Source organism: Caballeronia glebae, from assembly GCF_001545035.1.
Classification (GTDB): Bacteria; Pseudomonadota; Gammaproteobacteria; order Burkholderiales; family Burkholderiaceae; genus Caballeronia; species Caballeronia glebae.
In genome coordinates this window covers 1-56,500 of the sequence record NZ_FCOJ02000041.1, presented here as the reverse complement: position 1 = coordinate 56,500, position 56,500 = coordinate 1, and the positions used below count along the sequence as shown (strand labels likewise).

Sequence of the window (56,500 nt, the reverse complement as noted above, 5' to 3'; positions counted from 1 at the left end):
GATATCTTCGTAAATCAGCCCGGTCGGATGTTCGACCGAGAGGAAAATCGAACGGCGCACGAGCTTGTTGAAGCAATAGGCCTGCAACGACAGATCGAGGATTTTCTCGACCGCCTGCACGCCGCTGATAACGGCGTCTCCCGTCTCGACGCGGTAATTGACCGTGCCATCCGGCGCGATGTTTTCGGCGGCGAAGACCACGACGTCCGCATTGTGCGCTTCGGCTTCCTCGATCACGCGGCGAATGGTGTCGTGGTGAATGTGATCGTCGCTGTCCACGCACAGAACATATTCACCGCGCGCCGCCATTGCGGCTATCTTGCGAGTTTCGGCGAGTCCTTTGTTCTCCAGATTCTTAATAAGCTTCCACGGTATCCTGGTTTGTTTTTCCAGAATGCGGGAAGTCATTTCACCGGATCGATCAGGACTGCTGTCGTCGACGGCGATAATTTCAAAGTCGGTGGAGGTTTGTGACAACAGCGAGTCGAGGCATTCTTGAATGTACGGCTCGACTTTGTACACGGGCAGCAGGACACTGATTTTTGGCGGTGCTTGCATGTATTTGAATCCCAGCTTCGGGATTGTTTTTGAGTACAACGATGGGTGGCCTTAGGATTCTACTTGGTGCATGGCATCCACGCATCAGGGTCATTGACTATTGCCAGCATGGTGCAAGGGTTATTCAGTAGTTTTTGCTGTGGATAAGCGCTTTAACAAGAACTTAATACTTAAGTTCTCCTCCAATCCAGCGATATGTTGAAACAATGACCGGCTTCATGCGCAAAACGGTCATTTCAGGACTCGGCGATCCACGCGTTGAACGGCCATAAAAAGCAAAAAAAGCACGTTCAGCCAAGAGCCGAACGTGCCAAATCCCATCGCCACCTCGATAAATTCAATAGCTCTACTGCAAGTTTCCCGCCACCGCCACCGTCTGTCCAGTGATGTAGTTGGACTCCGGCGAGCAGAAGAGATACACGCCCCCGGCCGCTTCTTCCGGCGTGCCGCCGCGTCCGAGCGGGTTGCGCAGCGCATGGTTTTTCAGCATGTCGGCGTTGAGGCCCACGCGAATGTCGCGTCCGTCGATCTTCACGGTTTGCGCCTGTTCCGTGCTCACGGTCATGCGCGTGTGAATGAGTCCGAAAGCCACGGCGTTGACGTTGACGTTGAAGCGGCCCCACTCGCGAGCCAGCGCGCGCGTCATGCCGATCACGCCCGCCTTGGCCGACGAATAGTTCATCTGCCCGGCGTTGCCATTCAATGCAGATGTCGACGAGATATTGACGATCTTCCGGTAGTTCTCGCGTCCGGCTTCCTTGTCGGCCGCATGCAGCGCCTTGATGTGCGGATACGCGGCGCGCAGGATGCGAAACGGCGCGGTGAGATGGCAGTCGAGCACGGCGTACCACTGCTCGTCGCTCATTTTCTGCACGACGTCGTCCCACGTGAAGCCCGCGTTATTGACGATGATGTCGATGCTCTTGAACGAATTCATCGCCGTGCCGATGAACCGGTCCGCGAAATCCGGCGCGGACACATTGCCGACACACGCGACGGCTTCCGTACCTTGCTTGCGAAGCAGTTCCACGGTCTCCTGCGCGGGTTCGGCGTCGAGATCGTTGATGACGAGGCGCGCGCCTTCGCTCGCGAGCTTCATCGCGATCGCCTGACCGATGCCGCGTCCCGAGCCAGTTACCAATGCCACTTTGCCTTCGAGCTTTCCCATGATGTCTTCCTGATGAATGAAGTCAGAGCGCGATGACCGCGTCGCCGAGTACGCGCGGTTCGCCATATTGATTGACCGCCTGGACTTCGAGCCGCACGCGGCGCTCGCCGTCGGCTTCGAATTTTTCGGTGACTTTTCCCGTACACGTGACGACGTGCCCGAGTTGCGTAATGCCGACGAAGCGCACGCCGAACGCGCGCAATTGGCGTTGCTCGACCCACGACGTCAGCAGCCGGCCGAGCCAGGCCATCGACAACATGCCGTGCGCGAACACGTCCGGTACGCCGGCACGACGCGCGTAGTCCGTGTCGATATGAATGGCGTTGTGATCGCCCGATGCACCCGCGAACAGCGCGAGCGTCTTGCGATCGACCGGGGCCAAGGTGAGCGGCGGCAAGGTGTCGCCGATCTGGATCGAATCGAAATCGATGGTGCTCATTCGCATTTCCCGTTTATCGCTGAACCACGACGCCGCGCAAATCGGCCACGTGCTCGCCGCGCTGGTTCGTGACGCGCGTCTCGCGCACGATGAACCAGAGCGCGCCGTTCTTCTTGTCGTAAATATCGGCGATGCGGCTCTCGAAGCGCAGCACATCGCCCGCGTAGGCCATGCGGTGATACGTGAACGACTGCTCGCCGTGGAGAATGCGCGACGAGACGAGGCCGATCGCATCGCGCCATGCCGTCGACGGCTGTTCGAATTCGAGCGAGAAGAGAAACGTGGGCGGCAACGGCAGCGCCGGATGGCCGGCGTCGTGGGCCGCGGCTTCGTCGAAGTAAATCGGATTCGTTTCGCCGATCGACTTCGCGAAAAAGCGCAGACGCCACGCGTCGGCCGTCGCGGAGTAGACCGGCAGCGTCATGCCGATATGTTGTGTGCCGATCGCCATCACACAGCCTTTTTGTAGATGGTGACGACGCCCGCACCGCCCAGTCCGAGGTTGTGCTGCAGCGCGATTTTCGCGTCCTTGACCTGACGATCGCCCGCCGTGCCGCGCAACTGATGCGTCAGCTCGTAGCATTGCGCGAGACCCGTCGCGCCCAGCGGATGCCCCTTCGAAAGCAGCCCGCCCGACGGGTTCGTCACCCACTTGCCGCCGTAGGTGTTGTCGCCATCCATGACGAGGCGCTCGCCTTCGCCTTCCTTGCACAGGCCGAGCCCTTCGTAGGTCAGAAGCTCGTTTTGCGCGAAGCAGTCGTGCAGTTCGATCACGTCGATGTCTTCCGGACCGACGCCCGCCTGCTCATAAGCCTGCTGCGCCGCATTGCGCGTGATGTCGAAGCCGACAACGCGGATCATGTCGCGCGCTTCATACGTGCTCGGCAGATCGGTGGCGAGCGACTGGCCGGCGATCAGCACGTCGGTGCGCAGGCCGTGCTTGCGCGCGAACGCCTCGGACACGACGATCGCCGCCGCGCCGCCGCATGTCGGCGGGCACGCCATCAGGCGCGTGATGACGCCTTCCCACAACATCGGCGCGTTCATCACGTCTTCGGTGCTCACGACGTTGCGAAACACCGCGAGCGGATTGCGCGCCGCGTGCTCGCTCGCCTTCGCGCGAATGCGGGCGAAGGTTTCGAGCTTCGTGCCGTACTTGCTCATGTGCGATTTGCCCGCGCCCGCGAACTGGCGGATCGCCGTCGGAATCTCGGGATGTCCGACGAGATCGTTCGTCAGCGCATGCGCGCGTTCGAGCGCGGGCGCGCGATCCTTCCAGTTGGACGTGAGCGCGCCCGGCTGCATGAATTCGAAGCCGACAGCGAGCGCGCAATCCACCGCGCCGCTTTCCACGGCCTGACGCGCAAGCCAGAGCGCGGACGAACCCGTCGCGCAGTTGTTGTTGACGTTGATAACGGGAATGCCCGTCATGCCGACGCGATAGAGCGCTTTTTGTCCGCACGTCGAATCGCCGTACACGTAGCCTGCGTAGGCTTGCTGGATCGCCTTGTAGTCGAGGCCGGCATCCGCGAGCGCATCGCGGATGGCGATTTCGCCCATCACGTCGTACGTTTCGCTCGTACCCGGCTTCTTGAACGGAATCATGCCGACACCCGCGACAAACGCCTTGCGACTCATGTGCTTCTCCTTCAGTGATTGAGGATTCGATGGATTCACAGCTTGCGCGAGATGAGGTCTCGCATGACTTCACTGGTGCCGCCGTAGATGCGCGAGACGCGGGCATCGACGAATGCGCGCGCAACCGGATACTCCAGCATGTAGCCGTAGCCGCCGTGCAACTGCACCATCTCGTCGAGCGCCTTGCCGAGCGCTTCGGTCGAGTAGAGCTTCGCGACCGCGGACTCTTCGAGCGTCAGCCGGCGGCGCATGTGTTCGGCGATGTAGTGATCGGTCATCAGGCGCACCGCGATCGCCTGCGCCTTGATGTCGGCGAGCTTGAACTTCGTGTTCTGAAAGTCCCACACGGTCTGTCCGAACGCGCGGCGGTCTTTCACGTAACCGAGCGTGTGTTCGAGGCAGGTTTCGAGACGCGCGGCCGCGCTCACGGCGATCGAAAGCCGCTCCTGCGGCAGTTCCGCCATCAGATAAGCGAAGCCCTTGCCTTCCTCGCCGAGCCGGTTCGCGACCGGCACGCGCACGTCGTCGAAGAAGAGCTCGGCCGTGTCCTGTGCGTGCAGGCCGATCTTGTCGAGCTTGCGCCCGCGCCGGAAGCCTTCGCGTGTCGTCTCGACGACGATCAGGCTCACGCCCTTGGCGCCCGCGGACGCATCGGTCGTGCAGACGACCACGATCAGATCGGAGTTCAGCCCGTTCGTGATGAACGTCTTGCTGCCGTTGATGACGTACTCGTCGCCTTCGCGCCGCGCGGTGGTGCGCACCGCTTTCAGATCGCTGCCGACGCCGGGCTCGCTCATCGCGATCGCGAGAATCTGCTCGCCGGCGCAGATCGCGGGGAGCCACTTCTGCTTCTGCTCCTCATTGCCGATGCGCGCGATATACGGTGCGACGATGTCCGAATGCACGCCGAAGCCCGGTCCGCTCACGCCCGCGCGCGCCAGTTCCTCCGCGAGCACGGCGACGTGCCCGAAGTCGCCGCCGCCGCCGCCGTATTCCGACGGAATCGACGTGCATAGCAAACCGTGCTTGCCGGCCTTGAGCCACGTTTCGCGATCGACACGCCCGGCCTTGTCCCATTCCGCCTGGCACGGAACGCATTCGCGCTCGAAAAATCGGCGCGCAGTAGTACGAAGCATTTCATGATCGTCTCGAAAGACGGTGCGATTGATGTGCATTGCAAGCTCCTCGTGTTTGTTATCGACGCGCGCGGACGATGTGCGCAGGCGGCTCGTTTTCGTATAACTCTTCGATCAGATGCGCCCGCCGCGCGCGCGTCGTCGCCTGATTGACATAGCCTTTATCGGCGATCTCGTTGGCGTCGAGCGACGGCGGTTCGGCCATCAGCATCAGCCGCTCGATGACGAGCGTCGCGCCGGCGGGCTTTTGCTGCGCGAGCCGCTCACGCAACGCGCCGATCACGAGCGGATGCGCGACGAGCGCCTTCGCATCGAGCGATGCGAGTTCGGGCGCGAGGCGCTGGCATGCCGCGACGTTCGGCCAGGCGAGCGCCGCGAGATAGTCGCGGTCGTGACCGCAGATCACGGCGTCCGAGAGCAGCGGCGCGCAGCGGTCGACGAGCGCGAGCCGCGATGCGCCGGTGCGGACCCAGCTTCCGTTCGCGAGCTTGAAGTCCTCGACCGTGCGGCCTGCGAACTCCATGCCCTTCGACGGATCGGCGGGATCGGCGAGGCGCACGGCGTCGCCGAAACGGAAGAAGCCTTCTTCGTCGAACGCGGCGGCGGTCAGATCCGGCTGGCCAATATAGCCGCCGAACACGTTCGGGCCGCGCATGCGGATTTCATAGCGTCCGTCGTCGCCGGGCAGCGGCAGCAGCTTGACTTCGGTGCCGAGCGACGGCGTGCCGACGTTGCCCGGCGTGTCGGTCGCCCAGCCGCAGTAGGTGCCGATTCCCGAGGTTTCCGTGGCCGCTAGTCCCGAGCAGAATGTAATGCGCTCGCCGAGGGTTTTCTCCGCGACGCTTTGGATGCGGTTCCATACTTCGACCGGCATGCTCGCGCCGCCATATCCGAAGAAACTTGCTTTGCCGAAGAGACTTTGCGCGAGCAGCGGATCGCGTTCGAGTTCGTTCGAGAGGACCGCCCACGCGGACGGCACGCTCGTATAGATGGTCGGCGCGACCTCGCGAAGATTGCGCAGGGTACGCTCGATCATGCCGGGCAGCGGCCGGCCATCGTCGATGTAATGCGTCGCGCCGAACTGGATCGTGCGCCCGAGATGCAGCACGCCGCCCAGACCGTGATGCCACGGCAGCCAGTCAAGGAACACGGGCTGCGATTCGCGCAGCCACGCGAGATTGTCCGAATAGTAGGCCGCGACCGCGCCGAGATTGCGGTACGTGAGCCGCACCGCTTTCGGCGCGCCGGTCGAACCGGAGGTGAAGAGCACGCGCGCGGTGTCGTCGTCGCGAATGGCCGCATGTGCGCGGTCGAGCGCCTGGAGCTGCACGTCCGACGGCGCGAGCGCGGCGAGCGTGTCCCACGCGACGTGTCCGGCCTGCGCCTCTTTAACCGCGATGACGGGCACGTCGTTCAGCGGCAGCGCCGCGAGCGCCCGCGCGAACGGGCCGGTTTCCTGCACGAACAGCGCGCCCGGCGGCACGCGCTCGCAGATCTGCTTGAGCCGTGCGAAGTCCTTGCTGAGCAGCGCGTAAGTCGGCGAAACGGGCGCGCTCGGGATACCGGCGTATTCGGCGGCGAGCAGCACGACGGCCTGCTCGATCGAATTTCCCGACAGCAACATGAGCGGACGTTGCGGGCCGAGGCCCATTTCGAGGAGCGCCGCGCCGACCGCGCGGACCTGCCGCCACAGTTCGCTCCAGCTCAGCGCGCGCCACGCGCCGTCTGCTGCGCGTTCGCAGAAGGCGGGCGTATCGCCGCGCTCGGCGGCCCAGAGTGCAACGAAATCGGCGAAGGAACGTTGCGCGATCTGCGGCAATGCGCGGTCGCAGCGAAGAATCAGCGTGCCGTCCGCGCGGCGCTCGACGAGCGTGCGGCGTTGAGGAAAACGCACGGGACGATACAGCGGCTTCGTCGCGTCGCTAGCTTCTAGCGTAGTCATTACGCCTGTCTCCTGAGCATGTTTGGCTTCCTTCGTTCTGGAAGCACTCTGAATGCCGGACTTCCGTTCAGGCCGTTGCGCCCGAGTCGAAAGCCTCCGCGTTTTCAGAAGCATACGGCTTGCGCGCAAGGCGGCGACCACCCGAGGTGGGTGGCGGCGCCTGTGGCGCCGCAGCGTATCTTGATTCCACGATGCGGCACAACGCGAAGTTGCTGAAAACGCGCATCGGTCAAGACATCGAATCAAGGGAGACGTCATGGATCTGGGTATCGCCGGGAAGGTCGCGCTCGTCACGGGCAGCGGGCGCGGCATTGGGGCGGAAGTGGCGCGCACGCTCGCGGCGGAAGGCGCGCGCATCGTCGTGTCCGATATCGACGCCGCGGCCGCCGATGAAGTCGTGCGCGGTTTGCACGAGAGCGGCGCGCAGGCGATCGCCGTGCGCTGCGACGTATGCCGCGAGGACGAAGTGCAACACGTTGCGAACGCGGCGAACGAAGCGTTCGGCGGCATCGACATACTCGTGAACAACGCGGGCTTCAACAAGGACCGCTATCTGACGAAGATGACCGAGCCCGAGTGGGATTCGGTCGTCGATGTGATCCTCAAAGGCGCGTTCCATAGCAGCCGCGCGGTGCTGCCCGGCATGATGGCGCGCAAGTGGGGGCGCATCGTGAACGTCTCTTCGCGCTCCGTGTTCGGCAATCCGGGGCAGACCAATTACAGCGCCGCCAAGCTCGGCCTGATCGGTTTCACGCGCGCGCTCGCGCTCGAACAGGCGAAGTTCGGCATCACCGTGAACGCGGTCGCGCCGGGCTTTGTCGAGACCGAGCTGATGCGCGCCAATCCCACTTACGAAGCGCTGCGCGACGCGGCGATAGCGAAAACGCCGGTCGGCTTTCTCGGCGTGCCCGACGACATCGCATCGGCGGTTGCGTTCATCGCGTCGGAGCGCGCGCGCTATGTCTCCGGCGTCACGCTCTACGTGACGGGCGGGCGATTTTCGTCATGAACGCGCATTCATTCACCCATCATTCGAAGACGCAGGTGGCACATGGATTTTGATTTCGACGCGGATCAGGTCGCGCTGCGCGACAGCATCCGCCGTTATATGCGCAACGAGGTCGTGGCGCGCATCGACGAATGCGAGAAGGCGCGGCGCATTCCGCTCGATCTGCTCGCGGGCTTGAGCCAGTTCGGTTATATCGGCGGTCTGCTGCCGGAAGAAGACGGCGGCATGGGTCTCGATTTCGTGACCTGGGCGATGATGCTCGAAGAATGCGGCTACTTCTGGGGCTCGTTGCGCACCATCGTCAACATCACGAACGTGTTCTGCCGTCTGGTTTCGCATCAGGGCGACGACGCGCAGAAAGCGCGTTTTCTCGCGCCCGTGCTCGCGTCGCAAAAGGGCGTGTGTGTCGCGTTCAGCGAGCCTAATCACGGCTCGAATCCTGCGGGTATCGAGACGCGCGCCGAGGATCGCGGCGATCACTTCGCGCTCAGCGGCACGAAGTTGTGGATCACGAACGGCGTCGCGGCGGATTACGTCATCGTGCTCGCGCGCACGCATAGCAAGACATGCGACGGCGGCCACTCGCTCTTTCTGATCGACAAGTCGGAGACGCCCATCGAGGCGCGTCTCGTCGACAAGATGGTGCTCAAGGCTTCCGGCACGTCCGAGCTATTCCTCGATAACATTCGCATTCCGAAGCAAAATCTGCTCGGCGCGGAAGGCGGTGCGCTCAAGGTGATGGCGATCGGCCTGAACTACGGCCGCATGAATATAGCGATGGGCGCGGTCGGCGCGGCGCAGGCGGCGCTCGATCTGTCCGTCGAATACGCGAAGACGCGCAAGCAGTTCGGCAAGCCGATCGGCCAGTTTCAGCTCGTGCAGAAGCATATCGTCGACATGATGGTGCGCACCGAAGCCGCGCGCTCGCTCGGCTACAAGGCGGCCGTTGCGTTGCAGAAGGGCTTGCCCGCGCGCATCGAATGCTCTATCGCGAAGCTGTATGCCGCCGAAGCGGCGCATGAGGTCGCGAAGATCGCGATCGGCGTGCATGGCGGCATCGGCTATTCGACGGAGTATCCGCTCGAACGCATTTTCCGCGACACGAGCGGCGGCACCATTCCCGAAGGCACGGCCGAAGTGCAGACGCTGATCGTCGGGCGCGAAGTGCTCGGCATGTCGGCCATCGTGTGAGGCGCGCCATGAGCACAGCAAACACAATCGCGCCGCGCGAGCTTCACGCCGCGCGCTACTACTGGGAAGACCTGGAGCCGGGCTTTTCGTTCGAGACGGCGAGCCGCACCGTGACCGAAGCGGACGTGGTGAACTTCGCCGCGCTTTCCGCCGATTACAACCGCGTACACGTCGATGCCGAATACGCCGCGAGCACGCCGTGGGGCGCGCGCATCGCGCACGGCATGCTCGTCGCGTCGATCGTGTCGGGGCTGAACACGCGCACGGTGATCAATCAACTGCTCGAACCGTCGCTGATCGGCATGCTGGAGACGCGCATCCGGTTCCCGAAGCCGACGCTGATCGGCGACACCATCAAGGCGCGCATCGAGATCAGCGACAGGCGCGAGACCTCGAACCCGGCGCGCGGCATCGTCGATTTCAAACGCGTGGCGGTGAATCAGCGCGGCGAGATCGTCTGCGAGTGCGAAGTGCGCATGATGGTCAGCCGCCGGACGCAAGCGAATTCATAAGGAGACAGCATGGTCAGCACTGAAATCGGCTACACGACGATCGACAAGATCACCGTGCGCGGCAAGGATTTGTCGAAGGACATTCTGGGCAAACTCGACTTCGTCGAAACGATGATGTTGACGATCCTGAACCGCGTGCCCGACGAGCGCGAGAAGCGCATGGTCAACCTCATTCTCGTGACGGCGTGCGATCACGGCCTGACGCCATCGGCGATAAGCGCGCGCCTCACCTACCTCGGCGCGCCCGAGGCGATGCAGGCGGCGGTCGCCGCGGGGCTCCTCGGCGCGGGCAGCGTGTTTCTCGGCACGACGCAGAACGCGGCCGAGATGCTCATCGAGGCCGCGCGCGAGCTGCGCGACGACGCGGGCGAGGACGAACTCGTCGCGTGCGCGCGCGAGACCGTCCGGCGCGCGAAGGCAGCGAAGCGGCCGATCTACGGCGTCGGGCATCCGATCCACATTCACGGCGATCCGCGCGTCGCGACGCTTGCGCAGGCGTCGCGCGACAACGGCTACTTCGGCAAGCACTGGCGGCTCATGTTCGCGATCGAGCGCGTGCTGCGCGACGAGCACGGCAAGAATCTGCCGCTCAACGCGGTGGGCGCGATCGGCGCGATGGTCGCCGAGATGTCGCTCGATCCGCTGCTCGCGCGCGGCTTCATGCTCGTCGGGCGCGCGGCGGGACTCATCGCGCATCTGGTAGAAGAGCGCCAGAACCCGGTCGCCCAGCAAATCTGGGACCTCGTGCTGACGCAGGACGAGCGCAACGAAGTTCCGGCCCGCTCACGCGCGCGCTGATCCGCGAGCCGACGCCAACTCAGGCGCTCCGCGAAGGAGCGCCTCCAGAAGGAAGTGCAATGAACCTCAGCTATTCAAGCGCGGATCTCGCGTTCCGCGACGAAGTACGCCGCTTTCTCGCGGAGAATCTGCCCGCCGATCTGCGAAAGAAAGTGCTCGAACATCGTCATCTCGACGCCGACGATTTCGTGCGCTGGCAGCGCATTCTGTATCAGCACGGATGGGGCGCGCCCGGCTGGCCGGTCGAGTTCGGCGGCACGGGCTGGAGCCCGTTGCAGCGGCTTCTGTTCGATATCGAATGCGGCATCGCGGGCGCGCCGCGTCAGCTTCCGTTCGGTCTCAACATGATCGGCCCGGTGCTGATGAAGTTCGCGAGCAAGGCGCAACAGGCGCGCTTCCTGCCGCGCATTCCGACGGCCGAGGACTGGTGGTGTCAAGGCTATTCGGAGCCGGGCGCGGGTTCCGATCTCGCCTCGCTCAAGACGCGGGCGGTGCGCGACGCAGACCATTACATCGTCAATGGCCAGAAGACCTGGACCACCTATGCGCAGCACGCCGACTGGATGTTCTGTCTCGTGCGCACCGATCCCAAAGCGAAGCCGCAAAGCGGTATCTCGCTTCTGCTGATCGATATGAAAAGCCCGGGCATCACCGTGCGCCCGATCCGCACGCTCGAAGGTCACACCGATGTCAACGAGGTCTTTCTCGACGAAGTAAAGGTGCCTGTCGCGAACCTCGTCGGCGAGGAGAACTGCGGCTGGACGTACGCGAAATATCTGCTCGGCCACGAGCGCACGGGCATTGCGGGCATCGGCATTTGCAGACGCGAACTGAATTACGTGAAGGCGCTGGCGCGGCGCGAGCACAGGCACGGCAAGCCGCTCGCGGACGACGTGCGCGTGCGCGAGAAGATCGCGCGCGTCGAGGCCGAGGTGCTGGCGCTCGAAATGTTGCTGATGCGCGTCGCATCGCAGGCGAGCCAGCGCGGCGCGGGCGTGGAATCGTCGATTCTCAAGATTCGCGGTTCGGAACTGCAACAGTCGTTGTCGGCGCTGCAACTCGACATCGCCGGGCCGAATGCGCTGCCGTTCTCGCCCGACTGGCTCGTGGACGGCTTCGACGGTTGGACGCCCGACCCCGGTCACGGCGCGAGCATCGGCAGCTTCTATCTGGAGATGCGCAAGCCCACCATCTACGGCGGCACGAACGAAGTGCAGAAGGAAATCATCGCGAAAGCGATCATCGAGGGATGAGGTCGGATATGGACTTTTCATACAGCGAAGAACAGCGCCAGCTCGCGGACAGCCTGCGGCGCTTCACGGAAGAGCGTTATCCGCTGGAGGCGCGGCGCAAGGCGAACGGTTTCAGCCGCGATGCGTGGCGCATGTACGCGGAGCTCGGCGTGCTGGGGCTCGTTATCGGGTCCGAACACGGCGGCTTCGATGGCCAGGCCACCGACACGTTCGCCGTTCAGTTCGAAGCGGGCCGCGCGCTGCTTCCAGAGCCGCTCATTCCGTGCGCGGTCATGGCGGCGGGCCTGATTCAGCGATACGGCAGCGAAGCGCAACGGCACGCGTGGTTGCCGCCGATAGCGGAGGGCCGCGAGATCATGACGCTCGCGTATCAGGAACCGTCCGCCCGCTACGATTTCGCGCGTCCGTCGACGGTCGCCGAAGCGCGTGACGACGGCTTTCTGCTCGAAGGCGAGAAAGTTCACGTATGGCATGGCGAGGCGGCGCAATCGCTCATCGTCTCGGCGTGGAATCCGTCGGCGCAGGCGGTGTCGCTGTTCGTCGTGCCGTCGTCCGCCGCGGGCGTGTCGGTTCGCGCTTATCCGACGCTCGACGGCACGCGCGACGCGCAAGTCACGCTGAACGCGGTGCGCGTGCCGACGAGCGCGCTGATCGGCGAGGCCGCACGCGGCGAAGCGATGCTTGAAACCGCCCTCGAACTCGGGATCGCGGCGCTGTGCGCGGCCAGTGCAGGCGCGCTGGATCGACTGATCGAGATGACGGCCGAGTACCTGAGCACGCGCAAGCAATTCGGCCAGCCGCTCGCGCGCTTTCAGGCGTTGCGCCATCGCGTCGCGGACATGGCCGTCCAGAAGGAACTGGCGTTGTCGATGGCGCATCTGGCGGCGTCGGCCATCGATCATCCGGGCGCCGTCGAGCGGCGTCGCATGATCTCGTCGGCGAAGCTGATCGTGAGCCGCGCGGCGCGCTTCGTCGGCGAGCAGGCCGTGCAGTTGCACGGCGGCATGGGCGTCACGGCGGAGTTGGCGGTCGGCGATTACTTCAAGTCGCTGATGGTGGCATCGCTACGTCTCGGCGATGCGGAATTTCACGCCGACGTGCTGGCGAACCTGCCGATCGAGCCGGGCACGCACGCGCTCGCGGCGTAAGGGGCGCGCGCCCGGGATCACGCTCCGTCGCTCAGGGCGAGATCCCGCGAGCGCGCGACGGCTTCGTCGCGGCTCGACACGCCGAGCTTGCTGTAGATGTTCTTCAAATGCCATTTCACCGTCTCGGGCGAGATGCCCATCGTCCGGGCGATCTTCTTGTTGGGCAGCGCTTGTGCCAGCAGGCTCAGAACTTTCGATTCCCGCACGCTCAGAATCTCCGGCGATTTCGTCTCGCCGGAACGCGCGCTCGTTCCCGGCGCGGCGGGCGGCTTCGCGCTCGCGCGTGCGTGCGCGTTGCGCAGACGATCCGCGTAGAACTGCAACACCGCGTTCTGCGGCTCCCCGCGCCCGACGACATCGATCAGATCCAGCGCGGCCGGATGCGCGTCGAGCAGCGTGCGCACGAGACCCAGACGGTGTCCATGACGCACCGCGTCCAGCATGAGCTTGCGAGCCGTGTCCGCGTCGCCGCGAACGTGCGCCGCGACCGCCTTGCGCACCTCCAGAAACACGGTTCGCCGCTGCCAGCCGCGCGCCCGGCATAGTTCGATGAGCGGCGTAAGCGCATGCGCCGCCGCGTCGTAATCTTCGTGCGCGAAGCGCCAGTCGACGTGCGCCTGCTGCGCCACGAAGTGGAAATCGGCCGCATGCGCCTGGGAACCGGCGCGCGCCGTCAGTTCGTCGAGCCGTGCGATGCCCGCGTGCGCGGCGTCGAACTGGCCGCCTTGCAGATCGCGCCGGACGCGCAGCGCCACGCCATGCGCCAGCGCGCGCCGCAGATCATGCTTCGCGGCGTAGTCCTCCAGCCGATCGAGGCAGGCGATCGCATCGAGACGATGACCGGCCAGCCAGTGCGACGACGACAACACCGTGAGCACGCTCGTCACCGCATCCGGAAACGACACGCGTTCGATGACGTCGAGACGTTCTTCGAGCAGCTTGCACGCCTGATCCGCATCGCCCGATTCGTACAGCACCTCGCCCAGCAGCGCGGCGGCGAGCGCGGACGCCTCGGCCGCTGCGCTGCCGCGCCTTTCGGCCTCGTGGAGCACGTCGCGGCACACGCGCTCGGTGCGCAGCAGATCGCCTTCCAGCAGATGACCGAATCCCACGAGCGCGCGCCCGCTCAGCACGCCCGCCGACGTGCCCATGAGCGGCGTGCCGTCCGCGAGCACGGGCGCGCGGTCCGTCTGCGCGCGACGCGCTTCATCGTATTCGCCGCGCAGCGTATGCGCCCACGTCAGCAGGTTGTTGCGCGCACCGATGGTGAAGGCTTGCGTGCCGGCGGGCAGCGTGCGCAGTTGCGGCAGCAGCGCGCAGGCGGCGTCGAGATCGTCGCGCTGAACCGCGAGCGCGCCTTGCAGCAGCGTCAGGCGATAGTGCGACAGCGCGTCGTCGGGCGCGAGATCGGCGCGCAACTGCTCGATCTGGCTCGCGCATGCGTCGAACTCGCGGTTATAGAGATGAAGATGGATCATCCAGAGCCGCAGGTCGACGCGCGCCTGAATCTCGGCTTGCGGCAACAGACGCATGAGCGCGACGATCTTGCGCAACTCGCCGCGCGCCTGCAGGCCGCGGGCGATCTGCGCGACGAGGTCGGCCGCCGCGGCGGGTTCGCCGGCGAGCACGGCGTGACGCACGGCTTCGTCGGCGTAATCGTGCTCGCGAAACCACTGCCACGCCGCGTGATGCACCTGCCGCTGTTGCGCCTCGCTGCGCGCGCGAAAGCGTTCGAGCAAGGTCTCGCGAAAGAGCGGATTCAGGCGATGCCACACATTGCGCGCATCGTGGCCGGCGGGCGCGAGGAAGAGATTGTCGTTCTCCAGACGCGCGAGCAATTTGAGCACGCTGTCGGGATGATGCGCGGCGCCGATCAGCGCGACGCACAACGGCGCGCAGAGCCGCTCGCACACGGCCATGCGCATGAGCAGTTCGCATTCGCTCGCGGCGAGGCGCGACAGCACTTCGCGGCCGAAATATTCCGCGAACGTGTGGATGTCGAGAAGCGGCGCGTCCGCGAAGCTTTCATCGAGCGCGAGTTGTTTCGGCGCGACATCGCCTCGCTTCGCGCCGACCACCATCAACTGCAGGCCGGCGATCCAGCCGTCGGTCATCTCGTGCATCCGGCGCGCCTCGCGCGGGCCGATATCGCGAAGCTGCGACTTGAGGAACGCGCGCGATTCCGTCAGCGAAAAACGCAGATCGCGCATGTCGAGTTCCAGAAGCAGGCCTTCGTCGCGAATGCGGCCGACGGACAGCGGAATCGCGCCGCGCGACGCAATGGCGACGTGCAGATTCGGCGGCGCGTAATCGAGGAGCCATTGCAGCGATTGATGGCAGCGCCGATCCGTCAGGCGATGCAGATCGTCGAGCACGAGCACGAGATCGCCCTGACGGCCCGCGATGCCGCGCACCAGCGCGATGATCGTGCGCTCGATCGCTTCGTCGTCCATGCCGCGCCCGCCAAGCAGCGCGGCGTCGCCCGCAATCGACGGATCGACTTGCGCGAGGCTTGCGGCGAGCGCGTCGAGAAAGCGCGCGAGGTCGTCGATTTCATCGGAGAGCGTGAGCCACGCGACCTGAAACGCGAGCGGATAGAGCGCCTCGCGCCACGCGATGAGCGCGGTCGTCTTGCCATAGCCCGCCGGGCCTTGCATGACGATGCAGCGCTTGCGCCGCGCCTCGACGAGTTGCGCGACGAGCCGCTCGCGGCCCACGATGCGCGTCGACGCGCGCGGAGAGGCGCAGGCTGGCTCGGCCGGCGCGAGCGCGGATGATCGCGCCGTCGGGTGGTCGAGATGATTCGGATTGCGAAGGAGGATCGTTTCAGTCATCAAACACCTGCGTTCTTCAGGGTGGGACAAGACTCCGACTGTCCGCTCGCGGCCCAGATCAGTCCGATGCCAGATTCTAGCGTTCACGACGCGCCCTGCCCGCTAGGGAACACGCCTAGTCGCGCGTGCGCAATATCGGAGCCAGGCACTTGTGCGGCTCTGTCGCGGATGGTATTTCGCTCGCCGAACGAACCGGGGGTATTCCCGCGCCCACTCGATTCGGGTAGTGGTGGCGCGTCGCAGCCCTGCAACACTGAATCGGACGAGATCGGAAGGGCGTCGGCGCGCGTGGCGTGCATCTGACGAACGCGTCGGGCAGACCCAATACCCATAACGAGGAGACAGCTATGTGTTTCGTGAGGAGGAGCGTGGCCGGTGTGGCGCTTGCGGTCGTGGCAAGCAGCGCGGCGGCGCAGTCGAGCGTCACGCTCTACGGCGTTGCCGACGCGTTCTATCAGTGGCTCGACAATGGCGGCAAGCAGTCCTGGTCGATGCGAAGCGGCGGCAACAGCGGGTCGATGTTCGGTCTCAAGGGCAGCGAAGACCTCGGCGGCGGCCTGAAGGCGGTGTTCACGCTGGAGAACGGCTACAACATCAACAACGGCGCGGCCTTCGCGGACTCCAGCGCGATGTTCTACCGTCAGGCGTGGGTGGGGCTGTCGCATGACAAGTACGGTTCGCTGACGCTCGGCAGGCAGTATCAGCCGACGTTCTGGTCGCTGTATCCGACCGATCCGTTTCGCGCGAACGAGATACTCTCGCCGCTCGCGGCGTCGTCGAATACGATCGATCGCTACACGATCGCCACGCAAACGGGCGGCGGCCGTTCGAGCAACGCGATCGTCTACAAGTCGCCCAATGTCAGCGGATTCCAGCTTTGGGGCATGTACGCGCTCGCGGCGACTGTCACGCAGCCGTATCCGCAGACCACCGGCAACATGCTGGATGTCGCGGCCACGTACTCCGGTTACGGGCTGTACGCGGGCGTGTCGTATCAGTTCCAGCATCCGGGCTCGAAGACCATTCCGGGGCTGCCCGCCACGGTGAATACGGTGTCCGTCGAGCATTACACGGCGGCGCTTGCCTACCGTATCGGCATCGTGAATCTGCAGGCCAACTACACGTACCACAAGCCGGAGGACCCGAGCACGGGTTCCGTCGCGGCGCGGCTGGGCGCGGCCCATCCGTTCAGCGTCGCGGAAATCGGCGCGACGATCCAGGCGACGCCCGCCGACGCCATTGAAATCGCCGGCTTCCAGCGCGTCGTGCGCGGCGTGCACGACAACACCTGGGGCGTGCAGGTCGGCGCGGATCACAGCCTCTCGAAGCGCACGACCATTTATGCGCGCGCGGGCTTCATGAAGAACAACGGCCTTGCGACGACGAGCTGGCCGGGCTATACGACCACCGCGGGCGACAATCAGACGCTCGTCGGTGTTGGCATGTCGCATCGTTTCTGATTCACATCGGGCGCGCCTCGTCCGGGCTTGCGGGCGCGGCGGGGCGTGCCGTTCAGTTTTCATCGCATCGAGCATCGTTACAACGACCATGGCAGCAAACCACACTATGAAAATCATTCGAACCGCACAACTGATGATCGGCGTCGTCGCCGCAAGCGCATCGTTTTATGTTCACGCGCAGAGCGCCGCATCGGCGCCGCTGAGCGCGTCTGTGCCGCGATTCGCCTCGGCATCGGCATCGGCGTCGGCGTCGGCGACGAATGGCGGCAAGGCGACGCGGGCGGCCGATCGCGCGCTGCGCCGGCGCATTCTCACCGCGCTCGGCAAGGAAAAGAACATGCGCGCGAGCGGCATCACGGTGCGCGCGACCAATGGCGACGTGCTGCTGGAAGGATGGGTGCCCGAGCAGGCGCAGATCGACCAGGCGACGCGCGTGGCGCAAAACGTGCAAGGTGTGAAGTCGGTGCGCAATATGCTCACGCTCTCGACGTTCTGATATCGCTTCAGTGTCGCTTCATCGCCCCGCGTCGGCTTGCGCCGGCGCGGGGCTTTTGCCGGGGCGTTTACATTACGCACATCCGGCGATCGACTTCGTTTCCAGGAACTCGGACAAACCGTGCTCGCCGAACTCGCGGCCGTTGCCCGAGGTCTTGTAGCCGCCGAAAGGCGCGTTCAGGTCGAGTGTCGCGCCGTTCAGCATGACCGCGCCCGCGCGCAGATGATCCGCCACGCGACGCGCGCGCGCCGGGTCCGACGACGACACGTAGGCGGCGAGCCCGTAATCGGTATCGTTGGCGATGTCGATGGCTTCGTCCTCGGTCGAGTACGGAATCATCACGACGACCGGCCCGAAAATCTCCTCGCGCGCGATGCTCATGTCGTTGCGCACGTTCGCGAATACGGTCGGGCGCGCGTAGAAGCCGCGCGTGAGCCCATCGGGACGGCCGGGGCCGCCGGCCGCGAGCGTCGCGCCTTCGTCGATGCCGCGCTGGATCATCTGCTGCACGCGCTCGTACTGACGCCGATTCGAGATCGGGCCGAGTTTGGTCTCGGGGCTCATCGGATCGCCGACCGTCAACGCGTTCGCGGTCGCCGCCGCAATCGCGACGGCCTGCTCGTGCAGATGCTTCGGCACCAGCATGCGCGTCGGCGCGATGCACGTCTGACCGGAGTTGAGCATGCAGAAAACGACGCCGTTCGATACGGCGCTTTTCAGATCGGCGTCGTCGAGGATCAGGTTCGGCGACTTGCCGCCCAGCTCCTGCGTGACGCGCTTGACCGTCGGCGCGGCTTTCATCGCGACATCGACGCCCGCGCGCGTCGATCCGGTGATGGACACCATGTCGACGTCGCGATGACGCGCGAGCGCGCCGCCAAGCTCGGCGCCGTCGCCGTGGATCATGTTGAACACGCCGGCCGGCACGCCCGCGTCATGCAGGATCTGCGCGAAGAGTTCGGCGTCGAGCGGCGTGATCTCGGATGGCTTCAGCACGATGGTGCAGCCTGCCGCGAGCGCGGGCGCGACTTTCGCCGCGATCTGATTGAGCGGCCAGTTCCACGGCGTGATCAGCGCCACGACGCCTACGGCCTCGCGCACGATCTGCGTGCCGCCGCGTGTGGTGACGAACGGGAAGTCCTGCAGCGCGGTCAGCGTGCCGTGAAACTGGCCGAGCCCGGCGGGTGCCTGCTTCTCGCGCGCGAGCCACGCGGGCGCGCCCATTTCCGTGGTGATCGCGTCGGCAAGCGCGCCGATGCGCTCCTTGTAGAGCGCCATCACGCGACTGAGCAGCGCCGCGCGCGCCGGGACGCTCGTGCTCGACCACGCGGGAAAAGCGGCACGCGCCGCAGCGACGGCGGCATCGACATCGGCGCTCGTGCCCATCGCCACGCGGCCGACGACCTCTTCCGTCGCGGGATTCACGATGTCGGCGAAGCGCGCGCCGGCTTCCGGCTCGACCCAGCGTCCGCCGATATAGAACTGGCTCAACTCTTTCACGATTCCTCCATTGCGTGATGACGCGCTCAGACCGGGCGGTCACCGATGACCGTCGCGCGCATCATGCGGCGCACGGCGGGGTAGTAGTCCTGCACGGCGTAGTGCTGCGTGGCGCGGTTGTCCCAGAACGCGATCGTGTCGGCTTCCCATTTCAGGCGCACCTGATATTCCGGCGCGGCAGCCTGGCGGAACAAATACTGAAGCAGGTCCATTTCGCCCAGCTTGAGATCGAAGCCAATGCGATAACCGGCGATCTCCGCGTAGTTGGCGAAGTGCGTCGTGAATGCCTCGTTGACGAAGAGCAGCTTCTCGCCGGATTCGGGATGCGTGCGCACAACCGGATGCGTGACGGCGGGGTTCTGCGCGCGCACCGCGACGCGCTGTTCGGGCGAGAGCGCCGCGCCGAAGAGCGGCATCAGGTCGTGCACGGCGCGCAGGCCTTCGAGACGCGCCTTCACATCCTCGGGCAGGTTCTCGTAAGCGCCCGCCATGTTCACCCAGATCGTGTCGCCGCCGGTCGGCGGACATTCGACGCAGCGCAGGATCGAGCCCATCGAAGGCACTTCGCGCCAGGAAACATCGCTGTGAAAGATGTTTTCGCGACCGCGTTTCTTGTCGGATTTGTCGAAGACGACGAGCTCGGGATGATCGGGGTCGTGCGTGAGAACCGGATGCACTTCCAGCTTGCCGAAACGCCGCGCGAACGCGACATGCTGCGCGGGCGTGATGTCCTGATCGCGAAAGAACAGCACCTTGTAGCGGATCAGCGCGCGGCGCAGCGCGAGATACGCCGGTTCGTCGAGCGGCTCGCGCAGGTCGATGTCGCTCACGTAAGCGCCGATCGCGGGCGTGGCCTGCGTGACGGTGAACGGCCAGTTTTCGTTCGGCGAGTGGGCGCGCGTGCGTTCTTCCATCGCCGAAATGGCTTGCTGCATGTCGATCTCCCGTTGATGCGGCGTCGCCGAAAAAGGCTCACAGGCCGCGACGCTCGCGAGCATGGTCGCACCACCTGTCATAACAGGTATACCGGGCAAAACCCGTAGCCTGTCATGACAGCTACAATCGCCATCACCGTTGTGATCGACCGAAAAAGAGAAAGAGACGCCATGACACAGACTCGTTTCAAGCAGATCGAAGAAGCGTTGCGGCAGCAGATCATCGCCAACGATCTCGCGCCGGGCGTCAAGCTGCCGTCGGAAGCCGAGCTCGTCGAGCAATACGGCGCGAGCCGCATCACGATTCGGCAGGCGCTCGCCGGGCTGCATTCGAGCGGCCTGATCGAGAAGATCAACGGCAAGGGAAGTTTCGTCACGCGTCCGTCGGAGCGCTCGGATCTCGGACAACTGACAGGTTTCTACGAGGCGGCGCGCAAGCGTGGCCAGACGGCGAACGGTGAGTTGCTGTCGGTGCGGCCTATCCCGGCGCCGCCCTTCGCGGTGCAGGCGCTCGGCCTGGACGAAGGCGCCACGCTCGTGTGCGCGACCACGCTGCGTCTGTGGAACGCGGCGCCGGTGGCGGTGTTCATGGTGATGGGCGAGAAACCGCTCATGGACGCGCTCGTTGCCGAAGATCTCGAAACGAACGACGCCATGAGCATTCTGGAAGAGCGCCTCGGTTATCGGCTGAAGCATCTCGAAACCGAAAGCGCCGCGATCGCCGCCACGAAGGAGCACGCGCGGCGGCTGAAGGTGGAACCGGGCACGCCGCTATTGCGCGTCCGGTGTACGCCCTTCGATATTCAGGGCAACGCGCTGTGCTGCGCCGAACTGCTGTTTCGCGGCGACCGTTTCGCGTACAAGGCGAAGGTATCGCGCTAGCCGCGCTCAGGCCGCGCTCGGCGCAACCGGCTCGCTCGAAGCGCGCGGCGTGCGGTCGGGATGCAGCCAGCGCAACGCGACGAGCGCCGCGACCATCAACATGACCGCGCTCGTCGCGAAGCCCAGTTCGTAGGCATGTGCGCTGGTGCTGCCGTACGCCTGCACGATCCGGCCGATCAGCATCGGCGCAATCGCGGCGCCCGTGCTGGCAAGCGCCGTATGGATGCCGATGAGCGCGCCGCGCTGCCCATCCGGCACGACTTCCGACAGCACCGCCGGCGCGAGCGCGAAACACACGGCCGGCAGCGCGCCGGCCACGGCGAACACGGCGACCTTCTGCACGGGCCCGAGCCCCGGAAGCATCAGCGCGAGATAAAGACATGCCGAAACGGCGAACGCGATGCACAGCAACCGCACGCGCGCGCTGCGCGACGACGCCCCGCGCGTGAGCATGCGCTGCGACAGCCAGCTGAGCCCGAGACTGAACGGCGCGGCGGTGGCGATCACCAGCGCGAAACAGCGTCCGGATGTGATGCCGGAAAAGCCGAGCGCTTTTTCGAGATAACTCATCAGCCAGGTCATGTTGGCGCCGAGCATCCAGTAACCGGCGAAGCCGAGCATGAATACGCTGAGCACGGTCGAATTGCTCAACAGCCTGCGATACGGCACGTTCTGAGGCGGCGCGTCGGCGCTCGCGTGCCCGCGCGGACGTCGGGCGAGATTGCCCTCGCGCCCGAGACACAGCCACAAGACGCTCCACAACGCGCCGACGACGCCGAGCAAGACGAAGTTCGTGCGCCAGCCCCAATGATGCGTGATGACCGGGATGAGCAGACCGGCGAGCAGCAGGCCGACCATCGCGCCCTGATTCAGCAAGGCGACCGGCATGTTGCGCTTTTCGTCGGGAAACCATTTGTAGAGCGCGTGGACGGACACCGGATAGAACGGGCCTTCCGCCGCGCCGAGCACCACGCGGCTCAGAATGAACGCGGTCATGCTGCTGAAGAGCGCCTGCGGAATCTGCAGCAAGGCCCACATGACGCCCATCGCGAGCAGCAGCCAGCGGGTCTGGATGCGGTTCGCGAGGAAGCCGACCAGCACGGTCGATACGGCGAACAGCCAGAAGAAGCTCCCCGCGACGACGCCGAATTGCGCTGGCGACAGGTTCAGGTCGCGCATGAGCGGCACGGCGACCATGCCGAGCACGATCTTGTCGAGGAAATTGATGAGGGCAAGCGCCGTCAGCATCAGGGTCATCGTCCACGCCGCGCGTGGCCTGTAACCGTCGAGTGAATTCATGGTTCGGGTCGGCTCAAAAATGCGGCGCCCATCTGGGCCGCGGGGTGCAAAACAGGTTTTCGCCGCGCTCGCTCGCGCGGAGTGCAAGCTGCACGTTGCCACCGAAGTGCGAGCTGCACGTTGCCACGTTAAGTGCGCACGCCTGACCGTAGCCCCACCCGAAACAGGGAGGACAGGGAAAATGCCGTCCCGCACAGTGTGTCACGCGGCGAGAGCAGACTGTCGCCGCCGGTTTGCCGCGCGACCCTGTCGCGGCTGGATCGGCGGCGATGGCATCGTCCTTGCAAGCGGGTTTCCCTTCGCTTCATCGAACCATTGTTCAGCCCCGAAAGGAGAGTGATCATGAGTGTGGATCTGAAGTTCCGCGCAGGCGAAGCAACCGTGCTGGCGGCGCCGGGACAAACGACCGACGCGATGCCCGAAATTCTCATCGGCCGCGTCGACGGGCCGGTCGGTCACGCGTTCGCCAACATGATGGCGCAGTCGAAAGGACACACCGCCATGTTCGCGATACGCGCCTGCAATCAGATGGTGCGCCCGGCGACGATGATCGTGCCGAAGGTGACGCTGAAGGACATGGCGAACATCGACCTGTTCGGCGGCGTGGTGCAGTCCGCAACCGCGGATGCGGTCGTCGATTGCCTGATCGAAGGTATCTTGCCGAAGGATCAGGCAATCGATTTGTGCATCATCAGCCTCGTGTGGATCGATCCGCGTTGCGCGACGGACGCGAATCTCGACAAGAAGGACATGTACCGCACGAATTACGAAGCGACCAAACTTGCCATTCAGCGCGCGATGAGCAACGAGCCGAGCGTGGAGGAACTCATCGCGAATCGGCACAGCATCAAGCACGATATGGACGACTGGAGCTGATCCGTCATGGCGCGCTGCCAAGCTTGCGAGACGCTGCTAGACTGAAACGCGCGTTGACTTGCGCGCTTTCATGACGAAACCAGCTCACGCGAGTCGCCGCGCACCGCCGCTCGTGATCCCGCACTGCAGCATGTCCGGTTCTATAGCCGTCACCTATCGGCGGCATTGCAAAAAACGCATTCTATTGAGCGCCGCTCTCACGTATTTTTTAAGATGCACAGGCTGTCGGGACGAACCATGCATCGCCCGATGCACGCCGCGAAATCCCTTATCGGACCAGGTCCGTGCAGCGCCGCAAGCATGAACCTGACGCCAAGGTAGTGAGTAGCAGAAGAACTAGTCCTAGTGGGTACGTCCTCGCAAGGAGATAACGCATGTCAAACGAATCGAAGTGCCCGTTTACGCATGCTGCCGGCACCGGTACGACGAACCGTGACTGGTGGCCGCGGCAACTACGGGTGGATTTGCTGAATCAGCATTCCGGCAAGTCGAATCCGCTCGACTCGGGCTTCGACTACGCCGAAGCATTCAAGAGCCTCGATCTCGCCGCCGTCAAGAGCGATCTCGCGGCGGTCATGACCGATTCGCAGGACTGGTGGCCTGCCGACTTCGGTCACTACGGTCCGCTGTTTATCCGCATGGCATGGCATAGCGCGGGCACCTATCGCATCGGCGATGGCCGGGGAGGTGGCGGCCGCGGTCAGCAACGTTTCGCGCCGCTCAATAGCTGGCCCGACAACGTCAGCCTCGACAAGGCGCGTCGTCTGTTGTGGCCCGTCAAACAGAAGTACGGTCAGAAACTTTCGTGGGCGGATCTGATCATCCTCGCTGGCAACGTCGCGCTCGAAACGATGGGCTTCAAGACCTTCGGCTTCGCGGGCGGCCGCGAAGATACATGGGAGCCGGATCAGGACGTCTATTGGGGCAATGAAAAGACCTGGCTCGGCGGCGATGTCCGCTATGGAAAGGGCGCGGCCGGTAACGATCAGGATCAGGGCGTGATCACCGCCGACGAACAGAAGCACGGCGAGGAAGTCAGCCGCACCGACGGCGGCCGCAACCTGGAGAACCCGCTCGGCGCGGTGCAGATGGGTCTGATCTATGTCAATCCGGAAGGTCCGGACGGCAATCCCGATCCGCTGGCGGCGGCGCACGACATCCGCGAGACGTTTGCGCGCATGGCGATGAACGACGAGGAAACTGTCGCGCTGATCGCGGGCGGCCACACCTTCGGCAAGACGCACGGCGCGGGTCCGGCCGATAACGTCGGGCCGGAGCCGGAATCGGCCGATCTGGAAAACATGGGCCTCGGCTGGAAGAACAGCTACGGCAGCGGCAAGGGCGCGGATACGATCACGAGCGGTCTCGAAGTCACCTGGACCACTACGCCGACGAAGTGGGGTCAAGGGTTCTGGGAAAACCTGTTCGGTTACGAATGGGAATTGACGAAGAGCCCGGCGGGCGCGAATCAGTGGGTCGCCAAGGATTCGACCGAGACCGTGCCGCATGCGCACGATGCGTCGAAGAAGATCAAGCCGACCATGCTGACGACGGATCTGTCGCTGCGTCTGGATCCGGAGTACGCGAAGATTTCGAAGCGCTTCTGGGAGAATCCCGACCAGTTCGCCGACGCCTTCGCGCGCGCATGGTTCAAGCTGACGCATCGTGACATGGGCCCGAAGGCTCGCTATCTCGGACCGGAAGTGCCGGAGGAAGAACTGCTGTGGCAGGACCCGATTCCGGCGGTCGATCACCCGCTCGTGGGCGATGAAGACGTCGCGGCGCTCAAGCAGAAAGTGCTGGCGTCGGGGCTGCCGATTGCCGATCTGGTGTCGGCGGCGTGGGCATCGGCATCGACGTTCCGTGGCTCCGACAAGCGCGGCGGCGCGAACGGCGCGCGCATTCGCCTCGCTCCGCAGAAGGACTGGGAAGCGAACGGGCCGGAACAACTCGGCAAGGTGCTCTCGACGCTCGAAGGCATTCAGAAAGAGTTCAACGGAGCGCAATCCGGCGGCAAGAAGATCTCGATAGCGGACCTGATCGTGCTGGCGGGCAACGCGGCGATCGAGAAGGCGGCGGAGAAGGGCGGGCAGAAGGTCACGGTGCCGTTTACGCCGGGCCGCATGGACGCCTCGCAGGACAAGACGGATGTGCTTTCGGTCGGGGCGCTCGAACCGGTGGCCGACGGCTTCCGCAACTTCGTCAAGTCCAATGTGCGCGTTCCCGTCGAGGCGCTGCTGATCGACAAGGCGCAATTGCTGACGCTGACGCCGCCGGAAATGACGGCGCTCATCGGCGGTTTGCGCGCGCTGAACGTGTCCGCCGGACAGAACGCGCACGGCGTCTTCACCGACAAGCCCGAAACGCTGACGAACGACTTCTTCGTCAATCTGCTCGACATGAACACGGAGTGGCTGGCGATGTCGTCGCAGCGCGATGTGTTCGAGGGGCGCGATCGCAAGTCCGGGCAGCGCAAGTGGACCGGCAGCCGCGTCGATCTGATCTTCGGCTCGCATTCGGTGTTGCGCGCGCTCGCCGAAGTCTATGCGAGCAGCGATGCCAAGGAGAAGTTCGTCAACGACTTCGTCGCGGCATGGACGAAGGTGATGAACCTCGACCGCTTCGATCTGAAGAAGTAGGCAGTAACGTTGATTGAAGTTGCAGGCAGCGCGGCGGTCCTTCGGGGCCGCCGCTTTTTTGTGGCGCGCGTCAGTGCGCCACGCGCGCGGGCCGCTGTTTGAACAGAAAGCCGCATACGACGATGAACATCACGAGCGCGATGGACGCGCCGTAGCGGCTCAGCGCGAGGCCGCCGCTCGCGACCGGCTTGTCCAGAAAATCGCCGACCACGGCGCCGAGCGGCCGCGTCAGAATGAACGCGCTCCAGAACAGCACGGTGCGTGACACGTTCGTGAAGTAAAACGCGAGCACGATCAGCAACAGCAAGCCGCCGAAGATCATCGCCGCGCCCGTGTAGCCGAAGCCCGCGCTGTCGGCGGTCCAGTCGCCGAGCGCGGTGCCGAGCGTCTGCGAGAACATGATCGTCACCCAGTAGAAGACTTCCGCTTTCGGCGATGCGATTGTCGATACCGACACCGATCCCATCGCGCGATGCCACACCGCGAGCGATGCGAGCAGCAACGCGAGCAGGATCGCGCTGCCGCCCGCATAGCCGATGCCGAGCGAGCGGTCCGCGAAGTCGGCGAGCGTCGTGCCCACCGTCGTCGTTGCGAGGATCGTGATCCAGTAGAGCGCGGGCTGGAACCGGTCGGCCCTGATTTGCGCGATGACCGCGACGACGAACACCGCCGCGAAGATGAACGTGCTCATCAGATAGCCGAGGTTCATCGACATCGAGAGCGCGTCGCCGCCGGTTTCGCCGAGCGTCGTCGCCGCTATCTTGATGATCCAGAACGCCAGGGTCAGCTCGGGAACCTTGGCGAGCGCATTTTTTGTGTGCTCCATGCCGTCTCTCATGCGAGGGAAAGACTCAAGCGTAGTGGGCAAGTGCTTAAGAGAGACTTAGTGACGAGCGCGCTTTCGGACGATCGCGTATTGTCTACGTTCTGACCCGTTCATCGACAGGAGACACGCCATGCCCCGCACCGTCGCCGAGAAACGCGCCGCTTTTCGCGCGCTGCACGAATCCGGTTGCTTCATGTTGCCGAATCCCTGGGACGCCGGTTCCGCGCGCTATCTCGCGACGCTCGGCTTCAAGGCGCTCGCGACGACGAGTTCGGGCTTCGCATGGTCCAAAGGCTACGCGGACAATCACGTGAAGCGCGACGCGGTGCTCGCTCATTTGCGCGAGATCGTCGAGGCTACCGATTTGCCCGTGAACGCCGACTTCGAAAGCGGCTTTGGCGCCACGCCCGACGAGGTCGCGCAGAGCGTGAAGCTCGCGGTGGAAACGGGCGTCGCGGGCTTGTCGATCGAGGATTCGACGGGCGATGCATCGGCGCCGCTGTTTTCGCTCGACGTTGCCGTGGCGCGCATGAAGGCGGCGCGACGTGCGATCGATGCGAGCGGCGGCGACACCTTGCTCGTCGGCCGCGCGGAAAATTTCTTCGCGGGCAAGCCCGATATCGACGACGCCATCGCGCGTCTCCAAGCGTATGCCGATGCCGGCGCCGATTGTCTCTATGCGCCCGGCATCAAGACGCGCGAGCAGATCGAAGCCGTGGTGAAGGCGGTCGCGCCGAAGCCGGTGAATCTGCTGATCGGCGGCGTGTCGGAATTCACTTTGAGCGATGTGGCCGCGCTCGGCGTGCGGCGCGTGAGTGTCGGCGGAGGGCTCGCGCGCGCCGCGTGGGGCGGATTCATGCGCGCCGCGCAAGGACTCGCCGATGGCCGGTTCGACGGGTTCAAAGATGCGGCGGCGGGCAACGACCTCAACGGAATTTTCGACGGGCGCGCGTAGTTCTTCAAGAAACGGGAGACGATGAACATGGCTCGCGAAATCATCCGCGTCGAACCGCTTTCGACGTGGCTCGAACGCTTCAAGGCGCCGACTTCCGCCGTCACGCGCCACGGCGATACAGTCTACGTGTCGGGCTTTCCGCCCTTCGATCCCGAGACCGGCGAAGTAGTTGCAGACGCAACTATCGAGCGGCAAACGGAGCTCGTGCTTCAGCAGTTGAAGCTATGCGTCGAGGCGGCGGGCTCGTCGCTCGATCAGGTGTTGAAGTGCAATGTCTACTGCACGTCGGTCGATGCGTTCGGCGTCGTCAACGCGGTTTACGGGCGCTTCTTCGGACCGAATCCGCCGGCGCGCATCTTTATCAACGTGCCGGCGTGGCCGGGCGGTTTCGACATCGAAATCGATTGCGTGGCGGCGATGGCCTGAGCGCACCCGCTTACTTCTTGCGCTTGGCCATATAGCCGAGATAGGCGATGACCGCATCGAGATCGCTGTCGCTTATAGCGTTCCTGTCGAAGCCGGGCATCTTCATGTCGGCCCACGCGCGAATCGACTTCGGATTGCGGATGAACGACTTCAGCACCCACGGCTGAAAATATTCGGTCGGATTATGCGGGAGATTCAGATCCGGGCCGACCGATGCATCGCCCGCGCCGTTCAGCTTGTGGCAGACCATGCATTGCGCCGTGAACACGGTCAGGCCGCGCCGAACCGGCGAGTCGGCGGGCACGGTCTTGTCGACGGCGATCTGCGGGAACCGCGCGGCGAGCGTCGGCGCAATGCGGATCGCCTCGACCTTGAAGGGCCATTGCTCGCTCGTGACCCCCGATGCGGCCGGATCGATCCACACGACATAGAACGGACCGATGTCCGCGCCGCCCGGCGCTTGCGGCCAGGGCTCGTTCGGCGACTCGATCGCGAGCCATGGCTCGGCGCGCTTCTTCGCGGCGCCGAACAGCAGCTTCGCGGAGAAGTGCGTGACGAAGCCGTCGCTGGCGGTGACTTGAAGCTCTTTGCCGGCGGGCAGTTCCGTGATGCCGAGCAGCGCGCGCAACGGCACCGCGCGATACGTCATCGTGCGATGAAACGCGACGTCGTTCGGCACGCGGATCGTCGCGGCGTCGGGGCGCGCGAGCAACTGGTCGGTCGTGAGCGAGCGCTCGCCGCCGACGTTGATCGTGAGCGACGCGGCCATCGACGAGGCGCAGGCGAGCATCAGACTTGCGAACGCCAGTGCACGTATGAACTTCATCGTCGCGATCCTCCTGTGCGTGCGGTGATATCAATCGACCCGCGTCTGCCATGCCGCGAACACGCTCGCGCAAAGCGCAATGCCGATGATGTAATAGAAGCCATCCAGCGAACTGAGAAAGTTAGCCTGCTGCGCGACGATGCGGCCGATCTCGGCGAGCGCCAGGCTCTTCGCTTCGGCCGCGCCGTGGCCCATGCGCTCAAACGTGCCGAACAGTCCTTCATACACGCTCTGAAACGCCGGGTTATACGGATTGACCGTCTCGACGAGGCGCGACTGATGCAGCGCGGCACGATGCTGTTCGAGAATGATGATCGTCGCGGTCGAGAACGAGTAAGTCAGTTGCTTGACGATGTTCTTCAGGCGGTAGCCGTGACTGTACTCCTCGATCGCGAACACGCGGAACGTCACGTTCGCGACCGGCAGCGCGATGAAAAGCAGCAGCATGCCGCGCAGGACCATCGGCGCGACGAGCCACGGCATGCTCACATTGGGCGGCATGTTGATCATCCACGTGCCGATCAGCGCGGCCAGCAGAAAGCCGGTCATGATCAGCCACTTCTTGTGCTTGATGCGCGCCGAGTAGCGGAAATAGACGACGGCCGTCGCGATCGAGACCATCGACGTGAAACCGACGAGCCGCCCCGCGTTTTCCACCGGATAAGCGAGCCCGCCTTCGAGCAGGCGCGAGACGAGAAAGCTCATCGCATTGCTGATGTAGTAGTACGCGACGTACAACATTATGCCCACCTGAAACGTCTTTTCGCGCAGCGCATGGAGCCGCAGCAACGGCTTCGGATGATGCCACTGATGCCACACGAACCAGCCGAGCGACAGCAATGCGGCGACGCTCAGCATGATCAGTACGGGCGACGTGCTGAACAGTTCGAAACGCACTTGCTGCATGACGATCTGCAGCCCGCCCTGCGCGAACGCGAAGATGATGTACGGCCACAGATGCGCGTCGCCGCGTTCCTCGGGAAGCACGCGGCCCGTCGACGGCACGGCGACGAACGCCAGCACGCCAAGCGCGACGCCTGCGAACGCGGTGCACGAGAAAAGCGCGCGCCAGCCCAGCGATGCGACCAGATAGCCGCCGCACAGAGGCGCGAGCGAAGTGCCGAGCAGGATCATGTTGAGAAAGCGGCGCGTCGCGACGGAGCGTGTCTGCGGCGTGAAGCGGGTCTGGATGAGGATGCGCGCGGCGCTCATCATCGGGCCGATGAAATAGCCCTGAAAGCCGCGCGCGAGCGCGAGTTCGATGGACGATTCCGACAACGTCGCCGCTACCGCGCCCGCCGCGAAAAGAAAGAGGCATCCGGCGATATAACGCCGGTTGCCGATCCGCTCGATCCACCATTGCTGCTGGAGGATACCGAGCACGGAAGTCACCGCATACGCGCTCGATGCCCACACGAGCTCATCGGGCGATGCATTGATGCCGCCCGCGATATAGCTCGTGAAGAAAGAGAAGATCGAGTTGTCGAAGTAATCGAGGCCCGTGGCGAGCGCGATCGCCCATGGAAACAGATCGCCGAGAAAACGTTCCGCAACCTGCCGCGGATGCCGCCATGACGCTTCGATCATTCTTCGAGGTCCCCGGCGCTTTTCGCCTTGCGCTGTTTGCGCGCGGCCATGCGTTCCTGCAAGAGGACTTCCTTGCTTTCACCCGCGATTCTGCGTCGCAAATAATCGAGATCGCTCGCGAGTTCGCTGCGCACCGCCTGCGCTTCCTTCAACTCGCGGCGCACGGCGGCGATGCGTGCATCCACCGATTCGATCTGCTGCGAGAGCGCTGCCTCGATCTCCCGCAAGGACGAAGCCGAATAGCCCGTGCGCCCTTCGCCGAGCGTTTCCATCGGCCGCTTCAGCATTTCGACGATGCCTTGCAGCGAGAACCCGAGCGAGCGCAGGCGCAGGATGCGCGCGAACAGTTCCAGGTCCTGCTCGCTGTACAGCCGGTAGCGGCCTTCGCTGCGAGAGGGCGTCACGAGACCGCGCTCTTCGTAGTATTTGAGCGTGCGCGGCGTGACTTGCAGGCGCTCGGCGGCGTCGCGGATGGTGAGGCGCGGTGGCTTGGTCGCGGACATGCGGGGACCGAAAATGCAATGTCGAAGCCGCGCATTATAACGCAAACCTGTACGTTCGCGTACAGGTTGCCGGGCATGCGGAGTGCTAGGAAAGAGGGCGCGATGATAGACTTGAAAGCCTCGCGGCGCTGGCCTTCGGCGCCGCCCGACCGTCACGAAAACAGAAACGCATGAAAGCCAAACGATTCTCGATGATCCGCGATTTCCACCTGGCCGACTGGTTCACGCTGGGCAACGCGGTATGCGGCACGGGCGCGCTTTTCTCGTCGATGTCCTATCTCGACGACTCGGACGTGCTGCATATCTATCTCGCGTGCGCGCTCGTGTTCGCCGCGCTCGTCTTCGACGTGCTCGACGGCCGCATCGCGCGCTGGCGTCAAAAGGCGTCGCTTCTGGGCAAGGAGCTGGATTCGCTCGCCGACGTGATCTCGTTCGGCGTCGCGCCGGCGATCATCGGCTACGGATTCGGCATGCGCGGTTTCTACGATCGCGTGATACTGGCGTACTTCGTTGCGTGCGGCGTGTCGCGGCTCGCGCGCTACAACGTCACGACCGAAGAGATGTCGGGCGGCGGCGGCAAGGTCACGCATTTCGAAGGCACGCCCATTCCCACGTCGTTTGTCATCGTGCTGCTATTGACCATCGGCGCGTGGTCCGGCGCGATCGGCGAGAGCATGTGGCTCGGCACGGTGCGTCTCGGCGGCTTCACGATGCATCCGCTCGTGCTGATCTACGCGATTTCCGGCTCGCTGATGATCAGCCGTATTCGCATTCCCAAGCCGTGACCTAAGCCGCGACCCAAGCCGCGACCTAAGCCGTGACGAGCTGCGGCGCGTTCGCCACGGAACGCGCCGCACGGCTCGCGGTTACATCGAATTTTCGCTGAAGCGACGCCGAGAGAAACTCGACGAAGGTTCTGATCTTCGCGTCGACATGCTGGCGCGACGGATAGACCGCATACACGCTCGCGCCCAGCAGCGCAAAGTCGGGAAAGAGGCGCACGAGCCGACCGGCCGCGATGTCGTCGGCGACGAAGTAATGCGGCATCGCGCCGACGCCCACGCCCGCCAGCAACGCGACGCGAATCGCCTCGGTGTCGTTCACCACGATCTGATCCACGGCTTCGGCGCTGCCGGGCGTATTCGGCGCGAGTTCCGCGTGCCATTCGCATGGATGCGCGAACGGCGCGTTGATGCGCGTGAGCGCGTGCATCGGCAGATCGCCGACCGATTCCACCGCATGGCGCTTGAGATACGCGGGCGCCGCGACCAGCACGCGCTGGAAGCGTCCGACGATCCTGTACGTGTTGCCCGAGTCGGGCAGCGAAGCCGCCGACAGCACCGACACGTCGAACTGTTCCTGCACGAGATCCGGCAGGCCGGGCAAGAGCCTGAGATCCACCGTCACTTGCGGATAGGCGCGCCGGTATTCGACGATCGTCGACATCAACTGCGCGAGACCGAGATCGGGCGCGGCATGCACGCGCAAACGGCCGCGCGCGACGGTCGCGGCGTCGCTTGCCTCGGCGTCGGCGGCGTCGATTTCGGCGAGGATCGTCTTGCACTTGCGGTAGTAGCGCTCGCCGCTGTCGGTGAGCGACACGCGACGCGTCGTGCGCTGCAAGAGCCGCGTGCGCAGGATGTCTTCGAGCGCCACGACCGCGCGCGAGACGATGCCCACGCTGCAATCCATGTCCTTCGCGACGCCGCTGAAGCTGCAGGTCTCGGCGACGCGCGAGAACACGCGCATGCTGAAGAGCTTGTCCATGTCCGCTTCACCTCCCGATCCGTTCGTGTTCGGCGCGCTCTTGCCGCGCGATGGACTCACGATACGTTCGAGCAGGGCGTCACGCCATCAGCCGTGGATACAGGCGCGTCATCCTTGCGTATAGGACGGAGTTCGGGATCAAACTCACGATCGAGCCGCGTGATGACGCCCGATCACGATGAAATGCGCGAGCGCGATGAGCGGAAAGCACGTGGCGACGCTCGCGACGAGCGTCCAGCCGCCGTGCTCGTAGAGCGGGCTTGCGAAGGCCGAGCCGAATGCGCCGCCCACGAAGATGCTCGTCATGTACACCGCGTTCAGCCGGTTTCGGCTCGCGGCGTGCAGCGCGTAGATCTCGCGCTGGCCGAGCACCATGTTCATCTGCACGGCGAAGTCGAGCACGATGCCCGTCACGACGAGCGCGCCCACGCCCCAGGCCGGATGAATCACGGCAGGCAGATACGCGACCGCCGCGAGTATCAACGCGATGAAAGTGGCGCGCACGGTGTGGCCCGCGTCCGCGAGACGCCCGGCGATCGGCGCGGAAGTCGCGCCCATCGCGCCGATGAGCGCAAAGATGCCGATGGCCGTCTGCGAAAGTCCGTAATGCCGCGTCAGCTCGACGGGAATGCCGGTCCAGAAGAGACTGAACGACGCGAACATCAGCGCCTGATAGAGCGAGCGATGACGCAGCACCGGCATCGTGCGCACGAGATGCCCGAGCGAGCCGATGAGCTGAAAATACGTCGCCTGATGATTCGGCTGACGGCTCGGAATCGTGAAGGCGAGCACGGTCGTGATGCCGACCATCAGCACGGCGGCGGCCCCGAACATCACGCGCCAACCGAAGTGGCCCGCGACGAGGCTCGATATCGGCCGCGACAGCAGAATGCCGAGCAACAGTCCGCTCATGATGGTGCCGACCACCTTGCCGCGCGATTCGTCCGCCGCGAGATGCGCGGCGAGCGGAATCAGAATCTGCACCGCCACCGACGAAAAGCCGATCAGGAGCGAGATCACGAGGAACCAGCCGGGCGTGTGCGTGAACGTGGCCGCGGTGAGACTCGCGATGGACACGAGCGCGGTCGCGATCATGAGCTTGCGGTTTTCGAGCAGATCGCCGAGCGGCACGATGAAGAACAGCCCGAGCGCGTAGCCGATCTGCGTGAGCGACACGATCAGGCTCGCCGTGCCGCCGGCCATGTGCAGATCCGGCGCGATCAATTCGGTGATCGGCTGCGCGTAATACAGGTTCGCGACGATCGCGCCGCAGCAGAATGCGAAAAGCGCGATCAGGCCGCGCGTGAGTTCGACGTGCTTGCCGCCGTCGAGCGCGGTCGATGTTCGAGTCGACATGTGGGTTCCTGGAGTGGCAGAACGGGACTATACGGCGTCGACGCGCATCGCGCTCGACACGCCGCTCGCGCCGTTTTCATCAGATGAAAGCGTGCGCTTCAAACCTATACATATAGATGATTTCGCGGCGCTGGCCGCGTGCGTAAGATGACTTCATCCAAGCGGTGGACCCGTCTCATGCCCGCCGACATTCATGCATGGTCCAGGACAACGCACTTGCAATCGCCTTCCAGAGTCTCCGTGATCGACGATGACGAATCCGTCCGCGTCGCCTCCTCCAGCCTGTTGCGCTCGCTCGGCTGGGAGGTCAGTCTGTATCCGTCGGCGGAGGCGTTTCTCGGCGCCGATCCGCTCGACGGCCTCGCGTGCATCATCACCGATCTCAACATGCCCGGCATGTCCGGCCTGCAACTTCAACAACGTCTGCGCGAGCTGAAACCGGGCGTGCCGGTCATGTTCATCACCGCGTTCGCATCCGATGCCGCGCGCCGTCAGGCGCTCGACGGCGGCGCGGTGTGCTTTCTCAGCAAGCCCGTCGATGGAACCGCTGTCGCCGATTGCCTGGAACGCATCAGGCAAGGCTTTTTGAAGGATTAGAATGCTTGGCGTAATCCGCGCATGCTCCGTTCTGTCGCGCGCGCCGCGATCACTTCAACGAACGTCTTTTCGAACGCCGATGACCACGTGATGGAGACATTCCAGAGCGCGCCGCGCGCGGTGCGTCACGATACACGCATCGTATCGATGCTCGCGGCGGCCATCGCGCTCGCCGTGTTTCTCATCGACGCGCTCACGCCGCTCGATATCGCCATCGCGGTGCTGTATGTCGTCGTCGTATTGCTGATCGCATCGACGGGCAATCGCGCCGCGACGGTCACGGTGGCGTGGGGCTGCGTGATCCTCACGCTCATCGGCTTCATTCTTTCGCACGACGAGAACGTGTCGGGCGGCGCGCTCGCGCGTTGCGCGGTGAGCCTGCTCGCGATCGGCACGACCGCCATTCTCTCGCTGCGCATTCAGGCCACGACGACCAAGACGCAAGAGCAGCTCGAACTGCTGAATCTCGCGCACGATGCAATCGTCGCGCACGACATGAACGAGCGCATCACGTTCTGGAATCGCGGCGCGGAAGCGCTCTACGGCTATCCGGCGCAAGAGGCGATCGGTCAGCCGATCCATCGCATGACGCAATCGAACTCGCCCGTGCCGCACGCGCAGATTCGCGCGGAGCTTTTGCGCTCGGGCCGTTGGGACGGCGAGATCACGCGTGTGCGCCACGACGGCGGCGAGATCGTGATCGCGAGCCGCGCGGCCTTGCTGCGCGACGCGAAAGGCGTGCCGTGCGCGGTGCTCGCGACGAGCAACGACATCACGCAGCGCAAGCGCATGGAAGCGGAGTTGCAGCGTCAGCGCGATGCGTTGAAGCGCAGCGAAGCGTTCCTGCTCGACGCGCAACGGCTCTCGCTCACGGGAAGTATCGCGACGCGTCTGCCCGCTGGCACGATGTGGTGGTCCGACGAGGCGTATCGCATCTTCGATTACCCGCGCGACACGACGCCTTCCATCGAAGCGATTCTGGCGCGCGCGCATCCCGACGACATCGCGATCGTGCGCGGCGCGCATGAAGCGGCGTTGGAGGGCGCGTGCGAGATCGACGTCGAGCATCGTCTGTTGCTGCCCGACGGCTCGGTGAAGCACGTGCATTTCGTCGCGCATCGCGCATCGAGCGAAAGCGACGGCGACGGCGACGAATACGTCGGCGCGCTGATGGACGTCACCGAGACCAAGCTCGCGCAGGAAGCGCTCGCGCGTTCGACGGCCGAGCTTGCGCACGTGACGCGCGTCACCATGCTGGGCGAGCTGGCCGCGTCGATCGCGCACGAAGTCACGCAGCCGCTGGCCGCGATCGTCACGAGCGGCGACGCCGGCTTGCGCTGGCTCAATCGCGCGCAACCGGAAATCGCGGAGGCGCAGCAGTCGATCGCGCAGATGATCCGCGACGCCAAGCGCGCGAGCGAGGTCATCGCCCGCATTCGCGCGATGGCGAGAAAGCGCGACAGCCAGCCCGCGACGCTCGACGTGAACGAGATCGCCGGCGAGACGATCGAGCTCGTGCGGCGCGAACTTGCGCGTCATCGCGTGGACGTGCGCACCGATCTCGCGATGCCGCCGCCGACCGTGCGCTGCGATCGCGTGCAGTTGCAGCAGGTGCTGATCAACCTGATGATGAACGCCGCGCAGGCGATGTCCGGCGTGGACGGACCGCGCGTCTTGCGCGTGGCGACGTGCGAGAGCGAGAGCGATCCCGGTTACACGCAGATCGCCGTGCAGGATTCCGGCACGGGTATCAGCGAGGACAACGCCCGCCGACTCTTCGATGCGTTCTTCACGACGAAGGCCGAAGGAATGGGCATGGGCTTGTCGATCTGCCGCTCGATCATCGAGGCGCATGGTGGCAGGATATGGGCGGAATCGCCCGATGAAGGCGGCGCGCGCTTGTGCTTCGTGTTGCCCGCAAACGAAGGGGAAAACGATGAGCATTGACAAGGACGCGGACACGAAGGCGCACGGCGCGATGGTCTACGTGGTCGACGACGACGAATCGATGCGCGACGCGCTTCGCATGCTGCTGCGCTCGGTCGGCCTGAACGTGATGACGTTCGCGTCCGCGCACGAGTTCCTTGCGCACGACATGCCCGAAGTGCCGAGCTGCCTGATCCTCGATGTGCGGCTGAAAGGGCAAAGCGGCCTCGCCGTGCAGGAGCAGATGGCCGCGAGCCAGCTCGGTTTGCCGATCGTCTTCATGACGGCGCACGGCGATATCGCGATGACCGTGAAGGCGATGAAAGCCGGCGCGAAGGATTTTCTCGCGAAGCCGTTCCGCGATCAGGACATGCTCGATGCCGTCGCGCAGTCGCTGCAGGCCGACGAGGAACGGCGAGCGGCGAGCCGCTCGGTCGCGGACTTGCGGCGCTCGTATGAATCCCTGACGCCGCGTGAGCGCGAAGTGATGGCGTTCGTCGTGTCGGGTCTGATGAACAAGCAGATCGCCGCGGAAATGAATCTCAGCGAGATCACGGTGAAGATTCATCGCGGCCAGGCGATGAGAAAAATGGCGGCGCGTTCGCTCGCCGATCTCGTGCTGAAGGCCGAAGCGCTCGGCGTGAAGATGCCGCAAGGCGCATCGACGCCGCCGCGCGCTCAGCGGCTTTGAATCATCGTTGCGGCGGCTCGATCATCGAACGCGCCGCTTCTTCCTTCAGCGCGATCCGTTCCAGCGGCAACTCCGTGTCGTAACCCGCGCGATCGAGCGCGTTCCAGTCATGCGGCGCGCTCAGCGAATACCACGTCCCGAACGCCAGCACGGCGGCGCAACCCGATAACAGCCTGCGTGTCGATGTTTCGCTCATGATGCGCTCCGAGTGCGTGACCATGACGTCAGCTTAGTGAAGCGCATGCGCGCCGGCCATTCTACGAACGACTCGGCGCGCTCATACAAACGTGTGATTCGGCTGCTCGCGACGAACAACGATCGCGATTCTTTCGAACGACCGTCAAGTTCACCTTTCAGCGGCCGTTTACACGTAAATGAAAAAGCCGCCGCCCACCGGCGCGGTCTTCCCAAAGCGCCTGGCTCGCCGCAGCACATCGCGCGGCACTCCGAGGCGGTACACGGAAATCCCGACAAACCGCTCAATGCCTCTCGCATGCGCCCGATTCATCCAAAGATGCGCCTCGCCAGCCTGGCCGTGGCGTCGCTCGTTTTGCTCTCGTCGTCCGCGTTCGCCGACGATCCGCCCGTCGTGCCGCTCACCGGCGGCAAGCTGCTGCTGACGGGCGGCGTCTCGGAAGTCGAAGGCGCGGCCGGCGGCGGCCTGACGCCGTGGGCCGTCATCGGCGGATACGGCACCGCGAGTCAGCTCGGCGCGAACGCGCACGGCACCTACATCCGCACGCAGGACTACGCGCTCGGGACGTGGGGTTTGACCGTGGGCGTCGCGAATCGCGTCGAACTGTCGCTCGCGCGTCAAAGCTTCAATACGCGCGATGTCGGCGCGCAGCTCGGCCTCGGCGAGAATTTCAAGTTCAACCAGAACATCTTCGGCGTGAAGGTTCGTCTGCTTGGCGACGCCGTGCTCGATCAGGACACGTGGATGCCGCAAATCGCGGCAGGCTTGCAGTTCAAGCACAACGAAGAGGGCGCGATCGTGAAGGCGGTCGGCGCCGCGAGCAATTCGGGCACCGATTTCTACCTCTCCGCCACCAAGCTGCTGCTCGCGCAAAGCCTCTTGCTGAACGGCACGCTCCGTTTCACGAAGGCGAACCAGTTCGGCTTGCTCGGCTTCGGCGGCGATAAATCGAATGCTTATCACCCGGAATTCGAGTCGTCGGTGGCGTATCTGTTGTCTAAGAACGTCGCGATCGGCGGGGAATATCGCATGAAGCCGAACAACCTTTCGTTCGCGCGCGAGCAGGACGCCTACGATGCGTTCGTCGCGTGGGCGCCCAACAAGCACGTCTCGCTGACGGCGGCGTATGTCGCGCTCGGCGACATCGCGACCGTGAAGAATCAGCGCGGTCTCTACGTTTCCTTGCAGGCGGGGTTTTGACGATGAAAATCCGCCATGTTGCGCTGCTGGCTCTCGTGCTAGGGTGCGCCAACGCGCACGCCGACGACGCGCTCTACAAACAGTTCGGCGAGAAAGAAGGGCTGACGAAAATCGTCGACGACATGTACGACAACGTGCTCTCCGATCCGCGTACCGCGCCGTATTTCGACAACGCGCCCGTCAAGCGCATCAAGCAGAAGCTCGTCGAGCAGATTTGCGTGCTGCTCGACGGCCCGTGCGTCTACACCGGTCGCCCGATGCGGCGCACGCACGAAGGCCAGAACATCGACCGGGCCGCGTTCAATGCGCTCGTCGAAGACTTGCAGGCCGCGATGGACAAGAACGGCGTGCCCTTCCACGCGCAAAACAAACTTCTGGCGAAGCTCGCGCCGATGTACCGCGAGGTGCAGGACCGCGAATGAACATGCTCAAAACTCTCGTTACATTGCTCGCGTTCGGCGCGACGCTCGCCCATGCCGCGAGCGTGCGCGTGCAAGTGCTCGATCAGGCAGGCGCGCCCGTGCCCGACGCCATCGTTTATGCGCTGCCCGTGAACGGCAAGCTGCCCGCGACGAAGCCCGCGGGCGCGGTCATCGACCAGATCAAGCGACGCTTCGTGCCGATGGTGTCGGTCGTGCAGACGGGCGCGTCGGTGACGTTCCCGAACAAGGACAACATCGAGCACGACGTCTATTCGTTCTCGCCGCCCAAGCGCTTCGAGCTGAACCTGTATCACGGCGTTCCGGCTAATCCGGTCGTGTTCGACAAGCCCGGCCTCGTCGTGATGGGCTGCAATATTCACGATTCGATGGTCGCGTATCTGCTGATTGTCGATACGCCGTGGTTCGCGAAGTCCGATGCGAGCGGCGGCGCGACCATCGAGAATCTGCCCGCCGATGCGTACAAGGTGATCGCGTGGCATTTCCGCCAGAGCGATCCGAACGCGCAGCCGACGCAGAAGGTCAACGCGGACGGCGTGGCGAAGTTCACCCTGCAACTGCGACCCGCCGAATAGGACGCCCGACACGATGCGCCTTCACAGCCTGCGCGCGCGGATCGCGCTCGTCTTCGTCGTGCTGATGCTCGTCGCGCAGGCGGCGGCGTTTCTCGTCATCAACTCGGTGATTTTGAAGAACGCGCATCTCAACGCCGAGGAGCAACTTTCGGTGGCCGAGCGCGTGTTCGCGCAGGTTTTGCGCGACAACAGCGAGCGCTTGACGCAGGCGGCGAACGTGGTCGCGCTCGACTTCGGTTTTCGCGAGGCGGTCGCGACGCACGACAGCAAGACGGTCGCGTCCGCGCTGCAAAATCACGGCGACCGCATCCACGCGGATGTCGTGATGCTCGTCGATCTCGACGGCAAGCTGATCGCCCATAGCGGCGGCGTTGGGCCCGAAGGAATGGCGTTTCCGTTTCCCGCGCTCATCAAAACGGTCGCGAAGAACGGCGATGCGTCGTCGTTCGGCATGATCGGCCCGCGTGCGTATCAGCTCGTGGCGGTGCCGGTGAAGGCGCCGATCACGATCGCGTGGGTCGTGATGGGCTTCGCGATCGACGACGCCCTCGCGCGCGATCTGAGTTCGCTCACGTCGCTCGATGTGTCGTTCCTCGCCGTCGGCGACGACGGAAAGCGAGGCGTGCTCGCGAGTTCGCTTGCTCACGAAGCGCGCGACGCGCTCACGGATCAGGCGCAACTCGCCGCCAACGGCTACGCGACGCGCGTCATGCGGCTGCACTCCGAAGGGCGCGCGGTGGCGGTGTTGCTCGAACGCTCGCTCAACGAGGCGCTCGCGCCGTTTCATCGCGTGCAGACGACGTTGCTCTTGATCACGCTCATCGGCGTGCTCGTATCGATCGTCGGCAGCGTGCTCATGGCGCGCTCGGTCACGCGTCCGATCGCGGCGCTCACGCAGTTTTCGAAGCGCATCGGGCAGGGCGATTACGCCGCGCCGATCGAGATTCGCCAGAACGACGAAATCGGCGAACTGGCGCGCGCGTTCAATCAGATGCGCGACGGTATTTCCGAGCGCGAGAAGCGCATCACGGAACTCGCGTATATGGACCGGCTGACCGGCCTGCCGAACCGCGCGCTTTTCAACGACCGCCTGCAGCAGGCGATCGGCGCGGCGCTGCGCGGCAATCGTCCGCTCGCCGTGATGATGATGGACCTCGACCGCTTCAAGTACGTGAACGACACGCTCGGGCATCCGATCGGCGACATGCTGCTGTGCGAAGTGGCCAAGCGCCTGCGCGCGGCGCTGCAGCGTGAGACCGACACGGTCGCGCGTCTGGGCGGCGACGAGTTCGCCGTGCTTCTGCCGACGGACGATCTGGCCAACGCGCGTCTTCTGGCCACGCGCATGCTGCACGCGCTGGAAGAGCCGATCACGATCGAAGGGCAGCTCGTCGACGTCGGCGCGAGCATCGGCATCGTCACGTTTCCGCAGAACGGCGCGGACATGAACGTGCTCCTGCGCCGCGCCGATATCGCGATGTACGTGGCGAAGCGCTCGAATCTCGGCTTCGCGGTCTACGACGAACGTCACGACCAGAACAGCGCCGAGCGTCTTTCGCTGATGAGCGAGCTGCGGCAGGCCGTCGAGCACGATCAGCTGACGCTCTATTATCAGCCGAAGGTCGATCTCGCGACGCAGCGCGTGAAATATGTCGAGGCGCTCGTGCGCTGGGATCATCCGACGCGCGGCTTCGTCGCGCCCGACCAGTTCATCCCGTTCGCGGAGCAGACCGGCTACATCAAGACGATTTCGCGCTGGGTCGCCGACAAGGCGATCGGCCAGTGCGCCGCGTGGAGCAAGCGGGGCATCGACCTCGCCGTGTCGGTGAACGTGTCGGCGCGCGAGCTGATTCAGTCGACGCTGCCCGAAATCTTCCAGAGCCTGCTCGACAAGCACGGCGTCGCGCCGGAATCGATCTGGATCGAGATCACCGAGAGCGCGATCATGGACGACCCGAATCACGCGATCGAGACGCTCGACCGGCTGCACGCGCTCGGCATTCGCCTGTCCATCGACGATTTCGGCACGGGTTATTCGTCGCTGTCGTATCTGAAGCGCATGCCCGTCGACGAGCTGAAGATCGACAAGTCGTTCGTGATGGGCATGGCGCTGCACAAGGACGACGAGACCATCGTGCGCTCGACCATCGATCTCGGGCACAACATGGGGCTGAAGGTCGTGGCGGAGGGCGTCGAAACCGAAGAGATGCTGGAGCGGCTCAAGACGCTGCGCTGCGATCTGGCGCAGGGATATCACCTGAGCCGGCCGCTGCCGCCCGCGAAGCTCGAAGCCTGGCTCGAAGCGTGGCAGACGAACCCGGAGGTGTCGATCGCCGGGCCGGAAGAGGCGTAGCGGCGTCTACCAGGCGCGGCCGCGCTCGGCGTTCGCGACGGCCTGTTCGTCGTTTCCTGCCGCGTCGCCGTCGCGATCGGCGAACCGGAAAGCGCCGCGTTCTTCCGATTTCGCTTCGTAAAGCGCGGCGTCGGCGCGTTTCAACGTGCTTTCGAAGACCTCGCCCGGACGCGCGAGCGCGATGCCGATGCTCACGCCCACGCGCACCGTCAGCCCGCACGCGAGCGTGTACGGCGCGGACAACTCGCGGATGATCTTGCGCGCGAAAACGGCGTTCGCGCCGTCCGCGATGTAGGTCGCGACGATCGCGAATTCGTCGCCGCCGAGCCGCGCGGCCAGCTCGCCGCGACGCATCGCGTTGCGCAGGCGGTCGGCGACGAGCTTCAGCAGTTCGTCGCCCGCATTGTGGCCGTGCGAGTCGTTCACGCGCTTGAAGCCGTCCAGATCGACGTACATCACCGTCACCTTTTCGCGGCCCGCGCCGCCCGACATCAGACGCCCCGCGTGATCGCCGAGATAACGCCGGTTCGGCAGGCCCGTGAGCGAATCGTGATGCGCCCAGTGCAGAATTTTGGCTTCGGCTTTGCGGCGCTCCGTCACGTCCTCGATGATGATCACCGCGCTGCCGTCCGGCACCGGATTGCGGCTCAGTTCCAGATGCCGGCCGTCGCGCAACGGAAGATCGAGCGGCAGATTACCGTTTTCGAGCCATTGCGCGCAGCGCTCGGCGAACTGCGCGCGCAGCGTTTCGCCGAACTTCGCGAGCCCGACATAGCCGATGAATTCCGGCAGCGAAACGTTCAGCCGCAGCATTTCGACGGTCGCACCGAACAACTCGGCCGCCTTGCGATTCGCGATCACCACCTTGCCCGACGCATCCACGGTGCAGAGGCCGTGCGGCATGTGCGCGAGCGCCGCGTCGAAGCGCGCGGCGATTTCGGCGTGGCCCTGCTCGGCGGTCATCAGCGCGACGAGGCCGCGGTAGTGGCGTTGCACGACCGCGGACATCGCGCCGATATAGAGGATGAGCGGCGGCACGAGAATCCAGTAGCCGGACGGCCCGAACAGTCCGCCGACGCCGATCGGCAGCGCGCCGAGGCACACCTGCGCGATCGCCAGATGCGGCGTGCCCGCGTTACGCGACGCGACGCCGCCGAGCAATCCCGCCGTCACCATGATCGCGAGCGACGCGAGAACGGCGTCGCCGGATATGACGCAGGCCATCGTGCCGAGGCCGGTCACGAGACAGGTGAGAAGAGCGAACGGCGCATAGCGCGCGGCCCAGGGGCCGGGATGCGGCGCGCTGCGGCCGCTCAGCGCGCGATAGCGGGACACGATCGTGAGACGCGTGGCGAGCAGAAGCGCGTCGGCGGTGAGCCATAGCATCGTCCAGACGGACGGCTGGCGTCCCAGAGCGATCAGCGCGACGAACGCGCCGGAAATGCCGGACAGCAGAAGCGGGCGGATATCTTCGACGAGCGTCGACAGGAGCTGCGCGCGAAGGGCGGGCGTGATGGAGCCGTCCTCTGTGGCCGGCGTGGCCAGAATCGAATCGATCAAGGACGGATTGCCTGACATACGTGAGACCGGGCCAGCGTGAGGATGAAGATGAAGACAGCGGCGATGCCGTTACCGCTGGTAGTCGTGTATACGGCGGCGTGTGGGCGTTCTTTAGGCAAGACTGCGGCGCGGATTAGAAAGAATGTCGGCGGATTATTCACCCCCAGCGCATTCTGACTTTCCTCCAAGCCTGATTATTATTTCTCGCGGACATAGTAATTTACCGCTCAAGTCTTTCATTTCACGGCGCACGCGCGGGTTTTGCCTCATCGAAAGCTTTCGTTTCAGAGGTGATCATGTTCGGATGTCCTGCGCGCGATGCCGCGAAGGCGTCGTCGGTAAGGAATGAAATAAGCAGTATCGTCGGAAAGATGGCCACAGAAACCGTCGGGCGATTCATAAAAGGAGACGTCATGGACACGAACTCTCTCTCACCCGGTGCAAAAGGCGGGTCGCACGCCGAGCACCAAAAGCAGACGAGGAAGGCGACCGCGAGCGGCTGGATCGGCTCCGCGCTCGAATACTACGACTTCTTCATCTACGCGCAGGCCGCCGCGCTGATCTTTCCGCAGCTCTTCTTTCCATCGGGTAATCCGAAAGTGGCGATCGTCGCGTCGCTCGCGACTTACGGCGTCGGCTACGTCGCCCGCCCGATCGGCGCGTTCGTGCTCGGCCACTGGGGCGACACCCACGGCCGCAAGACCGTGCTCGTGCTGTGCATGTTCCTGATGGGCTTCTCGACGATGGCGGTCGGCTTGCTGCCGACGTATCACAGCGTCGGCATGCTCGCGCCGACGCTGCTCGTGATTCTGCGGCTGGTTCAGGGCTTCGCGGTCGCAGGCGAAATTTCCGGCGCAAGCTCGATGATTCTCGAACACTCGCCGTTCGGGCGGCGCGGCTATTTCGCGAGCTTCACGCTGCAGGGCGTGCAGGCCGGGCAGATTCTCGCCGCCGCCGTGTTCCTGCCGCTCGCGTACTACATGCCCGAGGACTCGTTCAATTCCTGGGGCTGGCGCATTCCGTTCCTGCTTTCGGCTTTCGTGCTGGTCGCGGGCTACATCATCCGGCGCGAAGTGCATGAGACGCCCGCGTTCGAGAAGGAAGGCGAGAAGGGCGCGGTGCCGCGCTCGCCGATCGTCGATGCCTTCAAGTACAACCTCGGCGACATGATCCGCGTCGTCTGCATGGCGCTGATGAACGTGATTCCCGTGGTCGCGACCATTTTCGGCGCGGCGTATGCGGTGCAGGCGGCCTACGGCGTTGGCTTTCACAAGAGCGTGTATCTGTGGATTCCGGTCGTCGGCAACATTCTCGCCGTCGTGGTGATCCCGATCGTCGGCAATCTCTCCGACAAGATCGGGCGCAAACCGCCGATCATCGTCGGCGCGATCGCGTCGGGCCTGCTGTCGTATCTGTATCTCTACGCGATCAGCATTCACAGCGTCGGCATGGCGATTGTCGCGTCGCTGCTGATGTGGGGCATCGTCTATCAGGGCTATAACGCGATTTTCCCGAGCTTCTACCCCGAGCTCTTTCCGACGCGCACGCGCGTCTCCGCGATGGCCATTGCGCAGAACGTCGGCACGACCATCACCGCGCTCTTGCCCGCGCTGTTCGCGACTGTCGCGCCGCCGGGATCGATGAACATTCCGTTCACGATCGGCTCGATCACGCTCGCCGTCACGATCATCGCGGCGATTGCGGCGTGGAGCGCGCGGGAGACGTATCGCATTCCGCTCAATCAGCTCGGCGAGCGCGACGCGCGTCCGGTCGAGAAAACGGAGTACGAGCGCCTGCGCGCGGAATCCGTCGCCAACGCGCGCGCTTCCTAAACCTCCTTCCCCCAATTGCTTTTTCTCACGGCGGCGCGCGATCCGCGCCGTCCGCGTGCCCTTGCGCGCGCATTTTTCTCAACCGGTGAATTCAAGTGAAGACAGACTCAGGCAAAACGCGTATTGCAGTGGCGGGTGCGGGTTATATCGGTCAGGCGCACATGGGCGTCGCGCAGGCGAGTGCGAGTTGCACGCTCGGCGCTATCGTCGATCCGGCGCCGGCCGCCGTTGCAATCGCGGAGAAAGCGGGCGTGCCGCTCTACAGAACACTCGATGAACTCCTCGCGAAGGATCGCCCGGACGGCATCGTGCTCGCGACGCCGAATCAGTTGCACGTCGAGCATGCGCGAATCTGTATCGCCGCTGGCGTGCCGATTCTGCTGGAAAAGCCGATCGCGCCGACCGTGGAGGAGGCGCAGGCGCTCGTCGATGAAGTTGAGCGCTCGGGCGTGAACGTGCTGATCGGCCATCATCGCGCGCACAGCCCGATCATGGCGCGCGCGAAACAGGTGATCGACGAAGGGCGTCTCGGCAGACTGGTCGCGGTGATGGGCAGCGCGGTGTTCTTCAAGCCCGACGAGTATTACGCCAGCGCGCCGTGGCGGCGCGAGCCGGGCGGCGGCCCGATCCTGCTCAACATGATCCACGAGGTGCACAACTTGCGCATGCTGTGCGGCGACATCGTCGCGGTGCAGGCGTTCGCTTCGCACGCGACGCGCGGCTTTCCGGTCGAAGATACTGTCGCGATCAATTTGCGTTTCGCGAGCGGCGCGCTCGGCACGTTCATGCTGTCCGATACGGCCGCGTGCCCGCGAAGCTGGGAGCAGACGTCGCAGGAGAACAAGGCGTACTCGACGTATCCCGACGAAGACTGCTACGTGATCGCGGGCACTTTCGGTTCGCTTTCCGTGCCCACGATGCGTCTCAAATCCTACGCGAAGGCCGAAGATCGCTCGTGGTGGAAGGCGTTCGAGGAGAACATCGTGCCGATGCGCCGCGACGATCCGCTAGCGCATCAGATGGAACATTTCGGGCGCGTGGTGCGCGGGGAAGCCGAGCCTATTGTCAGCGCCCGCGACGGGCTGCAGAATCTGCGGATTACCGAGGCTATCGTGCTTGCCGCCACGAGCGGCAAGATCGTCGAGACCGCCTGAAACTTTTCAATTCCCCTTCCAGTTCAAGGAAATCACATGGCAAAGATTCTGACGCTGCACGGCGTCAACCTCAACATGTTCGGCAAGCGCGACCCGAAGCAGTACGGCACGGCGACGCTCGCGCAGATCGACGAGCAAATGGCCGCGCTGGGCAAGGAGCTAGGCGTGGACGTGGAGGGCTACCAGACAAATATCGAAGGCGAGATGTGCTCGCGCATTCATCGCGCGTTCGAGGAAAACGTCGACGCTATCGTCATCAACGCGGGCGCGTGGACGCACTACAGCTATGCGATCCGCGATGCGCTCGCTATTCTGAAGGCGCCGATCATCGAAGTGCACATGTCGCACGTGCACGCGCGAGAAGAGTTTCGCCACAAATCGATGTTCGCGGAAATTGCCAGAGGGCAGATTTCCGGCTTCGGCGTGGACAGCTACCTGCTGGGCCTGCGCGCCGCGGTCGCAGCGATAAACGCAATCGACGCGGGCAAATAAGGCCGCAAGGCGGGCAAGTTTCCGGCGAGACGTGTGGACGTCTCGCCGGTGTAGTCAGACTCAGGCCGGGTGACTGAAGTCCTTCGAGGCGGGCGTAACCGGCTCGCGTTCGCTCTGCTTGCGCAGCGGCTCGTGATTGCGCTGCGCCGCGCCGCGGATGAACAGCACCGCACCAATCGCGCAAATTGCCCAGACCACCGCGATGATCGTCAAGTAGCTCATATCCCTCTCCCCGATGCTCCGAGCGCGGGCGGCTCAGGCCGTCACCGCTGCTCCCCTCTGTTGGCCCTGTTGGTCCGTTACGCTTGCGACGCGGGCAGCGTCAGCAAGCGTCCGATCAGCTTTTGCGCGAGCGCATGCTGCTCGGTAATGGTCACTGCATCGCCGGCGGTGGCGTTGCGCTCGCCGCGCAGCTTCCCGGCAAGGCGCATGATGTTGTCCGACACCGACTGCAGCGCGTTCAGCAATTCGGCTTGCGTCGCCGCCGCGCTGTCTTGTGATCCTTCCGTGAAACACTCCGCCGTGCGATGCGGCTTGGCGTTTCCTTCCATCGTTTGATACATGGCGACCCCGTCGTGAGTGGATGATGCAATTCTCCCGCCGACGCGCCTTAAGCAATCCTCCGAACAACCCCTGATTTCGGCTTCAATTCGTTTGTTGTGCGTCCCTCGAACATCGGGTGCGCGGCTGCGGTAGGTCCGCCCATCAAGGCTTCGCGGGTCGCCAGGCGGTAAAATCGCAGATCCGTCCACAGATAATCGGCCTTTTTTGCAGCGCCCTGTGGGGTCATCCGCACGAAAAAACAACAGTTTTTACCCAATGAGCAGACCACAAGTCGGACGAAACGACAAGCGCGATCGTTCGGGCGGAAAAATCGGTAATTCCTTGTAGTTCACGCAGGCATCGACATGGTTTCAGGCAACACGAACGAAGCACCTCCACACGAAGCGCTCAAACGCGGGCTCAAGAGCCGCCACATCCAGTTGATCGCGCTCGGCGGCGCAATTGGCACCGGTCTTTTTCTCGGCGTCGCGCAAACGGTCAAGCTCGCCGGGCCGTCCGTGCTGCTCGGCTATTCGATCGCCGGGCTGATGGCGTTTTTCATCATGCGGCAACTAGGCGAGATGATCGTCGAGGAGCCGGTCGCCGGTTCCTTCAGCCATTTCGCCGATAAATACTGGGGCCACGCCGCCGGCTTTATTTCCGGCTGGAATTATTGGGCCATTTACATTCTGGTGAGCATGGCGGAGCTATCGGCCGTCGGCATCTACATGCATTACTGGTGGCCGCACTTGCCGATGTGGATATCGGCGCTTGCATGCTTCGTGATCGTCAACGCGATCAATCTGACGAGCGTGAAGTCCTACGGCGAGACGGAGTTCTGGTTCGCGATCGTGAAAGTGGCGGCCATCGTCGCGATGATTCTGTTTGGCGGCTGGCTGCTCGTGTCGGGCAAGGCGGGTCCGGAGGCGAGTGTCGCGAACCTGTGGCGGCTCGGCGGCTTCTTTCCGAACGGCGTGCACGGCCTCGTGATGTCGATGGCCGTGATCATGTTCTCGTTCGGCGGGCTGGAGCTCGTCGGCATCACGGCGGCGGAAGCGGAAGATCCGTCGCGCAGTATTCCGCGCGCGACCAATCAGGTCATCTATCGCATTCTGATTTTCTATGTCGGCGCGCTCGCCGTGCTGCTTTCGCTCTATCCGTGGGACAAGGTCGCGACCGGCGGCAGTCCGTTCGTGCTGATTTTCTGCGAGATGAACAGCACGCTCGTCGCGAACGTGCTCAACGTGATCGTGCTGACAGCCGCGCTGTCGGTGTACAACAGCGGCGTCTACGCCAACAGCCGCATGCTCTACGGCCTCGCGCAGCAGGGCAACGCGCCGCGCGCGCTGCTCAACGTGAGCGGGCGCGGCATTCCGCTCGCGGCGCTGGCGGTGTCGGCGCTGGCGACGGCGACGTGCGTCGTGATCAACTACGTGATTCCGGGTCGCGCGTTCGGCCTGCTGATGGGTCTCGCGGTGTCGGCGCTCGTCATCAACTGGGCGATGATCAGCATCATCCACCTCATGTTCCGCCGGCAGAAACGCGCGAACGCCGAAGCGACCGCCTTTCCGAGCTTCGCGTATCCGTTCACGAACTACATCGTGCTCGCGTTTCTCGCGGGCATCGTGTGGGTGATGTACGAGATTCCGGATCTGCGCCTGTCCGTGTTCCTGATTCCCGTCTGGCTGGCCGTTCTCGGAATCGGCTACTATCTCAAAAGAAGAGGGCGCTGACGTGAAGCGCGCCCATTGTCTGCAATCTCGCTGATCTCTCGTCCCCACACCGTCACCATGTTCGAACATATCGATGCTTACCCCGGCGACCCGATCCTGTCGCTGAACGAAAACTTCCAGAAGGACCCGCGCACCAACAAGGTCAATTTGAGCATCGGCATTTACTTCGACGACGAAGGCCGCCTGCCTGTAATGCAGGCCGTGCGCGAAGCGGAACTGTCAATCCTGAAGGAACTCGGCCCGAAACCTTACTTGCCGATGGCCGGTTTCGCGCATTATCGCGACGCGGTGCAGGCGCTCGTGTTCGGCAACGACAACCCCGCGCGCGCCGACGGCCGCATCGCGAGCGTGCAGACGCTCGGCGGATCGGGCGCGCTGAAGGTCGGCGCGGATTTCATCAAGCGCTATTTTCCGAAGTCGCAGGTGTGGGTGAGCGACCCGACCTGGGAGAACCACCGTTTCATCTTCGAGCGTGCGGGCTTCGAGGTGAATACGTATCCGTATTACGACGAAGCCACCGGCGGCCTGCGCTTCGATGCAATGCTCGACGCCATCGACAAGCTGCCCGCGAAGAGCGTCGTTCTGCTGCACGCGTGCTGCCATAACCCGACGGGCGTCGATCTCGATCAGGCGCAATGGGTGAAGATCGTCGACGTGCTGCAAAAGCGCGATCTGCTGCCGTTCGTCGATATGGCGTATCAGGGCTTCGGCTCGGGTCTGGACGACGACGCGTTCGCCGTGCGCGAGATCGCGCGCCGTGGCGTGCCGGCGTTCATCGCCAATTCGTTCTCGAAGAATTTCTCGCTGTACGGCGAGCGCTGCGGCGGGCTGCACGTGGTCTGCGACGACGCCGGAGCAGCCGATCGCGTGCTCGGCCAGTTGACGAGCGCGGTGCGCGCGAACTACAGCAATCCGCCGACGCACGGCGCGAAGATCGTCACGCATGTGCTCAACACGCCCGAACTGAAGCAGTCGTGGGAAAAGGAACTCGCGTCGATGTGCCAGCGCATCGCGCGCATGCGCCAGGCGATTCACGACGGCCTGAAGGATCACGTGCGCGGCGAAATGCTCACGCGCTACATCAAGCAGCGCGGCATGTTCACGTACACGGGTCTGGTCGCGGAGCAGGCGGACCGTCTCAAGGAGGAGTTCGGCGTGTACATTCTGCGCTCGGGCCGCATGTGCGTCGCGGGCCTGAACGACAGCAACGTGCAGATCGTCGCCGACGCCATCGGCCGGGTGCTCGCGAAATAAGCGCCGAAGAAAATAGCTACATCACGGGACAGGACAGCACTTTCTGCGGCGGCAGGCTGCCTGGTCCCGTGTTGACCTGCGTGCCGCGCGTTGGCGTCAGGATGAGCCGCACGCTCGTCGTGCCTTCGTTCGCGAGCACGTACACATCGCCGCTTCCTTCCGGCTGCCAGTACACGCGATACACCTCGCCGTCCTTGTAGACATGCAGCGCGCCGTGCCGCACGGCGCCGCCTCGCCAGAAATTCACGCTTTCGCCTTCGCGCAGCGCGATCATGCCGTTCTGCCCGTTCGTGGCGCTTTCGAGCGTGCCGCAGACGGCGTCGTCGGCGTGCGCGGGCGCGCACGAGAGCGCCGCCAGTGCGCTTGCCCAAATCGTCAACGTTGCGCGTTTCATCGTGATTCGACTCCTCGTAAATTCGTGGCGCGTGCGCCGTGCCGCGCTTGCCGCAAGATATGCGCCGACGTTCCTCCGCGCGTGTGCTACTTTGAATGGAAGCAGCCTTCGATCATGGAGGGTGACATGACTGTGATTGCGCCGGACGAAAGAGCGGAATTCCTTGCGATTCTCGCGCGCCATCGGCTCGACGAGAGCGATTTTCTCGTGCACGAAGGCGGCGCGTCCGATGTCGTGGACGACGTGTATCCGCTGCAAGGCCAAGTCACCATCACGCGACGTTCCACCTTGAAGGAACGCGAATATCGCATTGGACACGGCACGGAATGGACCGCCGCGTTCGAAAAAGACTTGAATAAAGGCGTGTTCAATTGAACAAGCACGCGCAAGCAGCTTTTTCCACGCACTTTTTTGAAGCGGAGCAGGCGATGAGACCGACCGAATTCAAATCGTTCAAGGCGCACGTCGCGATGATGCTGCGCGATCTGCCCCACGGCGTGACGGCCGATCTGACCGACGTCGCCGTCGCGTACTGGAACGGCACGCAAGTGGTCGGAGCCTATCTGCGCGACAACGGCCGCATCGACGAGGATTTCGATTTCGACGAAAACGCGTGGGGCGTCTGGCGCGAAGAATTCCTGACGTGGTTCGATGCGCCGCGCTTCTCCGAGCGCGCCGATCTCAAGGCGGCGTTCGTCTCCGGCGTCATGCCGGCGAGCGCGTACGGCGGACTCTGGCCGCGGCCGCGCTGATTCCGCTTTGATCCCGCTTTAATCCCGCTTTCGATCCGCAAGGCGCGCCTGCGCCTCATTCGCGGAAGCTATCTGTAAGCGCTTCTCGCACGTTTCATCTCCCGCCCAACGGCACAACGATTGCTCTCCTCCTGCACGCGACAGCGTCCGAACCACGACCGCGCGACGGCCGTGTTCCGCCTTTCATCGTCACGGAGGATCTCAGCATGGCTGGCAACGGAAGACTCAATCCGCTCACGTTCTTTACGGCCATAGTGTTTATCGTCATCGGCGTGGTGCTGGCGGCGGGCGGTGCGTATCTCGTTGCGCTCAAAGGATCGTGGTACTACGTGATCGCGGGCGCGGCCATCGTGCTGACCGGGCTGTTGCTGCTGATCCGGCGGCGTTCAGCGTTGCTCCTTTTCGCGCTGATGCTGTTCGCTTCGACGATCTGGGCGGTCGTCGAAGTGCAGTTCGATTTCTGGCAACTGATGCCACGCTTGTGGATCTGGGTGCTACTCGCGATCTGGCTGCTGATTCCTTTCGTGCATCGCGGCGCGCTGTTCGGGCCGCCCTCGACCGCGCGCGCGGCGCGCACGCCGCTCGCCGCCGCCATCGTCCTTGCGCTGCTGCTCGGCGTCGGCACGTGGTTCAACAATCCGCACGACCGGCCGGGGCGCATCGACGTGAGTGTCGCCGCCGATGCCAATCAGCCCGATACAAACGCGGCGACCGGCCGCGCGCCGGGCGACTGGATCGACTATGGCGGCTCGCCGCTCGCGCAGCGTTATGCGCCGCTTACGCAAATCACGCCGGAGAACGCGAATCGGCTGAAGGTGGCGTGGACGTATCGCACCGGCGACATGCCCGGCGCCGACGATCCGACGGAAACCACCGACGAGAACACGCCGCTCAAGGTCGGCGACACGATCTTCCTGTGCACGCCGCACAGCAAGGTGATCGCGCTCGATGCCGCGAGCGGAAAAGAGAAGTGGCGCTTCGACCCGCAGATTCAGAGCCCGATCGGGTTCAAGCATTGGGAGCACATGACTTGCCGGGGCGTCGCTTATTACGATGCGTCGATGCACCCGATGCCCGCCGCCGCAGCTTCCGAAGCCGCATTTGCTTCGGCACCGGTCGATGCGAACGCGCCGGCTGCATCGTCCGATGCGCAAGCGCAGGCGGCGTCCGCGCCGGCCGAAGCCTCCGCGCCCGTGCAGACGCCCGCGCAAACCACGGCGCAGGCCGAATGTCCGCGACGTCTCTTCCTGCCGACCGCCGACGCCCGCCTGATCGCGCTCGACGCGGACACCGGCAAGCCGTGCGCGAGCTTCGGCAAGGACGGTTCGATCGATCTGCGCGCGAACATCGGCCCGTTCACGCCGGGCGGCTATTACTCGACGTCGCCGCCGGCCGTGTTCCGCAATCTCGTGATCGTCGGCGGCCACGTGACCGACAACGAATCGAACAACGAGCCTTCGGGCGTGATCCGCGCATTCGACGTCAACGACGGTCATCTCGTCTGGAACTGGGATTCGGGCAACCCGGACGCCACCGAGCCGATCGCGGCGGGCGGCACCTACGTGCGCAACTCGCCGAACATGTGGTCGATGTTCAGCGTCGACGAGAAGCGCGGGATCATCTATCTGCCGATGGGCAATCAGACGCCCGATCAATGGGGCGGCGGGCGCACGCCGCAGGCCGAAAAGTTCGGCGCCGGCCTGGTCGCCCTCGACGCGGCGACGGGCAAGCTGCGCTGGAACTATCAGTTCACGCACCACGATTTGTGGGATATGGATGTCGGCGGCCAGCCGACGCTCGTCGATTTGCAGACGGCGCAGGGCGTGCAGCCGGCGGTGATTGCGTCGACGAAGCAGGGCAGTATTTACGTGCTGAATCGCGAAACCGGCAAGCCGATCGTGCCGATCAGCGAGGTTGCGGTGCCGGGCGGCGCGGCGCAGGGCGATCACACCGCGCCGACGCAGGCGGTCTCCGCGCTCAACTTCAACCCGCCGCGCATCACGGAAGCGAACATGTGGGGCACGACGCCGTTCGATCAGCTCTGGTGCCGCATCAAGTTCAAGAGTCTGCGCTACGACGGGCCGTACACGCCGCCGTCGGAGCAAGGGACGCTCGTGTTTCCGGGCAACTTCGGCGTGTTCGACTGGGGCGGAATTTCGGTCGATCCGGTGCGGCAGATTCTGATTGCGAATCCGGACTACATGGCGTTCACATCAAAGCTGATTCCGCGCGACAAGATTCCGGGGGCGAACGGCGAGAAGAAGGGCAGCGAAACGAGCGGCATTAAGCTCGCGCGCGGCACGCCGTTCGGCTACGAGATCAGCGCGTTTCTTTCACCGCTCGGGATTCCGTGCCAGGCGCCGCCGTGGGGCTACATGGCGGGCGTGGACATGCGCAAGCAGAAGATCACGTGGATGCACAAGAACGGCACTATCGTCGATAGCGCGCCCCTGCCGATTCCGATGCCGCTCGGCGTGCCGAGCCTCGGCGGGACGATCGTGACGGCGGGCGGCGTCGCATTCCTGACGGGCACGCTCGATCAATACGTGCGCGCCTACGATGTGCGCGACGGCAAAAAGCTGTGGGAAGCGCGGCTGCCGGCGGGCGGACAGGCCACGCCAATGAGCTACGCCGATGCGAGCGGCAAACAATATGTGCTCGTGACGGCGGGCGGTCACGGCTCGCTCGGCACGAAGGCCGGCGATTACGTAATCGCCTACGCGTTGCAGTAAATGCAGGAACGCGGCGCGGCGAATATTAGCCCGCGCCCGCGCGTTACGCTCGCCGATAGGCTTCGGCCATCAGCGCGCTGACTTTGGCGCGTGCGTCGAGCGCGTCGTGCATGGCGGCGCGCAGCTTGGCAGCGATGAAGGAAACGAGGGCGATCGGGGTGGCGGCGAAGATTCCCATGATGAACTCCGTACTAGGGTAACTGACTAGGTAATAACCCTAGGTTAGCACATGTGACGCGCTGCAACAAATTTCTTTCGGGAAATTGACAATACGAAAAGGCGAATCGCCGCGTTGTCCCGGCCCTCTTAGGAGCATGCTGATGAAGACGCGGTTTCGTTCTCGCATCGCAGCGTAGGGCGCCGTCGTGCTCATCGCGGCGTTCGTGGGCGCGCGTAGCGGCGGCTCCGGCGAAGGCGGCGCGCGATCACGAGCGCGCCGAATCGCTACGCGATCTCGTGGATGCGCGTCGCCGGCTGCAAGGCAGCGTGACGCGCTTTCTTCGCTCTTCGACGACACGCGCGCAAGCGCCGCGCATGACGCGCCGTAGTCGCTGGAGGCGCTAGTCGGCATGCTGGAGAAAAGGGCGCGCGCGGCGGGATTCGCGCGCATGCGCGAGCTAAGCGCGGCCGTGTAGGAAGCGCGCTGGAGCGGCTGGACGCGACGCTCGTTGGATTGTGCGTGGAGCATGTCCTGCGCGCGAAGGCGTCGCCGGGCGCGAAGACGCGAGCGCGACGCGCCTAGACCGGCGGGTTCACCTTTGGCGGAAGGGCATCGAGTTGCCGGAACACGCTCAGCCAGTCCTCCAGATGCCACGTTTTCGACACCAGACCGTCGCGCAATTCGTGAAACGAATGGATGGCGAAGCGGATCGGCTTTTTTGTCGCGGCAATGCCGAGCAGCGGCCCGGACTGCGTGCCGCTCACTTCCGCGCGGATGCCGACGCGATCTTCCTGCATCAGCATGTCGAGAATCTCGATGCGCATGTCGGGCAGCGCGGTGGCGAGATCTTCGAAGATCGGGATCATCTGGTCCGGACCGGGCTTTTGTCCGGGCGGTTCAGGGACGTATTGCCAGTCGGGCGTGACGGCCTGCCGCAGCAGCGCGACGTCCTGGGTGGAAAACGCGCGATAGAGACGCTCGACCGCCTCGCGCGCGGCCGATTGGGTGAGCTGATTTGTCTGCATGGTGCCTCCTTGGTGAGGAATGGATTGCAGCACTGCGCAGCCACTTTAGCGCGATGCGGGAGCGAGCGCGAAGGGGGCGGTTCTGGCGGAGGCGTTATGCCGTGCGAGTCTTCTCCGTGTTTGACGAAGATAAACCGAATAAACATGTCGGAAATTCGGAGTTTAAATTTAGGATTAGAAGTTGTACTGATTATGTGAGGAAAATAAATCCACCAAAACTCGTGGAGATATTAGAGGACTGAGCAGGTCGCTTCAAAGAATAGTGGTAACTATCGCGTATAAAAATATGCGGAAGGTTTCGGTCTCTCGACTTTGGTGACTATCGCCTCTTTACACAACATCCCAGCGGATGGCGCTCAACTCAAACACGCAGCCGCTACCGTCACCGGTAGATTTGGCGTGCTATCGGCTCGCAGCCTTGGCCTGACGGCTCGCATCGTTCCTCTGAATGCTGGGCGGCTTACGGCAACACCGCTGCCAGCCCTCGTGCTCGACCGTGACGGCGGTCACTTTATCCTCGCCAAAACCGCGCTGATTCTCGAAGGCCTGCGAGTCGGTCAGCAGTGCCCGACGCTCAATCGGCAAAGTCATCGAACGGTACAACCGGAAACGCTGTGATTGAATCGGCAGCATGATCGCGCCGGACGTTCCGCTTAAAAATCTCAGAAACTGTCCGAACGAGTGAGGCTACCTCTCCTCTATCCGCGTCATCTTTGTTCCCATCGCGTTCGCCTTTGAGTTGCTCGAAAATATCAATAGACTCAAATGTCAAGCTGACCGTTCCGGGCGAATTTCGATATGGTCCGGTGCATGGCCATGCTGATGCCGCTGCAACACTGCCCTGTACGCATTCTCTAGCAGCCTGTTGAAATACCCTCTGCGCGAGTCATCCGGGCAGGAGGGGCAAACGTTGATTCAAGGAATCGAACGAC

At 64.2% G+C, this 56,500-nt stretch carries 54 protein-coding genes (1 of these 54 cut by a window edge); 29 read left to right on the top strand and 25 right to left on the bottom strand.

The window, feature by feature from the left end; genetic code table 11:
• From AWB82_RS24655 to AWB82_RS24625, 7 genes are all read right to left on the bottom strand, one after another.
• Nucleotides 1-558 carry the 5' portion of a glycosyltransferase family 2 protein gene (locus tag AWB82_RS24655; RefSeq protein ID WP_086971897.1) on the bottom strand. 426 nt of this gene lie to the left of the window's left edge, so the window shows 558 of its 984 coding nt (coding positions 1-558); it begins with the start codon at nt 556-558; its stop codon lies beyond the left edge, outside the window.
• Between the two features lie 346 nt (nt 559-904).
• Nucleotides 905-1,726 (bottom strand): SDR family NAD(P)-dependent oxidoreductase, encoded by an 822-nt coding sequence (locus tag AWB82_RS24650; RefSeq protein ID WP_086971939.1) that lies wholly within the window; start codon nt 1,724-1,726, stop codon nt 905-907.
• A gap of 22 nt (nt 1,727-1,748) precedes the next feature.
• The gene (locus AWB82_RS24645; protein ID WP_086971895.1) at nt 1,749-2,165 is read right to left on the bottom strand and encodes a MaoC family dehydratase; all 417 of its coding nucleotides are present in this window, start codon (nt 2,163-2,165) and stop codon (nt 1,749-1,751) included.
• Nucleotides 2,166-2,178: 13 nt separating this feature from the next.
• Entirely contained in the window at nt 2,179-2,616 is a 438-nt protein-coding gene (locus AWB82_RS24640) for a MaoC family dehydratase N-terminal domain-containing protein (RefSeq protein ID WP_086971893.1), read from the bottom strand.
• Nucleotides 2,616-3,803 (bottom strand): lipid-transfer protein, encoded by a 1,188-nt coding sequence (locus AWB82_RS24635; RefSeq protein WP_086971891.1) that lies wholly within the window; start codon nt 3,801-3,803, stop codon nt 2,616-2,618. Before AWB82_RS24635 ends, AWB82_RS24640 begins: the two co-directional genes overlap by 1 nt.
• Before the next feature lie 35 nt (nt 3,804-3,838).
• Nucleotides 3,839-4,978 carry an acyl-CoA dehydrogenase family protein gene (locus AWB82_RS24630; RefSeq protein ID WP_086971889.1) on the bottom strand — a complete coding sequence of 380 codons (1,140 nt, stop codon included), beginning with the start codon at nt 4,976-4,978 and terminating at the stop codon, nt 3,839-3,841.
• Between the two features lie 19 nt (nt 4,979-4,997).
• The gene (locus AWB82_RS24625) at nt 4,998-6,881 is read right to left on the bottom strand and encodes a feruloyl-CoA synthase (protein ID WP_086971888.1); all 1,884 of its coding nucleotides are present in this window, start codon (nt 6,879-6,881) and stop codon (nt 4,998-5,000) included.
• A 256-nt stretch (nt 6,882-7,137) separates the two neighbouring features.
• Between AWB82_RS24625 and AWB82_RS24620 the strand changes: the two genes are divergently transcribed.
• The 6 genes from AWB82_RS24620 to AWB82_RS24595 are packed head-to-tail and all read left to right on the top strand — an operon-like array spanning nt 7,138 to nt 12,792.
• Nucleotides 7,138-7,890: an SDR family NAD(P)-dependent oxidoreductase gene (locus AWB82_RS24620; protein WP_086971886.1), complete on the top strand. Its 753-nt coding sequence runs from the start codon at nt 7,138-7,140 to the stop codon at nt 7,888-7,890.
• 42 nt (nt 7,891-7,932) lie between these two features.
• The gene (locus AWB82_RS24615; RefSeq protein WP_086971885.1) at nt 7,933-9,081 is read left to right on the top strand and encodes an acyl-CoA dehydrogenase family protein; all 1,149 of its coding nucleotides are present in this window, start codon (nt 7,933-7,935) and stop codon (nt 9,079-9,081) included.
• An 8-nt stretch (nt 9,082-9,089) separates the two neighbouring features.
• Complete coding sequence (locus AWB82_RS24610) at nt 9,090-9,593, top strand: MaoC/PaaZ C-terminal domain-containing protein (protein ID WP_086971883.1); 504 nt, start codon at nt 9,090-9,092, stop codon at nt 9,591-9,593.
• Between the two features lie 9 nt (nt 9,594-9,602).
• Nucleotides 9,603-10,391, top strand: a complete 789-nt coding sequence (locus AWB82_RS24605; RefSeq protein WP_086971881.1) for a citryl-CoA lyase — start codon at nt 9,603-9,605, stop codon at nt 10,389-10,391.
• Between the two features lie 59 nt (nt 10,392-10,450).
• A complete protein-coding gene (locus AWB82_RS24600; protein WP_086971879.1) occupies nt 10,451-11,644 on the top strand; it encodes an acyl-CoA dehydrogenase family protein in 1,194 nt (397 codons plus the stop codon).
• 8 nt (nt 11,645-11,652) lie between these two features.
• Nucleotides 11,653-12,792, top strand: a complete 1,140-nt coding sequence (locus tag AWB82_RS24595; RefSeq protein WP_086971877.1) for an acyl-CoA dehydrogenase family protein — start codon at nt 11,653-11,655, stop codon at nt 12,790-12,792.
• 17 nt (nt 12,793-12,809) lie between these two features.
• Here the strand turns inward: AWB82_RS24595 and AWB82_RS24590 are convergent, their stop codons facing one another.
• Nucleotides 12,810-15,626 carry a LuxR C-terminal-related transcriptional regulator gene (locus AWB82_RS24590; protein ID WP_086971875.1) on the bottom strand — a complete coding sequence of 939 codons (2,817 nt, stop codon included), beginning with the start codon at nt 15,624-15,626 and terminating at the stop codon, nt 12,810-12,812.
• Between the two features lie 347 nt (nt 15,627-15,973).
• Between AWB82_RS24590 and AWB82_RS24585 the strand changes: the two genes are divergently transcribed.
• Together AWB82_RS24585 and AWB82_RS24580 are read left to right on the top strand one after the other, a co-directional pair.
• Complete coding sequence (locus tag AWB82_RS24585) at nt 15,974-17,086, top strand: porin (protein WP_086971873.1); 1,113 nt, start codon at nt 15,974-15,976, stop codon at nt 17,084-17,086.
• A 106-nt stretch (nt 17,087-17,192) separates the two neighbouring features.
• Complete coding sequence (locus AWB82_RS24580) at nt 17,193-17,582, top strand: BON domain-containing protein (protein WP_235023427.1); 390 nt, start codon at nt 17,193-17,195, stop codon at nt 17,580-17,582.
• A 72-nt stretch (nt 17,583-17,654) separates the two neighbouring features.
• Here AWB82_RS24580 and AWB82_RS24575 read toward each other — a convergent pair whose 3' ends face one another.
• Complete coding sequence (locus AWB82_RS24575) at nt 17,655-19,082, bottom strand: aldehyde dehydrogenase family protein (RefSeq protein ID WP_086971871.1); 1,428 nt, start codon at nt 19,080-19,082, stop codon at nt 17,655-17,657.
• Between the two features lie 26 nt (nt 19,083-19,108).
• Nucleotides 19,109-20,017, bottom strand: coding sequence for a TauD/TfdA dioxygenase family protein (locus AWB82_RS24570; protein WP_235023426.1), 909 nt, complete (start codon nt 20,015-20,017; stop codon nt 19,109-19,111).
• Between the two features lie 171 nt (nt 20,018-20,188).
• On the opposite strand from AWB82_RS24570, the gene AWB82_RS24565 reads away from it, so the two are divergent.
• A complete protein-coding gene (locus AWB82_RS24565) occupies nt 20,189-20,899 on the top strand; it encodes a GntR family transcriptional regulator (RefSeq protein WP_086971867.1) in 711 nt (236 codons plus the stop codon).
• A 6-nt stretch (nt 20,900-20,905) separates the two neighbouring features.
• Here AWB82_RS24565 and AWB82_RS24560 read toward each other — a convergent pair whose 3' ends face one another.
• A complete protein-coding gene (locus AWB82_RS24560) occupies nt 20,906-22,198 on the bottom strand; it encodes an MFS transporter (RefSeq protein ID WP_086971865.1) in 1,293 nt (430 codons plus the stop codon).
• 342 nt (nt 22,199-22,540) lie between these two features.
• Between AWB82_RS24560 and fae the strand changes: the two genes are divergently transcribed.
• Together fae and katG are read left to right on the top strand one after the other, a co-directional pair.
• Entirely contained in the window at nt 22,541-23,074 is a 534-nt protein-coding gene (fae, locus tag AWB82_RS24555) for a formaldehyde-activating enzyme (protein WP_086971863.1), read from the top strand.
• Nucleotides 23,075-23,448: 374 nt separating this feature from the next.
• On the top strand, nt 23,449-25,713 hold the full coding sequence (katG, locus tag AWB82_RS24550; RefSeq protein ID WP_086971861.1) for a catalase/peroxidase HPI: 2,265 nt from the start codon (nt 23,449-23,451) through the stop codon (nt 25,711-25,713).
• A 70-nt stretch (nt 25,714-25,783) separates the two neighbouring features.
• Here the strand turns inward: katG and AWB82_RS24545 are convergent, their stop codons facing one another.
• Nucleotides 25,784-26,539: a COG4705 family protein gene (locus tag AWB82_RS24545; protein ID WP_407643039.1), complete on the bottom strand. Its 756-nt coding sequence runs from the start codon at nt 26,537-26,539 to the stop codon at nt 25,784-25,786.
• Nucleotides 26,540-26,669: 130 nt separating this feature from the next.
• Between AWB82_RS24545 and AWB82_RS24540 the strand changes: the two genes are divergently transcribed.
• Together AWB82_RS24540 and AWB82_RS24535 are read left to right on the top strand one after the other, a co-directional pair.
• Complete coding sequence (locus AWB82_RS24540) at nt 26,670-27,494, top strand: isocitrate lyase/PEP mutase family protein (protein ID WP_086971857.1); 825 nt, start codon at nt 26,670-26,672, stop codon at nt 27,492-27,494.
• A 27-nt stretch (nt 27,495-27,521) separates the two neighbouring features.
• Nucleotides 27,522-27,920: a RidA family protein gene (locus AWB82_RS24535; RefSeq protein ID WP_086971935.1), complete on the top strand. Its 399-nt coding sequence runs from the start codon at nt 27,522-27,524 to the stop codon at nt 27,918-27,920.
• 10 nt (nt 27,921-27,930) lie between these two features.
• Here the strand turns inward: AWB82_RS24535 and AWB82_RS24530 are convergent, their stop codons facing one another.
• From AWB82_RS24530 to AWB82_RS24520, 3 genes are read right to left on the bottom strand one after another with little or no spacing between them, the layout of a single operon-like run.
• Nucleotides 27,931-28,746, bottom strand: a complete 816-nt coding sequence (locus AWB82_RS24530; RefSeq protein ID WP_086971855.1) for a c-type cytochrome — start codon at nt 28,744-28,746, stop codon at nt 27,931-27,933.
• A gap of 30 nt (nt 28,747-28,776) precedes the next feature.
• A complete protein-coding gene (locus tag AWB82_RS24525; protein WP_086971853.1) occupies nt 28,777-30,333 on the bottom strand; it encodes an MFS transporter in 1,557 nt (518 codons plus the stop codon).
• The gene (locus AWB82_RS24520) at nt 30,330-30,836 is read right to left on the bottom strand and encodes a MerR family transcriptional regulator (protein WP_086971851.1); all 507 of its coding nucleotides are present in this window, start codon (nt 30,834-30,836) and stop codon (nt 30,330-30,332) included. Before AWB82_RS24520 ends, AWB82_RS24525 begins: the two co-directional genes overlap by 4 nt.
• Before the next feature lie 170 nt (nt 30,837-31,006).
• Here AWB82_RS24520 and pssA point away from each other — a divergent pair, with 170 nt between their 5' ends.
• A complete protein-coding gene (gene pssA, locus AWB82_RS24515; protein WP_086971850.1) occupies nt 31,007-31,621 on the top strand; it encodes a CDP-diacylglycerol--serine O-phosphatidyltransferase in 615 nt (204 codons plus the stop codon).
• A 25-nt stretch (nt 31,622-31,646) separates the two neighbouring features.
• Here pssA and AWB82_RS24510 read toward each other — a convergent pair whose 3' ends face one another.
• Both AWB82_RS24510 and AWB82_RS24505 read right to left on the bottom strand, forming a co-directional pair.
• Nucleotides 31,647-32,663: a LysR family transcriptional regulator gene (locus AWB82_RS24510; RefSeq protein WP_235023425.1), complete on the bottom strand. Its 1,017-nt coding sequence runs from the start codon at nt 32,661-32,663 to the stop codon at nt 31,647-31,649.
• Between the two features lie 84 nt (nt 32,664-32,747).
• Nucleotides 32,748-33,959: an MFS transporter gene (locus AWB82_RS24505; protein ID WP_086971848.1), complete on the bottom strand. Its 1,212-nt coding sequence runs from the start codon at nt 33,957-33,959 to the stop codon at nt 32,748-32,750.
• Between the two features lie 216 nt (nt 33,960-34,175).
• Between AWB82_RS24505 and AWB82_RS24500 the strand changes: the two genes are divergently transcribed.
• The 3 genes from AWB82_RS24500 to AWB82_RS24490 all read left to right on the top strand — a co-directional run bounded on the left by AWB82_RS24500 (nt 34,176) and on the right by AWB82_RS24490 (nt 37,173).
• Nucleotides 34,176-34,556, top strand: coding sequence for a response regulator transcription factor (locus tag AWB82_RS24500; protein ID WP_235023424.1), 381 nt, complete (start codon nt 34,176-34,178; stop codon nt 34,554-34,556).
• Between the two features lie 90 nt (nt 34,557-34,646).
• Entirely contained in the window at nt 34,647-36,503 is a 1,857-nt protein-coding gene (locus tag AWB82_RS24495; protein ID WP_086971932.1) for a PAS domain-containing sensor histidine kinase, read from the top strand.
• Entirely contained in the window at nt 36,493-37,173 is a 681-nt protein-coding gene (locus AWB82_RS24490; RefSeq protein ID WP_086971845.1) for a response regulator transcription factor, read from the top strand. Before AWB82_RS24495 ends, AWB82_RS24490 begins: the two co-directional genes overlap by 11 nt.
• A 1-nt stretch (nt 37,174) precedes the next feature.
• On the opposite strand, the gene AWB82_RS24485 is transcribed toward AWB82_RS24490, so the two are convergent.
• A complete protein-coding gene (locus tag AWB82_RS24485; RefSeq protein ID WP_235023423.1) occupies nt 37,175-37,369 on the bottom strand; it encodes a hypothetical protein in 195 nt (64 codons plus the stop codon).
• Between the two features lie 318 nt (nt 37,370-37,687).
• Here AWB82_RS24485 and AWB82_RS24480 point away from each other — a divergent pair, with 318 nt between their 5' ends.
• The 4 genes from AWB82_RS24480 to AWB82_RS24465 are packed head-to-tail and all read left to right on the top strand — an operon-like array spanning nt 37,688 to nt 41,937.
• Entirely contained in the window at nt 37,688-38,569 is an 882-nt protein-coding gene (locus tag AWB82_RS24480) for a DUF3034 family protein (RefSeq protein WP_235023422.1), read from the top strand.
• Between the two features lie 2 nt (nt 38,570-38,571).
• Nucleotides 38,572-38,991: a group I truncated hemoglobin gene (locus tag AWB82_RS24475; protein WP_086971840.1), complete on the top strand. Its 420-nt coding sequence runs from the start codon at nt 38,572-38,574 to the stop codon at nt 38,989-38,991.
• On the top strand, nt 38,988-39,584 hold the full coding sequence (locus AWB82_RS24470; RefSeq protein ID WP_086971838.1) for a methylamine utilization protein: 597 nt from the start codon (nt 38,988-38,990) through the stop codon (nt 39,582-39,584). Before AWB82_RS24475 ends, AWB82_RS24470 begins: the two co-directional genes overlap by 4 nt.
• A 13-nt stretch (nt 39,585-39,597) precedes the next feature.
• Nucleotides 39,598-41,937, top strand: a complete 2,340-nt coding sequence (locus tag AWB82_RS24465) for a bifunctional diguanylate cyclase/phosphodiesterase (RefSeq protein WP_086971836.1) — start codon at nt 39,598-39,600, stop codon at nt 41,935-41,937.
• A gap of 6 nt (nt 41,938-41,943) precedes the next feature.
• Here the strand turns inward: AWB82_RS24465 and AWB82_RS24460 are convergent, their stop codons facing one another.
• Nucleotides 41,944-43,515, bottom strand: coding sequence for a sensor domain-containing diguanylate cyclase (locus tag AWB82_RS24460; RefSeq protein WP_086971834.1), 1,572 nt, complete (start codon nt 43,513-43,515; stop codon nt 41,944-41,946).
• A 395-nt stretch (nt 43,516-43,910) separates the two neighbouring features.
• Between AWB82_RS24460 and AWB82_RS24455 the strand changes: the two genes are divergently transcribed.
• The 3 genes from AWB82_RS24455 (at nt 43,911) to aroQ (ending at nt 46,975) form a co-directional block, all read left to right on the top strand.
• Nucleotides 43,911-45,329, top strand: a complete 1,419-nt coding sequence (locus tag AWB82_RS24455) for an MFS transporter (protein WP_086971832.1) — start codon at nt 43,911-43,913, stop codon at nt 45,327-45,329.
• Nucleotides 45,330-45,424: 95 nt separating this feature from the next.
• Nucleotides 45,425-46,483 (top strand): Gfo/Idh/MocA family protein, encoded by a 1,059-nt coding sequence (locus tag AWB82_RS24450; protein ID WP_268811041.1) that lies wholly within the window; start codon nt 45,425-45,427, stop codon nt 46,481-46,483.
• Between the two features lie 36 nt (nt 46,484-46,519).
• Nucleotides 46,520-46,975, top strand: coding sequence for a type II 3-dehydroquinate dehydratase (gene aroQ / locus AWB82_RS24445; RefSeq protein WP_086971828.1), 456 nt, complete (start codon nt 46,520-46,522; stop codon nt 46,973-46,975).
• A gap of 60 nt (nt 46,976-47,035) precedes the next feature.
• Here the strand turns inward: aroQ and AWB82_RS38055 are convergent, their stop codons facing one another.
• Nucleotides 47,036-47,197: a hypothetical protein gene (locus AWB82_RS38055; RefSeq protein WP_200818197.1), complete on the bottom strand. Its 162-nt coding sequence runs from the start codon at nt 47,195-47,197 to the stop codon at nt 47,036-47,038.
• Nucleotides 47,198-47,274: 77 nt separating this feature from the next.
• Nucleotides 47,275-47,538 (bottom strand): hypothetical protein, encoded by a 264-nt coding sequence (locus AWB82_RS24440; protein WP_086971827.1) that lies wholly within the window; start codon nt 47,536-47,538, stop codon nt 47,275-47,277.
• 345 nt (nt 47,539-47,883) lie between these two features.
• On the opposite strand from AWB82_RS24440, the gene AWB82_RS24435 reads away from it, so the two are divergent.
• Together AWB82_RS24435 and AWB82_RS24430 are read left to right on the top strand one after the other, a co-directional pair.
• Entirely contained in the window at nt 47,884-49,251 is a 1,368-nt protein-coding gene (locus AWB82_RS24435) for an amino acid permease (protein WP_086971825.1), read from the top strand.
• Between the two features lie 57 nt (nt 49,252-49,308).
• Nucleotides 49,309-50,505: an amino acid aminotransferase gene (locus tag AWB82_RS24430; protein ID WP_086971824.1), complete on the top strand. Its 1,197-nt coding sequence runs from the start codon at nt 49,309-49,311 to the stop codon at nt 50,503-50,505.
• A 16-nt stretch (nt 50,506-50,521) separates the two neighbouring features.
• Here AWB82_RS24430 and AWB82_RS24425 read toward each other — a convergent pair whose 3' ends face one another.
• Nucleotides 50,522-50,899, bottom strand: a complete 378-nt coding sequence (locus AWB82_RS24425) for a hypothetical protein (RefSeq protein ID WP_086971822.1) — start codon at nt 50,897-50,899, stop codon at nt 50,522-50,524.
• A gap of 126 nt (nt 50,900-51,025) precedes the next feature.
• Between AWB82_RS24425 and AWB82_RS24420 the strand changes: the two genes are divergently transcribed.
• The 3 genes from AWB82_RS24420 to AWB82_RS24410 all read left to right on the top strand — a co-directional run bounded on the left by AWB82_RS24420 (nt 51,026) and on the right by AWB82_RS24410 (nt 54,383).
• Nucleotides 51,026-51,274 (top strand): hypothetical protein, encoded by a 249-nt coding sequence (locus AWB82_RS24420; RefSeq protein ID WP_086971820.1) that lies wholly within the window; start codon nt 51,026-51,028, stop codon nt 51,272-51,274.
• Between the two features lie 53 nt (nt 51,275-51,327).
• The gene (locus tag AWB82_RS24415; protein WP_086971930.1) at nt 51,328-51,651 is read left to right on the top strand and encodes a hypothetical protein; all 324 of its coding nucleotides are present in this window, start codon (nt 51,328-51,330) and stop codon (nt 51,649-51,651) included.
• A 206-nt stretch (nt 51,652-51,857) separates the two neighbouring features.
• Complete coding sequence (locus AWB82_RS24410; protein WP_086971818.1) at nt 51,858-54,383, top strand: glucose/quinate/shikimate family membrane-bound PQQ-dependent dehydrogenase; 2,526 nt, start codon at nt 51,858-51,860, stop codon at nt 54,381-54,383.
• A gap of 43 nt (nt 54,384-54,426) precedes the next feature.
• Here AWB82_RS24410 and AWB82_RS38875 read toward each other — a convergent pair whose 3' ends face one another.
• The 3 genes from AWB82_RS38875 to AWB82_RS37730 form a co-directional block, all read right to left on the bottom strand.
• Complete coding sequence (locus AWB82_RS38875) at nt 54,427-54,561, bottom strand: hypothetical protein (RefSeq protein ID WP_268811040.1); 135 nt, start codon at nt 54,559-54,561, stop codon at nt 54,427-54,429.
• A gap of 560 nt (nt 54,562-55,121) precedes the next feature.
• Nucleotides 55,122-55,568, bottom strand: a complete 447-nt coding sequence (locus tag AWB82_RS24400) for an ester cyclase (protein ID WP_086971816.1) — start codon at nt 55,566-55,568, stop codon at nt 55,122-55,124.
• Nucleotides 55,569-55,970: 402 nt separating this feature from the next.
• Nucleotides 55,971-56,201, bottom strand: coding sequence for a hypothetical protein (locus tag AWB82_RS37730; protein WP_159462622.1), 231 nt, complete (start codon nt 56,199-56,201; stop codon nt 55,971-55,973).
• Nucleotides 56,202-56,500: the final 299 nt, after the last annotated feature.

Coding starts and splice junctions, on each gene's coding strand:
- AWB82_RS24600 (WP_086971879.1), top strand. CDS start 10,451: ATGAACCTCAGCTATTCAAGCGCGGATCTCGCGTTCCGCGACGAAGTA.
- AWB82_RS24475 (WP_086971840.1), top strand. CDS start 38,572: ATGAAAATCCGCCATGTTGCGCTGCTGGCTCTCGTGCTAGGGTGCGCC.
- AWB82_RS24490 (WP_086971845.1), top strand. CDS start 36,493: ATGAGCATTGACAAGGACGCGGACACGAAGGCGCACGGCGCGATGGTC.
- AWB82_RS24525 (WP_086971853.1), bottom strand. CDS start 30,333: ATGATCGAAGCGTCATGGCGGCATCCGCGGCAGGTTGCGGAACGTTTT.
- AWB82_RS37730 (WP_159462622.1), bottom strand. CDS start 56,201: ATGCTGCCGATTCAATCACAGCGTTTCCGGTTGTACCGTTCGATGACT.
- AWB82_RS24585 (WP_086971873.1), top strand. CDS start 15,974: ATGTGTTTCGTGAGGAGGAGCGTGGCCGGTGTGGCGCTTGCGGTCGTG.
- AWB82_RS24605 (WP_086971881.1), top strand. CDS start 9,603: ATGGTCAGCACTGAAATCGGCTACACGACGATCGACAAGATCACCGTG.
- AWB82_RS24430 (WP_086971824.1), top strand. CDS start 49,309: ATGTTCGAACATATCGATGCTTACCCCGGCGACCCGATCCTGTCGCTG.
- aroQ (WP_086971828.1), top strand. CDS start 46,520: ATGGCAAAGATTCTGACGCTGCACGGCGTCAACCTCAACATGTTCGGC.
- AWB82_RS24570 (WP_235023426.1), bottom strand. CDS start 20,017: ATGCAGCAAGCCATTTCGGCGATGGAAGAACGCACGCGCGCCCACTCG.
- AWB82_RS24595 (WP_086971877.1), top strand. CDS start 11,653: ATGGACTTTTCATACAGCGAAGAACAGCGCCAGCTCGCGGACAGCCTG.
- AWB82_RS24400 (WP_086971816.1), bottom strand. CDS start 55,568: ATGCAGACAAATCAGCTCACCCAATCGGCCGCGCGCGAGGCGGTCGAG.
- AWB82_RS24435 (WP_086971825.1), top strand. CDS start 47,884: ATGGTTTCAGGCAACACGAACGAAGCACCTCCACACGAAGCGCTCAAA.
- AWB82_RS24565 (WP_086971867.1), top strand. CDS start 20,189: ATGACACAGACTCGTTTCAAGCAGATCGAAGAAGCGTTGCGGCAGCAG.
- AWB82_RS24635 (WP_086971891.1), bottom strand. CDS start 3,803: ATGAGTCGCAAGGCGTTTGTCGCGGGTGTCGGCATGATTCCGTTCAAG.
- fae (WP_086971863.1), top strand. CDS start 22,541: ATGAGTGTGGATCTGAAGTTCCGCGCAGGCGAAGCAACCGTGCTGGCG.
- AWB82_RS24580 (WP_235023427.1), top strand. CDS start 17,193: ATGAAAATCATTCGAACCGCACAACTGATGATCGGCGTCGTCGCCGCA.
- AWB82_RS38875 (WP_268811040.1), bottom strand. CDS start 54,561: ATGGGAATCTTCGCCGCCACCCCGATCGCCCTCGTTTCCTTCATCGCT.
- AWB82_RS24535 (WP_086971935.1), top strand. CDS start 27,522: ATGGCTCGCGAAATCATCCGCGTCGAACCGCTTTCGACGTGGCTCGAA.
- AWB82_RS24480 (WP_235023422.1), top strand. CDS start 37,688: ATGCGCCTCGCCAGCCTGGCCGTGGCGTCGCTCGTTTTGCTCTCGTCG.
- AWB82_RS24470 (WP_086971838.1), top strand. CDS start 38,988: ATGAACATGCTCAAAACTCTCGTTACATTGCTCGCGTTCGGCGCGACG.
- AWB82_RS24625 (WP_086971888.1), bottom strand. CDS start 6,881: ATGACTACGCTAGAAGCTAGCGACGCGACGAAGCCGCTGTATCGTCCC.
- AWB82_RS24540 (WP_086971857.1), top strand. CDS start 26,670: ATGCCCCGCACCGTCGCCGAGAAACGCGCCGCTTTTCGCGCGCTGCAC.
- AWB82_RS24410 (WP_086971818.1), top strand. CDS start 51,858: ATGGCTGGCAACGGAAGACTCAATCCGCTCACGTTCTTTACGGCCATA.
- AWB82_RS24560 (WP_086971865.1), bottom strand. CDS start 22,198: ATGAATTCACTCGACGGTTACAGGCCACGCGCGGCGTGGACGATGACC.
- AWB82_RS24485 (WP_235023423.1), bottom strand. CDS start 37,369: ATGAGCGAAACATCGACACGCAGGCTGTTATCGGGTTGCGCCGCCGTG.
- AWB82_RS24650 (WP_086971939.1), bottom strand. CDS start 1,726: ATGGGAAAGCTCGAAGGCAAAGTGGCATTGGTAACTGGCTCGGGACGC.
- AWB82_RS24495 (WP_086971932.1), top strand. CDS start 34,647: ATGGAGACATTCCAGAGCGCGCCGCGCGCGGTGCGTCACGATACACGC.
- AWB82_RS24545 (WP_407643039.1), bottom strand. CDS start 26,539: ATGGAGCACACAAAAAATGCGCTCGCCAAGGTTCCCGAGCTGACCCTG.
- AWB82_RS24615 (WP_086971885.1), top strand. CDS start 7,933: ATGGATTTTGATTTCGACGCGGATCAGGTCGCGCTGCGCGACAGCATC.
- AWB82_RS24415 (WP_086971930.1), top strand. CDS start 51,328: ATGAGACCGACCGAATTCAAATCGTTCAAGGCGCACGTCGCGATGATG.
- pssA (WP_086971850.1), top strand. CDS start 31,007: ATGAAAGCCAAACGATTCTCGATGATCCGCGATTTCCACCTGGCCGAC.
- AWB82_RS24465 (WP_086971836.1), top strand. CDS start 39,598: ATGCGCCTTCACAGCCTGCGCGCGCGGATCGCGCTCGTCTTCGTCGTG.
- AWB82_RS24420 (WP_086971820.1), top strand. CDS start 51,026: ATGACTGTGATTGCGCCGGACGAAAGAGCGGAATTCCTTGCGATTCTC.
- AWB82_RS38055 (WP_200818197.1), bottom strand. CDS start 47,197: ATGAGCTACTTGACGATCATCGCGGTGGTCTGGGCAATTTGCGCGATT.
- AWB82_RS24610 (WP_086971883.1), top strand. CDS start 9,090: ATGAGCACAGCAAACACAATCGCGCCGCGCGAGCTTCACGCCGCGCGC.
- AWB82_RS24440 (WP_086971827.1), bottom strand. CDS start 47,538: ATGTATCAAACGATGGAAGGAAACGCCAAGCCGCATCGCACGGCGGAG.
- AWB82_RS24425 (WP_086971822.1), bottom strand. CDS start 50,899: ATGAAACGCGCAACGTTGACGATTTGGGCAAGCGCACTGGCGGCGCTC.
- AWB82_RS24505 (WP_086971848.1), bottom strand. CDS start 33,959: ATGTCGACTCGAACATCGACCGCGCTCGACGGCGGCAAGCACGTCGAA.
- AWB82_RS24620 (WP_086971886.1), top strand. CDS start 7,138: ATGGATCTGGGTATCGCCGGGAAGGTCGCGCTCGTCACGGGCAGCGGG.
- AWB82_RS24640 (WP_086971893.1), bottom strand. CDS start 2,616: ATGGCGATCGGCACACAACATATCGGCATGACGCTGCCGGTCTACTCC.
- AWB82_RS24520 (WP_086971851.1), bottom strand. CDS start 30,836: ATGTCCGCGACCAAGCCACCGCGCCTCACCATCCGCGACGCCGCCGAG.
- AWB82_RS24645 (WP_086971895.1), bottom strand. CDS start 2,165: ATGAGCACCATCGATTTCGATTCGATCCAGATCGGCGACACCTTGCCG.
- AWB82_RS24455 (WP_086971832.1), top strand. CDS start 43,911: ATGGACACGAACTCTCTCTCACCCGGTGCAAAAGGCGGGTCGCACGCC.
- AWB82_RS24630 (WP_086971889.1), bottom strand. CDS start 4,978: ATGCACATCAATCGCACCGTCTTTCGAGACGATCATGAAATGCTTCGT.
- katG (WP_086971861.1), top strand. CDS start 23,449: ATGTCAAACGAATCGAAGTGCCCGTTTACGCATGCTGCCGGCACCGGT.
- AWB82_RS24590 (WP_086971875.1), bottom strand. CDS start 15,626: ATGACTGAAACGATCCTCCTTCGCAATCCGAATCATCTCGACCACCCG.
- AWB82_RS24530 (WP_086971855.1), bottom strand. CDS start 28,746: ATGAAGTTCATACGTGCACTGGCGTTCGCAAGTCTGATGCTCGCCTGC.
- AWB82_RS24460 (WP_086971834.1), bottom strand. CDS start 43,515: ATGTCAGGCAATCCGTCCTTGATCGATTCGATTCTGGCCACGCCGGCC.